The organism is Blastococcus sp. MG754426 (genome assembly GCF_021699055.1).
GTDB lineage: Bacteria > Actinomycetota > Actinomycetes > Mycobacteriales > Geodermatophilaceae > Blastococcus.
The window spans coordinates 1-42,562 of the sequence record NZ_SSXC01000053.1; the positions used below are offsets into that span (position 1 = coordinate 1).

Consider the following 42,562-nt stretch of genomic DNA (forward strand, 5'->3'; position numbering starts at 1 on the left):
CGCCCCGCCGGCCGGCGCCCCCTGCGGCCCGGGTGCGCCCCGGGAGGGGGCGCCGGCCGGCGGGGCGGACGGACCTGCCGGGGGACGCGCGCGCGGTGCTCCCGGTCAGGAACTGCAGGGACTGTAAGAAGGACACGCCCCCGGATCGAGACCTCGGACACCCTCGGGCCGCAGTGTGATCAGATCGTTACTGATCGTCATCGTGCGTCACGGGGCGTCCACCGGTCGCCCGTCGACCACCAGACCCGTGCAGGCCGGCCGGGCGCGCTCCGCGAGGACCTTCGAGAGCCCCGCGTCGGTGGCCCACAGGGCCAGGTCGGCCGGCGCCCCGACGGCCAGGGGCCCGGCGGGGTGCTCGGCCCGCACCGCGACCCAGCCGCCGTGCGTGGCGGCGTCGAAGGCGTCGAAGGGGCGCAGCCCGGACGCCGGGTTCCGGTGGTCGACGGCGGCGTGCACCCCACCCCAGGGGTCCAGCGGGGTGACCGGGGCATCGCTGCCCAGCGCGAGGGTGACCTCGGCGTCGGCGAGGTCGGCGAGCGGGTTGGTGGACAGCGCCCGGTCGACGCCCAGGCGCTCGGCGTACATCCCCGAGTCCCCACCCCACGCCGCGTCGAAGGCCGGCTGCACGCTGGCGACCATCCGCCACTCACGCATCCGGCGGATGACCGCCGCCGAGGGCATCTCCAGGTGCTCGAGCCGGTGCCGGCAGGCCCGGACGGCGGCGATCCCCCGCTCGGCGACGACCACGCCCACGGCGTCCAGGACCTGCTCGACGGCGGCGTCGCCGATGACGTGGAAGCCGGCCTGGATGCCCGCAGCGGTGCAGGCGCGCACGTGCTCCACGAGCGAGGCGGAGTCGAACCGCAGCGCGCCGGAGGTGTCGGGCCGGTCGCTGTAAGGAGTGGTCAGCGCCGCCGTGTGCGATCCCAGCGCGCCGTCGCAGAAGAGGTCTCCCCCGGCGCCGGCCAGGCCGAGCTCACGCACCAGGTCCAGCCCGCCGCGCTCGGAGAGCTCGCCCCAGTAGCCCACGACGCGCGGACCGGGGGTCTGCGCCGCCAGGGCCAGCAGCTCGCGGAGGTCGTCGGCCGAGGACACCTCCGGGCCGGCCATCTCGTGCAGGCTGCCGACCCCCAGCGCGGCCGCGGCCCGGCGGGTGGCGTGCTGGGCCGCGGCGCGCTGCGCCGGCCCGACCGCCCCGTAGGCGGCCTGCCTGGCCGCGTGGTGGGCGTCCAGGCGGAGCCGCCCGTCCGGGGAGAACCCCGGGAGCGCGGCGATCCCCGGGACGAGGTCGAGCAGCGCGGTGGAGACCGTGGCGGAGTGGACGTCGACCCGGGCCAGGTAGACCGGCCGGCCACCGGCCACCGCGTCGACGTCCGCGCGGGTGGGCCCTCGCCCCTCCGGCCAGCCGGTCTCGTCCCACCCGGTGCCCAGGACGATGCCGCCGGGCGCCGCGGCGACGTGGTCGCGCAGGGCGGCCATGGCCTCCGCAAGGCTCGAGCTCGAGTGGAGGTCGAGACCGGTGAGCGCGAGGCCGGTCGCCGTCGCGTGCACGTGCGCGTCCACGAAGGCGGGGGTGAGCAGCGCCCCCTGCGCCGCGATCACCCGGTCCGCCGCAGGTGCATCCCCCGCGGCGCCGCTCCAGGCGATGCGCCCGTCCACGACGTGCAGCGCACGCCCCGGCCGGTCGCCCACCCGCACGTCGGTGAGCAGCAGGCTCACGTCGGTCCCCTTCCTCGCCGTCGCCTGCCGGGACGGCGGGCCGACGACAGGAGACCACGACCACCTCGGGCGGGATCCGGGTGGCCGGGTGCGCGGGCCGGCGGTAGGCAGGACCGATGCGTGAGGGGAGGACGGAGCTGCGCACGGAGCGGTTGCGCCTGCGCCCGTGGACCACGGGACCGGCCGACCTGGCGCGGCTGCGGGACCTCTACGGCCGCGCGGAGGTCACCCGCTGGCTGGGCGGCGCCCCCTCGGTCGCGCCGGCCGAGCTCGTCGCCCGCTGGGCGGAGGTGCACCGGCGGGACGAACGCTTCCTCTGCTGGGCGATCGAACGACCTGACGGCGTCCCGGCGGGCACGGTGCTGCTCAAGCCGCTGCCCGACGGGGTGGGCGAGGTCGAGGTGGGGTGGCACCTGCACCCGGACTCCTGGGGGCGCGGCTACGCCACGGAGGCCGCGCGGGCGGTCATCGACCGCGCCTTCGGGCTCGGGCTCCCGGAGGTGTACGCCGTCGTCCGGCCCGGCAACGAGCCGTCGACGGCGGTGTGCCGGCGCCTGGGCATGGTTCCGCTGGGGCGGCTGCGCCGTTGGTACGACGTCGAGCTGGAGACCTACCGCCTCATGGCGCCGGTCGTCGTGGAGTGAGCCGGTGGCTCAGCGGCGGAGCAGCGCGGTGAGCCGTCCGAGCGGCGACTTCTCCTGCTTCTTCTTCACCTCGCGGCCGGCGGCGCGGACCGTGTCGGCGGCGGCCGCCTCGGACGGCGTCGGTGCGGTGCCCCCGAGGTGGGCGGGGAGCCACCAGCGGTCGTCGTCCCCGGCCGGCCGGTCGGGGTAGCCGCGCTGGGCCTCGTCGAGGAGGGCCTCCATGGCGGTGCGGGTGCGGTCCAGCAGGGCGCCGATCTGCTCGCCGGGCTCGGCCACGATCGGCTCGCCCAGGAGCACCGTCACGGGGACGCCGCGGCGCAGCTCCACCTTGTGGTTCTTCGTGGCCACGCGGTGCCCGCCCCAGACGGCGGCCGGGATGATCGGCGCCCCCGAGTCGACGGCCATGCGGGCCGCCCCGGCCTTGAGGTCCTTGACCGTGAAGCTGGTGCTGATGGTCGCCTCGGGGAAGACGCCGATGACCTCGCCGTCCTTGAGCGCCCGCACGGCCGCCTCGAACGCGGCCGAGCCCGCCTTCCGGTCGACCGGGATGTGCTTCATCGCCCGCATGAAGCGGCCCGCGAACCAGTGCTCGAAGACCGGCGACTTCGCCATGAACCGCACCAGCCGGTGCTGCGGGAGAGCCGCGAGACCGAGGAACGTGAAGTCGAAGAAGCTCACGTGGTTGCTGCAGATGATCGCGCCGCCGGTGGCTGGCACGTGCTGCGAACCGCGGACGTCGAAGCGGAACCGGAACAGGCGGAAGACCACCAGCGCCAGCCGGATGATGGCGCGGTAGGGCCGGTCCCGCGGGTCGGGCGAGGACCCGAAGAGGCCGGGACGGACGACGTCGCGCCAGCTCGCGGTGTACATGGCGGGAATCTAACGGCTGGCCACGGTAGCTGCCCGGGGGGTCTCCTGCCCCGCCGTGGCGTCGACCGCCGCCCGGACGACGGCGGCGAGGTCCCCGGTCTCCCGGTGCACCTGCCGCTGCAGCTCCGCTCCCGTCCCGCGGGTGAGCAGCGCGCCCACCCCGTCGCGCACCCGCTGCTCGTCCCCCGCGTCGGCCAGGGCGGGGCGGACGTGCTCCAGCAGATCGGCGAGGACGTCGCCCGCGGGGGCCGGCCGGCCGGTGCGCGGGTGCACGAGCGCGTCGGACAGACCTGAGCGGGAGGCGCGCCAGCCGGCCAGGCGGAGCACCTCGGACGGCATCTCGGGGACCGCTCCCCCGGCGCGGGCGTCGCGCGCGGCGGTCTCGACCAGGCCGCGCACCAGCCCCGCGAGCGTGACGGCGTCCTCCACCCGCAGCAGCACGTCGGCGGTGCGGACCTCGACGGTGGGCCAGCCGGCCGACAGGCGGGCGTCGAAGTACACCATCCCGTCGTCGAGGACGGTCCGCGTCGCCAGCACCGCCTCGACGAGCCGGTGGTACTCCCCCGCGTCGCGGAACGGACCGGTGGGCCCCGCGGAGGGCCACCGGTGCCAGACCTGCGACCGGAAGCTCGCGTAGGAGGTGTCCCGGCCCTGCCAGAACGGCGAGTTCGCGCTGATCGCCGTGAGCACGGGCAGCCAGACGCGGATGCGGTTGAGCACCGCGACGCCCTCCTCGTCGTCGACCACCTGCACGTGCACGTGGCAGCCGCAGGTGAGCACCTCCTCGGCGGTCCGCCCGAACGCCTCGTGCAACCGTGCGTACCGCTCCCCCTTGGTCGGCACCGGGCTCACGTCGACCGGTGAGGTGGCGAGCGCGGCGACGCGGGCGCCCACGGCACGCGCGGCCGCGTCGGCTCGGGAGCGCCAGTGCCGCAGCTGGGTGTCGACCTCGGCCAGCGTGGAGCACACCGGCGTCCCCAGCTCGAGCTGCTGCGCCTTGAGCTCGGGCACCAGGTGGGCCGTCTCCGGGACGTCGGCGTCGTCGCCCCGCTCCTCGAGGTCGTGCTGGTGCACGTCCTCCCCCTCGCCCCGCCGTGCCGCGACCGCCAGCGCCTCCGGTGCCCGGGCGACGGGGCTGCCGTCCGCGTCGACCACGAGCAGTTCTTCCTCGACGCCCACCGTCCGCACTGCTCCATGATCCGGAGCGTGGTCGACGGGCGCAGCGTCAAGGCCGGCGTCACCCTCCCGGGGGTGTTGCTGCTCCGGCGCCCGGAGGGCGCCTCTGAGGAGGTTCGGCAGGTGACGACAAACAATTGTCGTGATTTTGTTGGGGATAACGGTAGTGTGCGACCATGCCACGCGCGTGGCAGCAGCCGCTGCCCGAGATGCCCGCCCTACCTCCGGCGCGCGCCTGGGCCCGGTTGCGGCCGCCGCCGGGGTACGAGGACCAGTGGCGCCGGCTCGCCGACGCCGCGGTGGAGCTCGACCGGGGGCCTGACGAGCTGGCGGCCGAGGGCCTCGACGTGCTGGCCGCCGCCCGGGGGTGGAAGCCGGCCACCGTCGCGCTGTACAGCAAGGTCGCCCGCTACGGCGGCCTGGCGCTGCCGCTGCCCGTCACCCCCGAGCCTGACCCGCCGCGGCTGGACCTGCGACCGCTCACCCGGATCCGGGCCGAGGATCCCGAGCACCTGCGGTCGGTGGCCTGGTGCGCGCTGGCGCTGGGCTGGCCGGCCCCCGTCGGGACGTTCCGCTCGCTGCGGCGGGACCAGGTGCGGGCGACCGCGCGCCGCCTGCTCATCGCGACCGACGACGGCGAATGGGCCGTGCCCGGCGCTCTCACCGCCTGGCACGCCTGGGAGGCGACGCGCGGGCAGTTCCCGGCGCTGGCCGCGAGCCCGTGGGTGCTCCCTGCGCTGCGTCGCGGCCCGGGGCTGGACTCCCGCGTCGGGGGTCGGCTGTCCAACCAGGCGCTGCAGGCGACCTTCACCAAGCACGTGCGTGCCACCGTGGGCTACCTGCGGGCGACGGTGACGCCGTCCCGGCGGGAGGCGGTGGAGGAGCTCGCCGCCGTCTACCGCCTGCTCTCCTACGACAGCTACCGCCGGCTGGCCCTGGCGGCCGGCGCACCGCCGGTCGGCGCCCGGGGCGTGGTTCGGGCCGCGCGGGCCACCGCCCGGGCGGCCCGCGCCGGCGGCTGAGGGCGGCTCACAGCAGCGTCAGCTGCTCGGCCGGGCGGGTCACCGCTGCGGAGCCCGACGCCCGTTCGGGCAGGCTGCCGGCGGGGAAGCCCACCTCCTCGTCCCCCGGGACACCCTGGACCTCCACCTGGCGTGCCGCTCCACCGGGTTGCCGGTCCAGGCCGTGCCGGGCCAGCAGTGGTGCCACCTGGCGGGCCAGCCAGGTGCGGTACTCCGCCGGCACGTAGGCCCGGCGGGCGTAGAGCCGCTCGTACCGCGGCACCAGCTCCGGGTGGGCGCGGCCCAGCCAGGCCATGAACCACTCCCCGGCGCCGGGGCGCAGGTGCAGCGGGATGACGGTCACCCCGGTCGCGCCGGCCGCGGCGATCGCGCCGAGCGCGGCGTCGAGGTGCTCCCGGGTGTCGGTGAGGCCGGGCAGCACCGGCGCGAGGAAGACGCCGCAGGGCAGCCCGGCATCGGCGAGGGCGCGGACCAGGTCCAGCCGTGCCCTCGGTGTCGGCACCCCCGGCTCGAGCGCGGCGTGCAGGTCGTCGTCCCAGGTCGTCAGGGAGATCGCGAGGCCGATCGGGACCTCCCGGCCGGCAGCGGCCAGGAGCGGGATGTCCCGGCGGAGCAGCGTGCCCTTGGTGAGCACGGAGAACGGCGTCCCGGAGCCGGCGAGCGCGCCGATGACACCGGGCATCAGCCGGTAGCGGCCCTCCGCGCGCTGGTAGGGGTCGGTGTTCGTGCCCAGGGCGACGTGCTCGCGCTGCCACGACGGCCGGCCCAGCTCCCGCCGCAGCACCTCCACCAGGTTGGTCTTCACCACGATCTGACGGTCGAAGTCGCGCCCGCTGTCGAACTCCAGGTACTCGTGCGTCCGCCGGGCGAAGCAGAAGCGGCAGGCATGACTGCAGCCCCGGTAGGGGTTGATCGTCCACGGGAAGGGCATCGCCGACTCCCCCGGCACGCGGTTCAGCGCGCTCTTCGACCGCACCTCGTGGAAGGTCAGCCCCGGGAACTCCTGCACCTGCACGCTGCGCAGGAGGCCCCGGATGCTGGGCATGCCCGGCAGCGCCCCGGGCTCGTCGAGGTCCAGCCGCTGCGCGTCCCACCGCATGACCCCATCCGAACACACGTTCGAACCGGTGTCCAGCTGCGTCAGATCGGCGGTCGGGCCTCGTAGGAGGTGGAGAGCACGACGGTGGTGCGCGTGGTGACGTTCGCGGCCGACCGGATCTCCTTGAGCAGGTTCTCCAGCGCGTCGGGCGAGGCCACCCGCACCTTGAGGATGTAGCTCTCCACCCCGGCGACGGCGTGGCACTCCTCGATGGCGTCGAGGTGCGCCAGCAACGCGGGGGCGTCGTCGGTCTGCACGTCGGTCGGGGTGATGGACACGAACGCCGTCAGCGGCAGCCCGATCTGGGTCGCGTCCAGCGTGGCCCGGTACCCGGTGATCAGGCCCCGCTGCTCGAGCCGGCGCACCCGCTGGTGGACCGCCGAGACCGACAGGCCGACCCGGTCGGCCAGCTCGGTGAAGCTGGCCCGCCCGTCGCGCGCCAGTGCCGCCATGAGCGCCCGGTCGACGTCGACCGCGCCTGGCTCAGCCGGGGAGTTCGACGAGCTCACGGGGACCGTTGTTGAGCACGCGGACACCGTCGTCGGTGCAGACGACGATGTCCTCGATGCGGGCGCCGTGGCGGCCGGGCAGGTAGATGCCCGGTTCCACGGAGAAGGCCATGCCGGGCTCGAGCGGCAGCCCGTTGCCGGCCACGATGTAGGGCGCCTCGTGGGAGTCCAGCCCGATGCCGTGGCCGGTGCGGTGGATGAAGTACCCGCCCCAGCCGGCACCGGTGATGACCGAGCGGGCGGCGGCGTCGATCTCCTCGGCCGGCACGCCCGGGCGCACCGCGGCGGTCGCCGCCTGCTGCGCGGCGTGCAGCACCGCGTACCACTCGGCGACCTCGGCGTCCGGGCGGCCCCCGACGACGTAGGTGCGGGTGCAGTCGGAGCGGTAACCGGTCGAGGTCTCGCCGCCGATGTCGACCACCACCAGGTCACCGGCCTCGACGACGCGGTCGGAGAGCTCGTGGTGCGGGCTGGCCCCGTTCGGGCCCGACCCGACGATGGTGAAGTCGACCGCGACGTGCCCCTCCGCCAGGATCGCCGCGGCGACGTCCGCCCCCACCTCGGCCTCGGTGCGCCCGACGGTCAGCCACTCCCCCATCCGGGCGTGCACCCGGTCGATCGCCGCGCCCGCCCGGGCCAGCTCCTCCACCTCGGCCGGGGTCTTCACCATGCGCAGCCGGTCGACGACCGGTGAGGCCAGCTCCAGGGCGGCGCCGGGGAGCGCCCGCTGGACGCCGAGGGCGTGCTCGGCCCAGGTGCGCGACCCGACGGCGACGCGGGCGGGAGCCGCGCCGAGTCGGCTGACCGACGCCCCGGCCAGGACGGCGAACGCGTCGTCGGTCTCGTCCCACGCGAGCACCTCCAGCCCGAGCGTGCCCGCGGGGCCGGCGTCGACCATCGGGGCCTCCAGCCGCGGCACGACCAGGAACGGCTCGCCGCGGCGCGGCACCGCCAGGGCGGTCAGCCGCTCCATCGCGTGGGCGGCGTACCCGCACAGGTAGCGCAGGTCGGCACCCGGGGTGAGCACGAGCAGGTCGATGCCCAGCTCCCCGGCGACGGCGCGGGCGGCGTGCAGCCGGTCGAGCGTCACGAGCGGGCCGGATCCGGGTTCTGGCGCGTTTCCCACCGGCGCAGAGTAGCCAGGCGGGACGGGGGTGCTCCCGAATCGTTGCCGTACCGCTACCGTCCGCGGACGTGGGCGAGCGCGCGAGGCACGGGCGGACGACGGCACGTGGTGTCGGGGGTGCGCAGGCGTGACCACCATGCTGCTGGACGCCGCGTCGCTGTACTTCCGGGCCTTCTACGGCGTCCCCACCAGCGTCACCACGCCCGACGGGCGGCCGATCAACGCCGTCCGCGGCTTCCTGGACATGACGGCCCGGCTGGTCACCGCGCACGCCCCCGACCGGCTGGTCGCCTGCTGGGACGACGACTGGCGGCCGGCCTTCCGGGTCGAGGCGCTGCCCTCCTACAAGGCGCACCGCCTGGCGCCCGACGGCGGCGAGGAGACCCCCGACGAGCTGGGGCCCCAGGTGCCGGTCCTGGTCGAGGTGCTGGCCGCAGCGGGGATCGCCCGCGTCGGCGCCCCCGGTTACGAGGCCGACGACGTGATCGGCACGCTCGCCACCCGGGCCCGCGGCCCGGTCGACGTCGTCACCGGCGACCGCGACCTGTTCCAGCTCGTGGACGACGCGCGGGGTGTGCGCGTCCTCTACACCGCCCGCGGGATCTCCGACCTGGAGTACGTGGACGAGGCCGCCGTCACCGCCAAGTACGGCATCCCCGGCCGCGCCTACGCCGACTTCGCGGTGCTGCGCGGCGACCCGAGCGACGGGCTGCCGGGCGTCGCCGGGGTGGGCGCGAAGACCGCGGCGGCGCTGATCGGCGAGTTCGGCGACCTGGCGGGGATCCGCGCGGCCGTGGCACGGACCGTCGTCCCGTCCCCCCCGCTGACCGCCGCGGTGCTCAAGAAGCTGCACGCGGCTGCGGGCTACCTCGACGCCGCCCCGGTGGTGGTCGCGGTGGCGCGCGACGTCGACCTGCCGGCCGTGGAGGGGACGCTCCCCCGCTCCCCCGCCGATCCCGCGGCGCTGGCCGCCCTCGCCGAGCGGCACGGCCTGCAGTCCTCGCTCGGGCGCCTGGGCGCGGCGCTGGGCTGGCCGGCCGACGCGGTGGGCTGATCCGGGTTCAGCCGCCGGTCAGGGCTCGCTCCAGGTGTAGCGGGCGCCGTCGGCGTCGGTGATCTCGATCCGCAGGGTGACCTGCTCCTCGTCGGCCGTGACGCCGGTGCACTCGTAGGTGGCCCCCGGCTCCACGTGCATCTCCTGCTCGCAGTCCAGGTCGACGGCGACACCCTCCCGCTGCTGGAACTGCTCGGCCACATCCCGCTCGACGGCCGAGCGGGAGAGGACGGTCGGCCCGGTCGTCGCCGCCAGGAGCGCCACCCCGGCGACCAGCGCGAGTGCGACGGCGGCGAGCAGCAGGAGCAGGCCCGCGCGGCGCCGGCTCCCTGACGACCGCGGCGCCGGAGGGCCGTAGCCGGGCGGGCCGTAGCCGGGGACGCCGTGCGGCGCGGGTGCGGGGTACGGCACCGGACGCGTGGACTGCGGCGGCGAGCCGCCGTGAGGCGACCAGCCGGGCCGCTGCGGGGCGCGGGGCGGCCCGTACGCGGGCGGACCGGAGGGCCCGGGCCCCTCCTGCGGCCGGTCGCCGTAGGGCGGCTGGGTCATCGTCGCTCCCGGGTCGGTGGGTGCCCCGTCGGGGCCGATCGGATTCTGCCCCACCCGCCGGCCGCGCCGCGGGCGGCGACCCGCCGGTCAGCCGCCGACGGCGACGGCCACGACCCCGCGCCGGATGCGGTCCACGGCGGCCCGCGCCGTGCGCGCGACCGGGTCGTCGGCGACCTTGCCGAGCTGGTCGAGGAGGTCCAGCAGCTGCCGCGCCCAGCGGACGAAGTCCCCGCCGGAGAGCTCGGTGCCGGCCTGCTCCGCGCCGGCCAGCACCCGGTCCAGGCTCTGCCCGTCGGCCCAGCGGTACGCGGCCCAGGCGAACCCCAGGTCCAGGTCGCGGCCGGCGGGCACGCCGTGGTCGAGCTCGACGTCCTGCAACCGGGAGCGGATGCCGCGCATCGCCCCGATCGCGGCGCCGACCTTGCCCGCCGGCACCGCGGGCAGCCCGGGCATGTCCCGCCGCGCCTCGAAGACCAGCGTGGAGACCGCGGCCGCCAGCTCGGCGGGGTTCAGGCCCCGCCACACGCCCGCGCGCAGGCACTCGGCGGTGAGCAGGTCGGCCTCCGACCAGATGCGGGCCAGCCGCCGGCCGTCGTCCGTGATGACCGGCACGTCGTCCAGGGCCCCGGCCACCTCGGTGTCGGCCGGCACCAGCGGTGCGGCCTCCGGGACCAGGTAGCCCAGCTCCTCGAGGACGTCGCAGGTCCGGTCGAACTGGCGGGTGAGCGAGCCGGTGCGCTCGGCCATCGTGCGCTGCAACGACTCCGCCTCGCGCACCGCGCGCAGCCAGCGCTCGGCCACCCGCACCCGTTCCTCGCGGTCGGGCAGCTGGTGCACGGGGTGGTGCCGCAGCGCCTGGCGCAGGTCGGCCAGCACCGGGTCGTCCGCCGCCGCGGAGCGGCCCTTCTTCACCCGGCGCGCGCCCAGGTCGTGCTCCACCCGGGCGTTGCGCAGGGTCGAGGCGAGATCGCGGCGCGCGTGCGGGCTGCGGTGGTTGAAGTTCTTGGGCACCTTCACCCGGGCCAGGACCTGCACCGGGGTCGGGAAGTCCACCGACCCCAGCCGGCCCGCCCACTTGTCCTCGGTCAGCACCAGCGGCCGCGGATCGGCCAGGTCGGTGATGCCGGGGTCGAGCACGACGGCCAGCCCCTGCCGCCGGCCGCTGGGCACGCGGATGACGTCGCCCGGGCGGAGGGCGGCCAGCGCGTCGGCGGCCTCGAGCCGGCGCTTGGCCTGGGAGTCGCGGGAGAGCTCCTTCTCCCGCTCGGCGATCTCCCGCCGCAACTGGGCGTAGGCGCCCACGTCGCCGCGGTCGGAGTGCATCTCCGCCGCGAACTGCTCGGCGTCCCGCTCGTGGCGGGCCGCTGCGCGGGCCAGCCCGACGACCGAGCGGTCGGCCTGGAACTGCGCGAACGAGCTGGCCAGCAGCTCCCGGGCGCGGGCGCGGCCGAAGGAGCTGACCAGGTTGACCGCCATGTTGTAGCTGGGCCGGAAGGAGGACCGCAGCGGGTAGGTGCGGGTGCTGGCCAGCCCGGCGACGACGCTCGGGTCCATGCCGGGCGCCCAGACGACGACGGCGTGCCCCTCGACGTCGATGCCCCGCCGCCCGGCCCGGCCGGTGAGCTGGGTGTACTCGCCCGGCGTCACGTCGACGTGCGCCTCGCCGTTCCACTTCACCAGCCGCTCGAGGACGACGGTGCGCGCCGGCATGTTGATGCCCAGCGCCAGCGTCTCGGTGGCGAAGACGGCCTTGACCAGGCCCCGGACGAAGCACTCCTCGACGGTCTCCTTGAAGGCCGGGACCAGGCCGGCGTGGTGGGCGGCGAGGCCGGCGAGCAGCCCCTCGCGCCACTCCCAGAAGCCCAGGACGTGCAGGTCCTCCTCCGGCAGCGAGCCGGTGCGCTCGTCGATGATCGCGGCGATCTCGGCGCGCTCGGCCTCGTCGGTGAGGCGCAGGCCGCTGAGCAGGCACTGGTGCACGGCGGCGTCGCAGCCGTTGCGGCTGAACACGAAGGTGATCGCCGGCAGCAGCCCCGCCCGGGCGAGGCGCTCCACGACGTCGGACCTGGCCGGGGGCCGGTACCGGGGCCGGTGGTGGCCCTCGCGGCGGCCGGAGCCGCCCCAGCTGTCGAGCCGGCGCTCCTGCTCCCGGACGAAGCGGACCAGTTCCGGGTCGACGACGGAGGCCCCGCGCTCCCGCGTGGACAGCGGCCGCGGCCCCTCCCCGTGCTCGCCCGCGTGCGCGGCGGGGCGCAGGGAGAAGAGGTCGAACACCCGGTTGCCGACGAGCATGTGCTGCCAGAGCGGGATCGGACGGACCTCGCTGACCACGACCTTCGTGTGGCCGCGCACGGTCACCAGCCACTCACCGAACTCCTCGGCATTGCTCACCGTCGCGGAGAGCGAGACCAGGGTGACCGACTGCGGGAGGTGGATGATGACCTCTTCCCACACCGCCCCGCGGAACCGGTCGGCGAGGTAGTGGACCTCGTCCATCACCACGTAGCCCAGGCCGGCGATCGCCGGGGACTCCGCGTAGAGCATGTTGCGCAGGACCTCGGTGGTCATCACCACCACGGGGGCGTCGCCGTTGACGGCGTTGTCGCCGGTCAGCAGGCCGACCCGGTCGGCGCCGTAGCGCTCGACGAGGTCGTTGTACTTCTGGTTGGACAGCGCCTTGATCGGCGTCGTGTAGAAGGCCTTGCGCCCCTCGGCGAGAGCCTTGTGCACGGCGAACTCGCCCACCACGGTCTTCCCGGCGCCCGTCGGCGCGCAGACCAGGACGCCGGAGCCCTCCTCCAGCGCCTCGCACGCCTCGACCTGGAACGGGTCCAGGGAGAAGCCGAGCTCGGCGGTGAAGTCGGCCAGCGTCGGGTGGGAGGTCCGCCGCCGGGCAGCGGCGTACCGCTCAGCGGGGCTGGACATGCCTCCACGTTAGGCGCGCGCCCGCGGGACGGCGCGCCACGGCGGTTGGCGGCGATCAGCTCCCCTGACCACCGGGGGCCCTCCCTCACCGCCCACGCCGAGGGAGGACACCGCACGATCAGCTCAGCGGATCGAGGCGGGGCCGCCGCCGACGACGGTGAGCGCGCCCGGCACGCACTCCGTGACGGCGGGCAGCGGCGCGACGAGCTCCCCGTCGGCGTAGGTGCTGACCCCGGCGCAGGAGAGCTCCACGCGGGCGGCGCGGTGCACCGTCACGGCGGGGTGCTCGACGTGCGTGCCGTCGGCCAGCCGGGGGCGCGTGCGCACCAGCTCCCGGCGCGAGACCGGCCCCACGACGGTGACGTCGAAGAGCCCGTCGGCGTAGTCGGCGCCCGGGCACATCCGCAGACCCCCGCCGTACCAGGCGGTGTTGCCGACGGCGACCATCGTGGCGGGCAGGGTGCGGGTGACGCCGTCCAGCGCCAGCGTCACCTCGTAGGGGCGCAGCCGGGCCAGCTCGGCCAGGACGGCGAGGTCGTACCGCCGGCGGCCACGGGGCCAGCGCAGCCGGTTGGCGCGGTCGGTGACGGCCGAGTCGAAGCCGCAGCACAGCACGGTCGCCCACCAGCGGCCGGCGGTGCGGCCCGCGTCCAGCGCCCGGGAACGCCCGGCCAGCAGGTCGGCCGCGCCGCCTGGCGTTCCGCGTCGGACCGGGTGGTCGCGTCCAGCACCCGGGGCGCGACGCCTTCCGCGCGGAGCGCGTCGAGGACGGCCCGGGCCACGGTGCGGGCGCGGCCCCGCCCGGCCGCCGGGCTGACCAGGACCGCGGCCTGCACCGCCGTCAGCTGCGGGCCGACGGCGCGCGCTCGGCCGGTTCGTCCAGCTGCGAGGGCTGGGCGTCCAGCCGGGACGGCGTGGCGTCCAGCGGCGAGGCGACGTCGTCGTCCAGGTCGTGGAAGTGCTCGGCGGCGGCGCGCCGGGCCCGGCGCCGGTCGACGATCCGGGCGAGCTGGATGGCCAGCTCGAACAGCACGATCATCGGCCCGGCCATCAGCAGCATGGTGAACGGGTCCTGCGTGGGGGTGACGAAGGCGGCGAAGACGATCGTGAGGAAGAAGATCCACCGGCGGCTCTTGGACAGCACCTCGTAGCTGAGCACCCCGGCGAGGTTCAGCGCCACGGCGATGAGCGGCACCTCGAAGCTGACCCCGAACGCGACCAGCAGCGACAGCACGAAGCCGATGTAGTCCTGCGCGGTGAGCGCCACGACCACGCCGTCGCCGGCCAGGCTCAGCAGCAGCTCCAGCCCCGCCGACAGCGAGACGTAGGCCAGCACGGCGCCGAGGGCGAACAGCGTCGAGGAGACCGCGACGAAGCCGACGCCGTAGCGCTTCTCGTTGCGCTTGAGGCCCGGGGTGATGAACGCCCACAGCTGGTAGAGCCAGAACGGCGCCGAGAGCACCACCCCGGCGAGGAAGGACACCTTGAGCCGGATGAAGACGCCGCCGAAGACGTTCGTGATCAGCAGCCCGCAGCCGCCGGCGTCGTCCCCGGCGTACCGGAGGTCCTCGGGCAGGCCGCAGTACGGGGCGCGGATGAACTCGCCGAGCCCGTGGCCGTACCACCAGAAGGCGATCGCGGTGGCGACCAGGATCGCGAGCCCCGCCTTGAGGATGCGGTTGCGCAGCTCGGTCAGGTGCGCGATGAGGCTCATCGTCGCCTGGGCGTCGCGGGGTGGCCGCCGACGCCGCCGTGCGCCACGGGTCGCCTCGCTCACCGCCGTCCCCCCAGGTGCGGTGCGGTCAGCGGGTGCGGTCGGCGGCGCGCGCCTGGTCGGCCTGGGCCCGCAGCTCCGCGGCCCGCAGCTCGGCCTGGCGCGCCTCCTCCTGCAGCCGCGCGGCCTGGTCGTCCGAGGCCGGCGACGCGGGCGCGACGATCTCCCCGCGCACCGGCGTGGTGCGCGCGGCGTCCTTGCTGCGGACGTCGTCGTCCTTCATGCCCTTCATCTCGCCCTTGAAGATGCGCAGCGAGCGGCCGAGCGAGCGCGAGGCGTCGGGCAGCTTCTTGTAGCCGAAGAGCAGCAGGATGGCCAGGATGATCAGGCCGATCTCCAGGGGGCCGAGTCCGGCCATGGCGCGTCCTCCAGAGGTGTGGGTGCTGCGGCGATGCTACGCCGCCGGGCGCCGATTCCCAGAGGCCTGCGCGCGGGTTCGTCGGGCGTTCAGCCCACCGACGCCCGGGCGTCGCGCAGCCGCGCGGCCCGGTCGGCGGAGTCCTGCAGCCCGGCGCGCACGGGGGCGACCTCCGCTTCGGCTGCGGCCAGCTCCCGCGTGAGCCGGCCGACGGCCCCGAGCACCCCGTGGACGACCACGCCGAGGACGGCGAACGCCAGGACGACGACCACGCCGAGCACGATCCAGAACACCACGGCCGCACCCTAGCCCGCGTCGCCGGGCGCGAGCCCGTACCGGGCCAGGGCGGCCCGCGCCTCGGCGGCCACCTGGGCCCCGAGCTCGGCCGGCTCCTCCACCACCGCGCTGCCGCCCAGCAGGGCGACCAGCCGCCGCGCCCAGGCCAGGTCCGCGGTGCGGACCGTGACGGCCAGCCCGCCGGGCGGGTCGTCCACGGGGGTGACGTCCTCGGTCGGGTAGTAGTCGGCGACCCAGCGGGCGCTGCGGTCCAGCCGGAGCCGGACGGCGGGGGTGCCGGGCCCGGGCTGGTACAGGCCGTCGTCGATGCTGCGGCTGGTGGCCTGGGGCGGTGCCGCGGCCGGCTCGTCCAGGACCGTCGCCTCGTCGACCCGGTCCAGCCGGAACAGCCGGACGCCCTCGGCCCGGCGGCACCAGGCCTCCAGGTACCAGTGGCCGTCGACGTACAGCAGCTGCATCGGGTCCACCGTCCGCTCAGTGCGCTCGTCGCGGGCCGGCACGTAGTAGTGCAGGTGCACCGCCCGCCCGTCCTGGAGCGCGCGGCGGGCGATCGCCAGGGTCTCCTCGCGGGCGTCGACGCTCACGGCCAGCGGGGCCATCCGGGCCGCGGCGTCCCCGGCCGCCGCCGACACCTTGGCCAGCGCCCGGCTCACCGCGTCGCGCTCGGCCAGGCCGGGCAGCTCCAGCAGCGTGCGCAGCGCCACGACGAGCGCGACGGCCTCGTCGGTGGTCAGCCGCAGCGGGCGCACCATCCCGGCGTCGAAGGTGACCCGCACCCGGTCGCCCTCGAAGGCGACGTCGATCAGGTCGCCCGGGCCGTAGCCGGGAAGGCCGCACATCCACAGCAGCTCGAGGTCGCGCTGCAGCTGCCGCTCCGGCACGCCGAAGTCGCGCGCGGCCTCGGCGACCGCCACCCCCTCGGGGCGGGCGGTGAGGTACGGGACGAGGGCCAGCAGCCGCGTCATCCGGTCGGTGGTGCCGGTGGCGGTCACGCGCGCACCTCCAGCGCGGCCAGGCGGGTCAGCCGGGCGACGACGGCGTCCCGCATCGAGGTCGGCGCCTCCACGACGACGTCGGGGCCGTGGGCGGCGATCTGGTCGGCCAGCGCCCGGGGCTCGGTGGTGCGCAGTTCCAGCCGGTCCTCCACCCCGCCGCTGCCGTCGTCGGCCGGGCCGAGCGAGGTGGCGTGCCGGCGCAGCCCCACGGCGGTGCCGGGCCGGGCCCGCACCACCACCAGCTGCTCCTCCCCCTGCACCTGCTGCCCGGCGACGACCGCGGTCAGGTCGAGGTCGGCCGGCGGCTCGAAGGCCCCGGCCGGGCCCACGGCCGCGGGCCGGCCGACGACGCGGGAGAGCCGGAACACCCGCGGTGCCTGGCGGTCGAGGTCCTGGCCGACCATGTACCAGCGTCCGCGCCAGGCGACGACGCCCCACGGCTGCACGTCGCGGCGGACGGCGGTGTCCTCGTCGGGGCGCCGGTAGTCGAACTGGAGCCGGCGCCGGTCGCGTGCCGCGGCGTAGCAGGGCTCGAAGGCGGCCTCGCCGCGGTCGATCCGGGGCTTGATCGGCAGCGTGCGGGAGGAGTCGACGTCGACCCCGGCGGCGCGCAGCTTGACCAGGGCGCTCTGCGCGGCCCCGGCGAGCTGCGCGGACTCCCAGAAGCGCAGCGCCAGGCCGACGGCGGCGGCCTCCTCGCCGGTCAGGTGGATCTCGGGGAGCTCGTAGTCGGCCCGGGCGATGCGGTAGCCGTCCTCGGTGTCGAAGACGCTGGTGCGGCCGGTCTCCAGGGGCACGCCCATCTCGCGCAGCTCGGCCTTGTCGCGCTCGAACATGCGCTTGAACGCCTCGTCGGCCCGGTCGGTGCCGTCGTCGGCCTCGTAGCCCGGCACGGTGGCGCGGATGCGCGCCGCCGTCACGTACTGCCGGGTGCTCAGCAGCGCGATGACCAGGTTGACCAGTCGTTCCGCCCGCTTGGCCGCCATGGCCCTCAGGCTAGTCAGGCCGCCGCGGGCCCGCTGCCGCCCGGCCGCGCGCCGGCCCCCTGGATAGCCTGCGGGTATGACCAGTGCTGCTCCCCCCGCGCCCGCGTCCCGGATCCGCTGGCGGCGCGGGCGGGTCACCGCGACCGGTCGCTCCTGGCGGGACGCGCTGGAGCTGACCGCCGAGGTGGCCGGCGAGGGCGAGCTGCGGGCGCTGGCGTACCCCTCGCTGGTGGGCGTGCCCGAGGTGGGCGACGACGTGCTGCTCAACACGACGGCGCTGGCCCGGGGCCTGGGCACCGGCGGTTACGCCCTCGTGGTCGCCGTCCCCGACCGGCTGCCGCCGGACCCGGAGGGCCCCGGGCACCTGGTGAAGGCCCGGTACACGCCGCTGCAGGTGATGGTGCAGGGCGTCGACGAGCAGGAGACCGAGCACCACGCGACGATCGCCGACGCCGAGGACCTCGACGGGATGCCGGTGGTCGTGGCGGACCTGCACTCGGCGCTGCCGGCGGTGCTGATCGGGATGCTCGCCACCGACCCGGACCTGAAGGTCGCCTACGTGATGACCGACGGCGGGGCGCTGCCCGCGGCGTTCTCCCGCACGGTGGGCGCGCTGAAGAACTCGCTGGCCGGCGTGGTCACCGTGGGCCAGGCCTTCGGGGGCGACCTGGAGGCGGTCACCCTGCACACCGGGCTGCTGGCCGCCCGGCACGTGCTGGGCGCCGACCTGGCGATCGTCACCCAGGGGCCCGGGAACCTGGGCACGGGGACGCCGTGGGGCTTCTCGGGGGTGGCCGCCGGTGAGGCGTGCAACGCCGTCAGCGTGCTCGGCGGGGTGCCCGTCGGGGCGCTGCGCATCTCCGACGCCGACCCCCGCCCGCGGCACCGCGGCGTCTCGCACCACTCGCTGACCGCGTTCGGGCGGGTCGCGCTGGGCGGCGTGACGCTGGTGGCGCCGCGGGGGCTCTCCTCCGAGCTCGGCGGGCAGGTCGACGAGGACCTCGCGAGCCAGCCGGAGCGCAACACCGTCGTCTGGGTGGACACCGACGGGCTGGAGACGGCGCTGGGGCTCTCGCCGGTGCCGCTGAGCACGATGGGCCGCGGCTACCCCGAGGAGCGCGCCTACTTCCTGGCGGCGGCCGCCGCCGGCCGCTACGCCGCCCTCCAGGTGCCCGTGGACCTCGAGACCGCGCCTGCGGCCGTGGAGACGGGAGGGACCGCCCCCGGCGAGTGAGATCGCGCCGAGTGGGGCCCGGAGGGTCCCGCGCAGGCGCGAAGCAGCGGCTCCACGCAGGCCGGGACGGCACCTGGCCGCGGTGCGGTCCGGAGGACCGCAGATCACATCGACGCGATGAGCTTCTCGACGCGCTCGTCGACGGACTTGAACGGGTCCTTGCACAGCACGGTGCGCTGGGCCTGGTCGTTGAGCTTGAGGTGCACCCAGTCGACGGTGAAGTCGCGCCGCTTCTCCTGCGCCTTGCGGATGAACTCGCCGCGCAGCCGGGCCCGGGTGGTCTGCGGGGGCACGTTCTTGGCCTCGAAGATGCGCGGTTCGTGGGCCACGCGGTCGACCTGGCCGTTGCGCTCGAGCAGGTAGTACAACCCGCGGGTGCGGCTGATGTCGTGGTAGGCGAGGTCCATCTGGGCGATGCGCGGGGAGGACAGCGGCAGGTCGCGCTTGGCCCGGTAGCGCTCGAGCAGGTTGTACTTGATGGCCCAGTCGATCTCGCGGTCGATCAGGCTCAGGTCCTCGCTGTCGACGGCCTTGAGCACCCGCCCCCACAACTCGAGCATCTGGCGGTGCACGGGGGTGGCGCCCTCGCGGTCGGCGAACTCGGTGGCCCGGCTGTGGTACTCCGACTGGATCTCCAGCGCCGACATCTCGCGTCCGCCGGCCAGCCGCACCTTGCGCCGTCCGGTCATGTCGTGGCTGATCTCGCGGATCGCCCGGATCGGGTTCTCCAGCGTCATGTCCCGGATCGGGGTGCCCGCCTCGATCATGCGCAGCACGAGGTCGGTCATGGTGACCTTGAGCAGCGTGGTCGTCTCGCTCATGTTCGAGTCTCCGACGATCACGTGCAGGCGGCGGTAGCGCTCGGCGTCGGCGTGCGGCTCGTCACGGGTGTTGATGATCGGCCGGGACCGGGTGGTGGCGCTGGAGACGCCCTCCCAGATGTGCTCGGCGCGCTGGCTGACGCAGTACAGGGCCCCGCGCGGGGTCTGCAGCACCTTGCCGGCGCCGACGACGATCTGCCGGCTGACCAGGAACGGGATCAGGACGTCGGCGAGCCGGCCGAACTCGCCGTGCCGGCCGACGAGGTAGTTCTCGTGGCAGCCGTAGCTGTTGCCGGCGGAGTCGGTGTTGTTCTTGAACAGGTAGATGTCGCCGGTGACGCCCTCCTCGGCCAGGCGCTGCTCGGCGTCGACCAGCAGCCCTTCGAGGATGCGCTCGCCGGCCTTGTCGTGGACGACGAGCTCGCCGAGGTCGTCGCACTCCGCTGTGGCGTACTCGGGGTGGCTGCCGACGTCGAGGTAGAGCCGCGAGCCGTTGCGCAGGAACACGTTGGAGCTGCGGCCCCACGACACGACCCGGCGGAACAGGTAGCGGGCGACCTCGTCCGGCGAGAGCCGCCGCTGCCCCTTGAAGGTGCACGTGACGCCGTACTCGGTCTCGATGCCGAAGATCCGTCGTTCCACGGTTCGAGACTAGGCGCCGGGAGCGACAGCGGCCCGCCGCCGGACCGCGGGAGCGCTACCGCTTCGCGTCGAGCCGCTGCAGGAGCCCGTCGAAGGCGCGCTCGATCTCGTCGTGCCCGTTCTGCGACGCCCGCTGCTTGCCGTGGATCAGCGCCGCCCGGTTGACCTTCGAGAAGTCGCCGTACGGGAAGTGGTAGCGCTTCTTGGTCTGCTCCCCGGCGTCCGGGTCGACGGCGAGGTGCCAGGCGGCGTAGCCCTCCCAGCCGTGCGCGTCGATCTCGGCGTTGCCGTCGTCGGCCGACGGTGCGGCGTCGGACCACTCGGTCCGGTCGTCGAACTCGCCGTCGTCGATCAGCTTCTTCGCCCGGGTGACCGCGTCGTCGTTGAGCTCGTAGTCCGGCATGCCCGCTCCCCTACCCCGCCACCGACGGCGTTCACCGATCGCTCTGCGGGTGCCCCTCGCCGGTGTCGGGCGTGCCACCGGCGGTGTCGGGCGCCGCCGGATCACCCAGACCGGCGGGCGTGCCCGGCGCGGGGTGGCTGGGCACGTGCCCGGGCGGGGGTGCCTCCGTCTCGCCGGTCTGGCCGTCGCCGAGCAGGGTGTGCAGCGCAGCGCCGACGACGCGGCGGAACGCCCGCTTGGGCCGCCGGCGGTCGAGGACGGCGACCTCCAGCTGCTGGGCGGTCAGCCGCGTGGGGCCGCCGTCACCGGCCCCGGCGGTGGCCGGGCTGACCGCCGAGAGCGCGTCGACACCGACGCGGAGCGCGTCGGCCAGGCCCATGCCGCGGTGGAAGTTCTCGCGCAGGTGGGTGGTGACGGTGTCGGCCTGCCCGCCCATCACCACGAAGTCGGGCTCGTCGACGACCGAGCCGTCGAAGGTGAGCCGGTACAGCTGGTCGCGCTCGGGGCTCTCGCCCACCTCGGCGACGCAGAGCTCGACCTCGTAGGGCTTCATCTGCTCGGTGAAGATCGCCCCGAGGGTCTGGGCGTAGGCGTTGGCGATGACCCGGCCGGTGACGTCGCGCCGGTTGTAGGAGTAGCCGCGCACGTCGGCGAGGCGGACGCCGGCGACCCGCAGGCTCTCGAACTCGCTGTAGCGGCCCACGGCGGCGAAGCCGATGCGGTCGTAGATCTCGCCGACCTTGTGCAGCGTGGAGCTGGGGTTCTCGGCGATGAACAGGACGCCGTCGGCGTAGGTGACGACGGCGACGCTGCGGCCGCGGGAGATGCCCTTGCGGGCGTACTCCGAGCGGTCGCGCATGACCTGCTCGGCTGAGGCGTAGTACGGCATGGTCATGGCTCAGGCCTCCCCGGCGGAGTTCTGGCGCTCGGCGGCCGCGCGCTCGGCGACGATGGCGTCCGCGACGGCGGCGACCTCGGCGTCGGTCAGCCGGACGGTGCCCTCGGCGTCCACCCGGTAGACGATCGGGTAGAGCCGCCGCACCGGGTCGGGGCCGCCGGTGGCGGAGTCGTCGTCGGCGGCGTCGTAGAGGGCCTCGACCACGGTGCGGGTCGCTTCTGCGGCGTCCAGGCCGCGGCGCCAGGTCTTCTTGAGGCTGTTGCGGGCGAACAGCGAGCCGGAGCCCACGGCGGAGTAGCCGCGCTCCTCGTAGTTCCCGCCGGTGACGTCGTAGCTGAAGATGCGGCCCGGGAGCTCGCCGGGCGCGGCGTCGAGGTCGAAGCCCGCGAACAGCGGGACGACGGCCAGGCCCTGCAGCGCCGCGCCGAGGTTGCCGCGGATCATCTGGGCGAGCCGGTTGGCCTTGCCGTCGAGGCTGAGGGTGAGGCCCTCGATCTTCTCGTAGTGCTCGAGCTCGACCTGGTAGAGCTTGACCATCTCGATGGCGATGCCCGCGGCCCCGGCGATGCCGATGACGCTGTAGGAGTCGGCCGGGTAGACCTTCTCGATGTCGCGGCTGGAGATCAGGTTGCCCATGGTGGCGCGCCGGTCGCCGCCCATGAGGACGCCGCCCTCGTAGGTGGCCGCCACGATCGTGGTGCCGTGCGGTGCGACGTCACCCACGGGCAGCTGCGGGACCGGGCGCCGACCGGGCAGCAGGTCGGGCGCGGACGCGGCCAGGAAGTCGGTGAACGAGGAACCCACCCGGTCCAGGTAGGCGGGCGGGAACCCGCTCCGGCCAGCTGACGACTCGTTCACCCATCCGCCTCTCCCGCCTGCTCCCGCCGGCGTGCACCGCAGCCTGCCGGGTACCGCTCCGTGCTGCTCGGACGCGGTCCCGGACGTCGTCAGCGACCCTACCGGCGGCCGCTGACGTCGGCTCGGCCGTCCGGGTCCTCCGTGATGGCTTCCCGGAGGAGAGCCATCGCCTGCTGCTGCTCGTGGTGCTCGACGTGGAAGGCGGCCATGTAGAGGAGCGCTGGGTCGTCGCGGAACTGACCGAGGCCGCCGTTGCAGGTGAAGCACAGCAGCGCGCGAACGGCGCCGGTCGCGTGGTCGTGCTCGACGTGCGTCGGCGACGCGGTGCGGCAGATGGCGCACACCCCGCCCTGCGACTCGAGCATGAGGTCAGCCTCGGGGGCAGTGGTCCCGTACCGACGGGACAAGTGATGAGTGCGAGATCCACCGACCTTCGCCCGTGACGCCCTGCCCCGCTGGTTGTGGCAGGGCGGGCAGTAGGTCGCGTAACCACTCGAGCTCGCTCGGGACCGCCACCAGGCCGTCCGGTGCGCGTCGGTTGACGCGCGGCTTCACCCGCCGCGCGTCCCGGCTGCGCGCGGGCCGATCGGCGAGATGCTCCGGCAGTAGAACGCGAGGCCGTCGCGAGAATGCTTGTTCGCTGTGGATGCGCTGGCCGGACGATGCCGGCCGCAATCGCGACAGAACCTCGTGTCCATCAGCAGCAGTTACGAACGAGATCGATCACTGGCCGCCTTTTTGTACGTAAGCACGCACGAATTCTTCGCTGTTCTCCTCGAGCACGTCGTCGATCTCGTCCAGGAGCGAGTCGACGTCCTCGGACATCTTCTCGTGGCGCTCGGCGACGTCGGAGTCGACCGAGGCCTCGATCTCCTCGTTCTCCTCGCGCGACCGCGTCGCCTTCTGCTGCCCGCCGGTGTCCCTGGTGGCCATGCTGCCCTCCGGTCCTTCTCGTGGCTGGTGCTGATCGAGAAGCTACCCGCAGCAGCCGACATCCGGCGGCCACCGGCCGGGCGCGGTGGACGCCGAGGTGCCCGTGGACGGCCGGTCAGGGGCCGGTGATCGTGTCCACCAGCTCCTGCGCGGTCGCCGAGGCCTCGAACAGGGCCCCCACGTGCTCCCGTGTGCCGCGCAGCGGCTCCATCGTCGGGATGCGCACCAGGTTCTCCCGCCCCAGGTCGAAGACCACCGAGTCCCACGAGGCCGCGGCGATCTGCGCGGGGAAGCGGCGCAGGCACTCGCCGCGGAAGAACGCCCGGGTGTCCGACGGCGGCGCGAGCACGGCCCGGGCCACCTCCTCGTCGGTGAGCAGGCGCTGCATCGCCCCGCGCGCGACCAGCCGGTTGTACAGCCCCTTGTCCGGCCGGACGTCGGAGTACTGCAGGTCCACCATCTGCAGCCGCGAGTCGGTCCACTCGAGGCCGTCGCGCGACCGGTAGCCCTCCAGCAGGCGCAGCTTGGCCGGCCAGTCCAGCTGGTCGGCCAGGCGCATCGGGTCGGCCTCGAGGTCGTCGAGCACCGCGGCCCAGCGACGCAGCACGTCGTCGGTCTGCTCGTCGCGCTCCCCGCGGGTCTCGACGAAGCGCTCGGCGCGCTCCAGGTACAGCCGCTGCACCTCGATCGCGGTCAGCCGCCGGCCGTCGCGCAGCCGCAGCTTGTGGGTGAGCGAGGGGTCGTGGCTCACCGCCTGCAGCTCGGCCACCGGCTCCTCGACGGCGAGGTCCGGCGGGAGCGCCCGCCCCTCGATCATGGCCAGCACGAGCGACGTCGTCCCGACCTTCAGGTAGGTCGAGAGCTCCGCGAGGTTCGCGTCACCGATGATCACGTGCAGCCGGCGGTACTCGTCGGGGTTGGCGTGCGGCTCGTCGCGGGTGTTGATGATCGGGCGCTTCAGCGTCGTCTCCAGGCCGACCTCGACCTCGAAGAAGTCGGCGCGCTGCGAGAGCTGGAAGCCCGGCGTCCGGCTCTCCACCCCGATGCCGACCTTGCCCGACCCGGCGAACACCTGGCGGGTCACGAAGAACGGCACCAGCCCGCGGATGATGTCGATGAACGGGGTCCGCCGGTCCATCAGGTAGTTCTCGTGGGCGCCGTAGGAGGCGCCCTTGCCGTCGGTGTTGTTCTTGTACAGCTGGATGGGCTGCGTGCCGGGGACCTGCGCGGCCCGCCGGGCGGCCTCGGCCATCACCCGCTCCCCCGCCTTGTCCCACAGCACGATGTCGCGCGGGGTGGTGACCTCCGGCGTCGAGTACTCCGGGTGCGCGTGGTCCACGTACAGCCTGGCGCCGTTGGTCAGGATGACGTTGGCCATCCCGGTGTCCTCGTCGAGGTCGTTGTGGTCCAGCGCCTGCGCCGGGGTCAGGTCGAAGCCGCGGGCGTCGCGCAGCGGCGACTCCTCCTCGAAGTCCCACCGGGGCCGGCGCGGCGTGGGCGCCTCGGCCACCGCCCAGGCGTTCACCACCAGGCTGGACAGCGTCGTCGGGTTGGCGCCCGGCTGCCGCGGCACCGAGATGCCGTACTCGACCTCGGTGCCCATGACCCGCCGCACGCTCATGGCCCAACCCTAGGCCGCGGCCGCCCACCCCCCGGGTGCCGCACCGGTGCCCTGGCACATGCCGGAACGGTTCCGTAGCCTCGGTCGTGCCCCGGCCGCACCGAGCGGTCATCGGGGTCCTGCGCGGATCACGGCCGTCGAGCCGGTCCGCCGCAGGCTCAGGACGCGCCGCGCGCCCTCTCCGCCCAGCGGCCGCGCCTCCTCCGTCGATCCGGCTCCGTGGGTGGAGCGCGCCGTGCCCTCCGTTGGCCCGGCCGTCCGGGCGCCCGCCGTTCTGAGAGGACCATGACCGAGCGCAGCACCACCCGCACGTCCACCCGCACCATCCGCCGCACTGCCGCCGGCGTCGCCGTCGCCGGGGCCGCGCTGGTCGCCCCGTTCCTCGGCGCCGGCACGGCCGCGGCCGCTGACGGCGCCACGTGGGACCGCCTCGCGGACTGCGAGAGCAGCGGCAACTGGGCGATCAACACCGGCAACGGCTACTACGGCGGCCTGCAGTTCTACCAGCCCACCTGGGAGGCGTTCGGCGGCCTGGAGTACGCCTCGCGCGCCGACCTGGCGACCCGCGAGCAGCAGATCGCGGTCGCCGAGAAGACCCTCGCCGCGCAGGGCTGGGGCGCCTGGCCGGCGTGCTCGGCGAAGCTCGGGCTCACCGAGGCCGACAAGGCAGGTAGTGCCGCGGCACCGGCCCCGGCCCCGGCCCCGGCACCCGCTCCCGCGCCGGCCGACGCCGGGCAGCAGTACACCGTCCAGGCCGGGGACACCCTGTCGCGGATCGCCGCATCGACCGGCCTGGACTGGACCGCCGTCTACGACGCCAACCGCGACGTCATCGGCGCCGACCCCGGCCTCATCCACCCCGGCCAGGTGCTCCGCCTGGGCTGAGGCCCGTCGCCGTCCTGGCTCAGCATCAGGGGTCCTGGCTCACCACCGATCGTGAGCCAGGACCCCTGATGATCAGGTCACCTGATCATCAGCGAGCCGCCGGCTCGGGGCGGCCGCGGACAGACGGGCGGCCCGGCCACCGCGCAGGTGGCCGGGCCTCCGGGGCGTCGTGGCTAGAGGTACTGGCCGGTGTTGGTGGCCGTGTCGATGGCGCGGCCGGCCTCGTTGCCCTTCCCGCTGATCAGCGTGCGGATGTAGACGATCCGCTCGCCCTTCTTGCCCGAGATCCGGGCCCAGTCGTCCGGGTTGGTCGTGTTGGGCAGGTCCTCGTTCTCCTTGAACTCGTCGAGGCACGCCTGCATGAGGTGGCCGACGCGCAGCCCGCCGGTGCCCGTCTCCAGCCGCTCCTTGATCGCCATCTTCTTCGCGCGGTCGACGATGTTCTGCAGCATGGCGCCGGAGTTGAAGTCCTTGAAGTAGAGGACCTCCTTGTCACCGTTGGCGTAGGTGACCTCGAGGAAGCGGTTCTCCTCGCTCTCGGTGTACATCCGCTCGACGGTGCTCTGGATCATCCCGGCGATCGTCGACTCCCGGTTGCCGCCGTGCTCGGCCAGGTCGTCGGCGTGCAGGGGCAGGTCGGGCACCAGGTACTTGCTGAAGATGTCGCGGGCGGCCTCGGCGTCGGGCCGCTCGATCTTGATCTTCACGTCGAGCCGGCCGGGGCGCAGGATCGCCGGGTCGATCATGTCCTCCCGGTTGGAGGCGCCGATGACGATGACGTTCTCCAACCCCTCGACGCCGTCGATCTCGCTGAGCAGCTGCGGCACGATCGTCGACTCGACGTCGGAGGAGACCCCCGAGCCGCGGGTGCGGAAGATCGAGTCCATCTCGTCGAAGAACACGATGACCGGCGTGCCCTCGCTGGCCTTCTCGCGGGCGCGCTGGAACACCAGGCGGATGTGCCGCTCGGTCTCCCCGACGTACTTGTTCAGGAGCTCGGGGCCCTTGATGTTCAGGAAGTAGGACTTGGCCTGGTTCACGCCCTCGCCGCGCACCGCGGCGACCTTCTTGGCCAGCGAGTTGGCCACCGCCTTGGCGATGAGCGTCTTGCCGCACCCGGGCGGGCCGTAGAGCAGGATCCCCTTCGGCGGGCGCAGCTGGAACTCGCGGAACAGGTCGGCGTGCAGGAACGGCAGCTCGACGGCGTCGCGGATCTGCTCGATCTGCCGGGAGAGGCCGCCGATGTCCGCGTAGTCGATGTCGGGGACCTCCTCGAGGACGAGCTCCTCGACCTCGCTCTTGGGGATCCGCTCGTAGGCGTAGCCCGACCGGCTCTCCAGCAGCAGGGAGTCGCCGACGCGCAGGGGCTGCCCCGTGAGCGAGTCGGCGAGGTAGACGACGCGCTCCTCGTCGGTGTGCCCGATGACCAGCGCGCGCGGCGTGACGCCGTCGACCGGCTCGAGCAGCTCCTTGAGCATGACGACGTCGCCCTGGCGCTCGAAGTCGCGCGCCTCGACCACGTTCATCGCCTCGTTGAGCATGACCTCCTGCCCGGCGCGCAGGCCCTCCACCTCGACGTTGGGCGAGACGGAGACCCGCAGCTTGCGGCCGCCGGTGAAGACGTCGACCGTGCCGTCCTCGTAGGAGGTGAGGAAGACGCCGTAGCCCGACGGGGGCTGGCCCAGCCGGTCGACCTCCTCCTTCAGCGTGACCAGCTGCTCGCGGGCGTCCCGCAGCGTGCCGGCCAGCTTGTCGTTGCGCTCGGAGAGGAAGGCCGCCCGGCCCTCCGCCTCGGCGATCCGCTCCTCCAGCGCGCGCACCTGGCGCGGGCTGTCGGCCACCTTGCGGCGGAGCAGGCCGATCTCCTCCTCAAGGTAGGAGATCTGGCTGAGCAGCGAGGCGACGTCACGCTCACGCCGCGCCTTCAGCTCGTCAGGACCCAGGCCCATCACGCACCTCCGCACTGTCGGGGGAGCCAGGACGCAAATCTATACACGCGGGCGGACAGTTCGCCGTGGGCTCGCGGAGGTCGCGACCGCCTGCTAACGGCACTTGCGGGACGCCGCCACGGGTGCCGCGCGAGGGGTCGGTGCCCGCGCCGGTGCGCCGGCGGACGGCACGTCCCCTCAGTCGACCAGGTCGAGCGCCGCGCCGACCAGCGAGTCGACGTCCAGACCGTGGTACCGGTACACGCTGTCCAGGTCACCGCTCTGCCCGAAGCGGGTCACGCCCAGGTGCGCGGCCGGTGCGCCGCGGACGCCGGCGAGGAACGCCAGCGTGTGCGGGTGCCCGTCGAGGACGGTGACCAGCGGGGTGGCGCGGTCGGCCGGGAAGACGCTGTCGAGCACCCACGGCGACGCCTCGTCGAGCCCCCGCCGGGCCTGCGCGGCCCGGAACAGCAGCCCCGGGCTGGTCACGACGACGACGTCGGCCGGGAAGCCCAGCCCGTCGAGCCGCTCGGCGGCCGCCAGCGCCTCCGGGACGACCGCGCCCATCGCGGCCAGCGTGACCGCCGGGCGGGGCACCCGCCGCAGCGGGTAGGCGCCGGCGACCACCTGGCGACGTCGCCGCTCGCGGGCGGCCGGGTCGGCCGGGACGGCGGCGAGCGCCTGGTCGACCGGGCGGGTGGAGAGCCGCACGTAGGCCGACTGCCCGCCCGGGCGGCCCATCCGGCCGAGCGCCGCGAGCAGGCACCACTCCGTGTCGAGGGCGAACGCGGGCTCGTAGGACAGGCAGCCGGGCTGCTCCAGGCCGATCGACGGGGTCGTGATCGACTGGTGGGCGCCGCCCTCGGGCGCCAGCGTCACCCCGGACGGGGTGCCGACCAGCAGTGACTGGCCGCCGGCGTAGATGGTGAACGACCACGGCTCCAGCGCCCGCTCGACGAACGGGTCGTAGAGGACGCCGATCGGCAGCAGCGGCTGCCCCCACCGCGACCAGGTCGCCCCGAGCTCGCCGATGGCGCCGACGAGGTTGGTCTCGGCGATGCCCAGCTCCACGTGCTGGCCCGAGGGCCGTTCGCGCCAGTGCAGGATCGTCTCGGCGTCGTCGGCGAACCAGTCGCGGCGGTCCTCGTGGGACCAGACGCCGACCTTGTTGACCCAGCCGCCGAGGTTGGTCGAGCTGGACACGTCGGGGCTGACGGTGACCACCCGCCGGCCCACCTCCGGCGCGGCCCGGTTGAGGTCGAGCAGCGTGCGCCCCAGCGCCGCCTGCGTCGTCGCCGTCCCCGAGGGGGTGCGGCCCAGGTCGACGGGGACGGCCGGTGCGCCGCCGTCGTCGACCGGGGGGCGGGCCAGGCGCGCGGCGGCGCCGGCGAGCAGCGTGGCCGGAGCGCTGCCGGGCGGGAAGCCGGCCCACGGCTCGGCCGGGTCGACGCCGACGCGAGCGGCGAGCTCGTGCAGCTGGGCCTCGGTGAGCAGCGCGGAGTGGTTCTGCGGGTGGCCCTCGGTGGCCAGGCCGTAGCCCTTGAGCGTGTAGGCGATGACGACGGTGGGGCGGGTGTCGTCGATCTGCGCGAAGGCCGCCCGCAGCGCGGTCAGGTCGTGGCCGCCGAGGTTGCGCACCGCGGCGAGCAGGTCGGCGTCGGGGACGTCGGCGACCAGCCCGGAGACCGCGGCCGCCCCCGGCCCCTCCCCCGGCAGCTCGCGGCGGACCTCGTCGGCGGTGCGGCGCAGCAGCCGCTGGTACTCGGCGTTGCTCATGCCGTCGATCCGGTCGCGCAGCTCCGCGCCGCCGGGCCGGGTGAACAGCTCCTCGAGCAGCCGCCCGTACTTGACGGTGAGCACCTGCCAGCCGGCCGCCGTGAACATGCCCTGCAGCCGGGTGGCGCCCATGGTGGGGACGACCCGGTCCAGCGACTGCCGGTTGAGGTCAACGACCCAGTTCACCTCGCCGAGCTCGGCGACCATCGGGTCGAGCACGGCCTCCCAGACGGCGCCCTCGTCGAGCTCGGCGTCGCCGACCAGCGACCACTGGCGCCCGGTGCCGCCCGCGCCGAACTGCGTGTTGACGTAGCGGCGGGCCAGCGCCCCCCAGATCGGCGCGGTGGCCCCGATGCCGACCGAGCCGGTCGAGTAGTCGGCCGGGACGGGGTCCTTCAGCCGGGACGGGTAGGACTGCAGGCCGCCGAACTCGCGCAGCGTGGTCAGCCACGAGGCGTCGAGCTGCCCGAGCAGGAACTCCAGGGCGTGCAGCACCGGGCTGGCGTGCGGCTTGACCGAGACGCGGTCCTCGGCGGTCAGCTGCTCCAGCCACAGCGCCGTCATGATCGTGACCATCGAGGCGCTGGACGCCTGGTGACCGCCGACCTTGAGGCCCGAGGGGTTGGGCCGGACGCGGTTGGCGTGGTCGACGATCGCCGTCGCCAGCCACAGCACCCGCTGCTCGATCTCCCGCAGGGCGGCGTCGTCCGGGGCGTCGGGGCGCGCGGCGCCGGGCGCGGGGTCGGTCACGGCTGGTCTCCTCCCGGGCGGGTCAGTGCTTCTGCGCGCGGCGCTGCCGCACCGGGGCGACCGTGCCCTCGGCCAGGCGGCGCGCCGTGACGAGGAACGCGGTGTGGGCGACCATGCGGTGCTCGGGGCGGACGGCCAGGCCGACGGCGTGCCACGGCCGCAGCAGGCTCTCCCAGGCGTAGGGCTCGGTCCACACCCCCTGCGCGCGCAGCGCTTCCACGTAGGTGGACAGCTGGGTCACCGTCGCCACGTAGCCGACCAGCACGCCGCCCGGGCGCAGCGCCGCGGCGACCGTGGGCAGCACCGCCCAGGGCTCCAGCATGTCGAGCACGACGCGGTCGACGACCTCCTCGGCCGGGTGGTCGGCCAGGTCGCCCTGCCGCAGGCTCCAGTTGGCCGGCACCTCCCCGAAGAAGGCGCCGACGTTGGCCCGCGCCACGTCGAGGAAGTCCTCGCGCCGCTCGTAGCTGGTGAGCGAGCCCTCGGAGCCGACGGCGCGCAGCAGCGAGCAGCTCAGGGCGCCCGACCCGGCGCCGGCCTCCAGCACCCGCATCCCCGGCCCGACGTCGCCGAAGCCGACGATCTGGGCGGCGTCCTTCGGGTAGATGACCTGGGCGCCCCGGGGCATGGAGAGCACGTAGTCGGCCAGCAGCGGCCGCAGCGCCAGGTAGCCGGTGTTGGCCGTCGAGTGGACCACCGATCCCTCCGGCGCCCCGATGAGGTCGTCGTGCTCGATCGCGCCGCGGTGGGTGTGGAACTGCTTCCCGGGCGTCAGGACGATCGTGTGCAACCGGCCCTTGGGGTCGGTCAGCTGCACCCGGTCGCCGGCCGCGAACGCGCCCTCGACGGGCTCGGCCCGCTGCGCGGGGACCTCCCCGGGCGCGTCCTCCGGCGCGGTCGGCGCCTCGTCGACGACGTCGGTCCCGGGCTCCTGCTCACTGGTCACGGGCGGTCAGCCTACGGACGGCGTCCCCCGACCCCGGACGCCGATGCGGCGCGGGCGCTCCGAACTGTCGGAGGGGCCACCTAGCCTCGGGACCATGACGGCGATGGTGCAGACCGACCCGACGACCGACGGCTCCGCGGCAGCGGTCGCGCCGGCCGAGGAGGCCGCCCCGCGCCGCCCCTCCCTCTCCCCCAGCCGCGCGGCGGACTTCAAGACCTGCCCGTTGCTGTACCGCTACCGCACCATCGACCGCCTGCCCGAGCGCGAGAGCCTCGCGGCCGTCCGCGGCACGCTCGTCCACTCGGTGCTGGAGCGCCTCTACGACCTGCCCCCGGCGCAGCGCACCCCCGAGAGCGCCCTGGAGCTGGTGGAGCCGGCCTGGGCCGAACTGCGGGACGAGCCGGGCATCGCCGAGCTCTTCGAGACCGGGCAGGAGGACGGCGCCGAGAGCGACGCCAACGCCCCGGAGTCGGTGGCGGCCTGGCTGGCCTCGGCCGGGAAGCTGGTCGAGAAGTACTTCGCGCTGGAGGACCCGCGCCGCATCCAGCCGGCCGGCCGCGAGGAGCTCGTCGAGGTCACCCTGCCCGACGGGCTGCTGCTGCGCGGCTACGTCGACCGGCTGGACGTCGCCCCGAACGGTGCGCTGCGGGTGGTCGACTACAAGACCGGCTCCATGCCGCGCGAGGCGTTCGAGTCCAAGGCGCTGTTCCAGATGAAGTTCTACGCGCTGGTGCTGTGGCGCACCCGCGGGGTCGTCGCCGCGCAGTTGAAGCTGCTCTACCTCGGCGACGGCGACGCGCTGACCTACGCGCCGGAGGAGGCGGAGCTGGTCCGCTTCGAGCGGACCCTCCTGGCCATCTGGTCGGCCATCGAGCGGGCGGTGGCCACCGGCGAGTTCCGGCCGAACAAGAGCCGGCTGTGCGGCTGGTGCGACCACCAGGCGCTGTGCCCGGAGTTCGGTGGCACTCCCCCGCCGTTCCCGGCCGACGCCGCTGCGGCGGCCGGCTGGCGGACGACGCTGCCGGTCACCCCGGTGTGACTCCGGCCGGCCGGCCGGTCCCGGCTGCGGCCCGCGGGGCGCGTCAGCGCTCGGCGAGCTCGACCGGCGCCGCCGCCAGCACCTCCGCCAGCTCGTCCACGCCGATACCGGTCAGCGTCTCCACCAGCGTGAGCCCGGGCGCGGGCGGCACCGGCTGCATCGCCGGCACCCCGAGCACCGCCATCCCGGCGGCCAGCCCGGCGGTGACGCCGACCAGCGAGTCCTCGACCACCACGCAGGCGGACGGCACCACGTCCAGCGCGGCGGCCGCCTGGAGGTAGGGCGCCGGGTCGGGCTTGCGGGCGGGGACCTCGTCGCCGCACACGGTGACGTCGAAGGGGCTGCCGCCCAGGTCGGCCGCGATGCGGCCCAGCACGATGTCGGCGAGCCGGCGCGGCGTCGTCGTCACCAGGGCGGCGCGCAGCCCCGCGGCCCGGACCGCCGCCACCAGGTCCCGGGCTCCCGGCTGCCAGGTGATCCCGGCGCCCATGAGCTCGGCTACCCGCTCCTCCACCCACCGGGCGTCGGCCTGCAGCTGCTCCTCGGTGCGGAGGAGTCCCAGGTCGGCGTGCAGCACCTGCATCGAGCGGCGCATGCTCGTCCCGACCGTCCGTGCGCGCGCCTCGGGCGACATGCGGCCGCCCAGCGATGCGGCGAGCTCGAACATCGCCTCGCCCCAGTACTCCTCGGTCTGCACCAGGGTGCCGTCCATGTCGAACAGGACGGCGGCGAGCTCGTTCGGCATCAGGCTGCGACGTTCCTTCGCGGTGGGCCCCGGGTGCGCGAGGCGCACGGCGGGGACGGGTGGACGAGGCCTCGACCGTCCCCGGCAGACGTCCACGCGGTGGGTGTTCCGCGGGTGCCAGTCTCCCAGCCCGCCGGACCGGGACGGACGGTGCCCCGCAGCCGACCCCCTCGTCGGGGGCAGACCGGCCGGGATCGCTCCAGCAGCTCCGGGCGCGCACCGATGGGGACCGGGTGAGCGCAGTGCCGGCCGAGCCGTTCCCGCGGGACGTCACCTCGCCGCGGGTGATGGCCCGGACGCTGGCGCTCTTCTACGTCGCCGGCGGGAGCACGGCCGTGCTGGCCGCGGGCGGCGGGAGCGACCACCCCGGGAGCCGCTGGCTGGTCGCCGGGATCGGCCTGCTCGCCGTGGTGGTGGGCGCTGGGATCTTCCGCTGGGACGTCGTGCCCCCGCGGGTGGTCCTCGGCGGGCTGGTGACGGCGGGCAGCTGCCTCATCGGCACCGTCGTCGTCCTCTCGCCCGATGCCGCCACCGCTGTCATCTGCGCGTCGATCAGCGCGTTCGTCGGCGTCATCGCCTGCTTCTTCGCCGACCGCCGGGTGGCCGTGGCGCACGTCTCGACCGTCGTCGGCGTCACCACGGGTGCGCTGCTGCTCCGCGGTGACGCGTCGGCCGTGACCGCCGCGGCCCTGGCGGTCGTCGTGAGCACCCTGGCCTGCGTCACCCGGGCGCTGGTCCTGCGCGCCTCCGATGCGGGCAGCGACTCCCTCACGGGGCTGGCCAACCGGCGGGCCTTCGACGAGGCGCTCGGTGAGCACACCCGCCGCCCCGACGTCGCGCTGTCCGCGGCGCTGCTCGACCTCGACCACTTCAAGCAGATCAACGACACCGACGGGCACGAGGCCGGCGACCACCTGCTGCGCCGGGTCGCCGGGAGCTGGCGGCCGGCGCTGCCCGCCGGAGCCCTGCTGGCCCGCCACGGCGGCGACGAGTTCGCCCTCCTGCTCCCCGGCCTGGACGGCACCGCGGCGCTCGCGCTGGTCCGGCACCTGTGCGCGCTCGTGCCCGAGGTCGGCGTCTCCGCCGGCGTCGCCGAGCGCTGCCCCGGCGACACCGCCGCCCAGCTCATGCGCCGCGCCGACCTGGCGCTCTACCGGGTGAAGGCCGGCGGCCGCGGCGCGGCGGCGCTGCACAGCGACGACTCCCCGAGGCCGCCGCGTCCCGGTGACCGCCGGCCGGCCCGGCGGAGCTGATCAGGCGGCTCGGGTCCCCACGAGGGTGGCGAAGGCGATCACGTTGTCCTCGTAGCTGCGGGCGGAGGAGTCGAAGTCCCCGCCGCAGGTGATCAGCCGCAACTGCGCGTCGAGGGTGTCGCCGTAGACCTCGAGGGTCGGGAAGTCGTCCTTCGCGTGGCGCTCCACCCGGTCGACGGCGAAGACGGCGACCGTGCCGTCGGCGCGGGCCACCTCGATCTCGTCACCGGGCTGCAGGGCACCCAGGTCGAAGAAGACGCCCGGCCCGTGCTCGGCGGAGTCCACGTGGCCGAGCAGCACCGCCGGGCCCACCGCGCCGGGAGCCGGTCCGCGCTCGTACCAGCCGGCCCGGTCGTCGGGGCCGAGCGGCGGGACCTCGACGGCGCCGTCGTCGTCCAGGCCGAGCCGCAGCAGGTCGCTGGTCACGTCGATGGCGGGGACGCGCACCGAGACCGGCTCGGCCACGCTGTCCGCCGGCGGTCCGGCGGCCGGCGCCTGCGGGCCGGCCGGTGCGGAGGCCGACGAGGGTGCGGCCGGTGCGGGACCCCCGGCCACCGCCGGCTGGGGTGCCTGCCGTTGCCCGGTCACGGCCACGACCACGGCCACGACGGCGACGAGGGCCAGGCCGGCGGCGAGCGCGACCCACCGGCGGGGGCTGGGTCGGCGGGTGTCCTGCTCGGTCACGGGAGGTCCTTCCGGGGGTGCTGGTGGGCGGGGTGCGGGCCGCGCCGGGGCGTGCTGCCCCCGCGCGGCCCGCAGCCGGGTCAGGCCTGGCCGGCCTGACGACGGCGGTAGGCGACGGTGCCCGCGGCGACGGCACCGGCCGCGGCCAGGGCCCCCACGCCGATGGCCGCCTGGTTCTCGGTGCCGGCCGTGCCGCCGGCGCCGGTCTCGGCACCGCCCGCCGGAGCGGCACCCGTCTGGGCGGCCTCGAACGCACCGCACGCGGCCGGGGCGGTGGCCTCCATGGGCAGCGCCGGGTCCAGATCGCTCATGACGTCGCCGTCGTAGGCGCCCGAACCGTCGGCGTCCACGCCGTGGAGCACGAGGACGGCGGTGCCGTCCTCGAACGCCTGGTGGACGTCGTCGGTGACCTCGAACGTCCGCTCGTAGCTGATCGAGCCACCCTCGGCGGTCGGGAACCTGTCGATGGCCAGACCGCTGTCCGGACCGGTGTCACCGGTCGTGGTCAGCGACGACCCGATCGCCCCGTAGTAGGGGGCGCCCTCGGTGACGCTGACGAAGCCGTCCCCGTTCTCGTCGTCGGCGTCGGTCGGGCACGCGCCCTGGGCGCCGATGTGGACGTGCTGGGCGTGCGGCGAACCGGCGAGCAGCCCCGTGGCCTCGATCATGACGGTCGCGGTGCTGCCGTCCAGCGTCACCATGCCGGTGCCCGTGACACCGGACGCGTTCAGCGCGGCGAGGTCGGCCTGGTAGCTGTGCGTGCCCTCGTGCGCCGAGGCGGTGGAGACGGCCAGCAAGGGGAAGGCCGCGGCGGCCAGGGCGACGGTCGGGAGTGCGAGTGCCTTGCGCAAGGTGTGCTCCTCGTGGTCGGAGAGAGGCGGCGGCCGGCGACCGTCCACCCTCGTGCCGGCCGGTGCGCTCTGCACCGGCCGTGGTCCCGTTCCGGGGACCTGGGCAGCAGCGCCGGTCTCCCGGCGGCTCGCTGCACGACCTGCATTCGGAGGCCGGCCGCGGATCGGTTCACCCCGCTTTTGGGGAGGCCGTGCCCCCGCGGGTGGTGGTCGACCGAGACGGGACGGTGCCGGAGGCTGGTCGCGCCCGGGGATCCGGAAACCCGGCTGGGAACGAAGGACGGGCATGACCGCTTCGCGACAGGTCCGCCGGCCGAGGCGGACGGCGCTCCTGCTCACCGTGCTGGCCGGCGTCCTCCTCCTCGGTGCGGCACCGGCCGCGCTGGCGCACGACGGCCTGGTGGGCACCACCCCGGCGGCCGGGACCACCGTCCCCGCGCCCCCGGCCACGGTCGAGGTGGCGTTCACGGGGGCACCGCTCCCCCTCGGCACCCTCGTGGAGGTGACGGACGCCGCCGGTGCCGTCGTCTCCGCGGGGGACCCGGAGATCCGGGGCACGACGGTCGTCCAGGCGCTCGCCGCCGAGCTGCCGGCCGGTGGTTACCACGTCCGGTGGCGCAGCACCTCCTCCGACGGGCACGCGCTGACGGGCTCCTTCGACTTCGCCGTCGCCGCCCCGAGCACGCCCGCCGCCGAGCCGCCGGCCCCCGCCGTGCCCGCACCCGAGCCCGTCGCGCCCTCGCCCGCGGCTGCGGTCCAGGACGTGGGGCCGGCGTCCTCGGGCGCCCCGGTCGCCGGGATCTGGGTCGCCGTCGGCGCGGTCGTCCTGGTGGGGCTCGGCGTCCTCCTCGTGGGCCGGCAGCGCGGGCGCCGGTGACGGGCACCGTGCCCGTCGTGCCGGTGCGCACGCCGGGTACCCGCAGCCGGTCCCCGCGGGTCGGGTTCGCGCTCCTCGCCGCGGGCCTCGTCGCGCTGCTGGCCGGGGCCCTGGTGGCCGGCGGCGGGGCACCGGACGCGGACCCGTCGGCGGGCGCCGGCGCGCTGGTCGAGTGGGGGCAGCCGCTGGTCACCCTCGTCGGGCGGGTGGCCGCGGTGGGCACCGTCGGCTCGTTGCTGCTCGCCGCCGTCCTGCTCCCCGGCCGGGACGGGCTGCCGGCGGAGTCCCTCCGGGCGCTGCGCGCGGCGTCGTCCTGGGCGCTGGTCTGGGCCGCGGCGGCGGCCCTGGGGGCGCTGCTCACCGTGAGCCGGCTGCTCGGGGTCGCCCCCGCCGCACTCACCTGGGCCCCGCTGCGCGTCTTCCTCGAGGACACCGGCGCGGGACGCGCCGCGCTGCTGGTGGTGGCGCTCGCCGGGCTGGTCGGGGTGGCCGCGCGCCGGTGCGCCGGCGTCCCGGCCGCGGTCTCGCTGCTGCTCGTGGCGGGTGCCGCGCTGGTCGTCCCGGTCGCGCTCTCCGGTCACTCCGCCGCGGCGGAGGACCACCTCCTGGCGGTCACGACCCTCGGTGTCCACGTCGTCGCGGCGACCGCGTGGGTGGGCGGGCTGCTGGCCCTCCTCGTCCACGCCCCCCACGGAGCGGCGGCGCGGGTGGCGGCGCCCCGGTTCAGCCGCCTGGCGCTGGTCTGCTTCCTCGCCGTGACCGCCTCGGGGGCGCTCGCCGCGGGGCTGCTGCTCGGCGGGAGCGCCGGCACGCTGGCGGCACTGGGCACCGGCTACGGCGCCCTGCTGCTGGCCAAGGCCGCCGGGCTGACCGTTCTCGGCGTCCTCGGCGCGCTGCACCGCCGGCACACCCTCCCCCGGCTGCACGCCGGTGACGGCCGGGAGTTCCGCCGGTTCGCGGCCGGCGAGGTCGTGCTGATGCTGGCGACGGTGGCGCTGGCCGTCGCGCTGGCGGCCTCACCGCCGCCGGCGGGCGCCGGGCACGCGGCCGCGTCCACCGCCGCCCCGGCGGCGGGTGCCGACCCGATGGCCGGGCACGACCACGGCGAGCTGTCGGTGGGGGTGCTCGTCGACGACGCGCGCTTCCACGTCGCCGGCCCGGTCGCGCCGGGGGCCCGGGTGAGCGTCCTCAACTCGTCCGCCTCGGAGGTCACGCTCACCGCGGCCGACGGGTCCTTCGACGTCGTCGTCCCCGCCGGGACGCTGACCACCTTCCCGGCCCCCGCCGAACCCGGCGCCCACCCCTTCTCCAGCCGCCACTCCCCCGCGTTCGCCGACGTCCTCCTCGTCCGGTGAGGCGATAGGACGGCCCGGGTCCAGAGGCCCGCCCTGAGCCTGCGAAGGGCGAGGGGACCCGGGTCCTTCAGTCGTCCTCGGTGCGGTAGCCCAGGTTGGGCGAGAGCCACCGCTCGGCCTCGGCGACGGTCCACCCCTTGCGGGCGGCGTAGTCCTCGACCTGGTCGCGGCCGACCCGGCCGAGCACGAAGTACCGGGCCTGCGGGTGGGCGAGGTAGAGGCCGCTCACCGCGGCGCCGGGCCACATGGCCAGGCTCTCGGTGAGCTGGATGCCGGTGGCGGCCTCGACGTCGAGCAGGTCCCAGATGGTCAGCTTCTCGGTGTGCTCCGGGCACGCCGGGTAGCCCGGCGCCGGGCGGATGCCGCGGTACCTCTCCGCGATCAGCGCCTCGTTGTCCAGCGACTCGTCGGTGGCGTAGCCCCAGAACTCCCGGCGGACCCGCTCGTGCAGCCGCTCGGCGAAGGCCTCGGCCAGCCGGTCGGCCAGCGCCTCGAGCATGATCGCGCTGTAGTCGTCGTTGTCCTTCTTGAACGCCGCCACCCGCTCGGCCGAGCCCAGCCCGGCGGTCACCGCGAAGGCCCCGACGTAGTCGCGCAGGCCGGTCTCCTTCGGCGCCACGAAGTCGGCGAGGGACTTGCGCGGCGAGCCGTCGCGGCCCTCGGTCTGCTGGCGCAGCTGGTGCAGCGTCGCCCGGACGGCGGTGCGGGACTCGTCGGCGTAGACCTCGATGTCCTCGCCGCCGACCCGGTTGGCCGGGAACAGCCCGAAGACGCCGCTGGCCCGCAGCCACCGCTCGTCGACGATCCGGTCGAGCATCGCCTGGGCGTCCTGGTGCAGCCGGCGGGCGGCCTCCCCGGTCGCCGGGTTGTGCAGGATGTCGGGGAACCGGCCGCGCATCTCCCACGCGTTGAAGAACGGCTGCCAGTCGATGTACTCCCGCAGCTCGGCCAGCGGGTAGTCGTGGAAGTGCCGCACGAACTGGGTGACCTCCCCCAGCGCGCAGGCCGGACCCTCGCAGACGTCCCTGGCCTGCTGCAGCAGCATCCGCGGCCGCGGCGGGGTGTAACCGCTCCAGTCCACCGGCGTCGCGGCGGCGCGCGCCTGGGCCAGCGGCAGCAGGCTGCGGCTGTCCTGGCGGGCGGCGTGCCGCTCCCGCAGCGCCGCGTAGTCGGCCGCGGTCTCGGCGAGCAGCGCCGGCCGCTGCTCGTCCGAGAGCAGCGCGGCGACGACGGGCACCGACCGCGAGGCGTCCTTCACCCAGATCACCGGGCCGTGGTACTTCGGCGCCACCTTCACGGCGGTGTGCGCCCGCGAGGTGGTGGCGCCGCCGATGAGCAGCGGGATCTCGAAGCCCTGCCGCTCCATCTCCGAGGCCAGGCCCACCATCTCGTCCAGCGAGGGGGTGATCAGCCCGGAGAGCCCGATGATGTCGGCGCCCTCCTCCTTGGCGGCGTCCAGGATCCGCTGCCCCGGCACCATGACCCCGAGGTCGACGACGTCGTAGTTGTTGCACTGCAGGACGACGCCGACGATGTTCTTGCCGATGTCGTGGACGTCGCCCTTCACGGTGGCCATGACGACCTTGCCGTTGCTGCGCTGGGCATCGCCGGGCTGCTTCTCCGCCTCGATGAACGGGATGAGGTAGGCGACGGCCTTCTTCATGACCCGGGCGGACTTCACCACCTGCGGCAGGAACATCTTCCCGGCGCCGAAGAGGTCGCCGACGACGTTCATCCCGTCCATCAACGGGCCCTCGATGACCTCGATGGGCCGCCCGCCGCGCGCGGAGATCTCCCGGCGGAGCTCCTCGGTGTCGTCCTCGACGTGCGCGTCGATGCCCTTGACCAGGGCGTGGGTGATCCGCTCCCCCACCGGGAGGGCGCGCCACTCCTCGGTGGCGATCTCCCTGGCCGCGCCGTCGCCGGCGTAGTCGCCGGCGATCTCCAGCAGCCGCTCGGTGGCGTCGGGCCGGCGGGCGAGGACGACGTCCTCGATCCGCTCCCGCAGCTGGGCGGGCACCTCGTCGTACACCTCGAGCGCACCGGCGTTGACGATGCCCATGTCCATGCCGGCGGCGATCGCGTGGAACAGGAAGACGGCGTGGATCGCCTCGCGCACCCGGTTGTTGCCGCGGAAGGAGAACGAGACGTTGGAGACCCCGCCGGAGACCAGCGCGCCGGGCAGGTGCTGCTTGATCCAGCGGGTCGCCTCGATGAAGTCCAGGCCGTAGCGCGCGTGCTCCTCGATCCCCGTGGCGACGGCGAAGACGTTCGGGTCGAAGATGATGTCCTCGGCGGGGAAGCCGACCCGCTCGGTGAGCACGTCGTAGGCCCGCCGGCAGATCTCGATCCGCCGCTCGAGGGTGTCGGCCTGGCCCTGCTCGTCGAAGGCCATGACGACGGCGGCTGCGCCGTACCTGCGGCAGAGCGCCGCCTGCTGGACGAACTCCTCCTCGCCGTTCTTCAGCGAGATCGAGTTGACGATCGCCTTGCCCTGGACGTTCTTCAGCCCGGCCTCGATGACCTCCCACTTCGACGAGTCGATCATCGTCGGCACGCGGCAGATGTCCGGCTCGGCGGCGATCAGCTTGGTGAAGCGGTCCATCGCCTCGACGCCGTCGATCATCCCCTCGTCCATGTTGACGTCGATGACCTGGGCGCCGGCCTCCACCTGCTGGCGGGCGACGGCGAGGGCCGCCGGGTAGTCGCCGGCCTTGATGAGGTTCCGGAAGCGCGCCGACCCGGTGATGTTGGTCCGCTCGCCGACGTTGACGAACAGCGACTCCTCGGTGACCACCAGCGGCTCGAGCCCGGACAGCCGCAGCGCGGGGCGCGACCCGGCCGGCGTCCGCGGGGCCGTGCCCTCCACCGACCGGGCGATCGCCGCGATGTGCTGCGGGGTGGTGCCGCAGCAGCCCCCCACGAGGTTCACGAACCCGGCCTCGGCGAACTCGGCGACGATCGCCGCGGTCTGCTCGGGCGACTCGTCGTACTCGCCGAAGGCGTTGGGCAGCCCCGCGTTCGGGTAGCAGGAGACGAAGGTGTCGGCGACCCGGGAGAGCTCGGCGACGTAGGGGCGCATCTCCGCGGCGCCGAGCGCGCAGTTCAGCCCCACCAGCAGCGGCCGCACGTGCCGGACGGAGTGCCAGAAGGCCTCGGTGACCTGCCCCGACAGGGTCCGCCCCGAGGCGTCGGTGATCGTGCCGGAGATCATGACCGGCCAGCGCCGGCCCGCCTGCTCGAACAGCTCCTCCAGCGCGAAGATCGCCGCCTTGGCGTTGAGCGTGTCGAAGATGGTCTCGACCAGCAGGGCGTCGGCGCCGCCGTCGACCAGACCCTTCGCCTGCTCGAGGTAGGCCGCGACCAGCTCGTCGAAGGTGACGTTGCGGGCGCCCGGGTCGTTGACGTCGGGCGAGATCGACGCCGTGCGGCTGGTCGGGCCGATGGCCCCGGCCACGTATCGGGGCTTCCCCGGCGTCCGGGCGGTCATCGCGTCGGCCTCGCGGCGGGCCAGCCGGGCCGAGGCCACGTTGAGCTCGTAGGCGAGGTCCTGCATGCCGTAGTCGGCGAGCGAGATCGTGGTCGCGTTGAAGGTGTTGGTCTCGACGAGGTCCGCTCCGGCCTCGAGGTACTCGCGGTGGATGCCCGCGATCAGCTCGGGCCGGGTGATGCTCAGCAGGTCGTTGTTGCCCTGCACGTCGGTGGGCCAGTCGGCGAAGCGCTCCCCGCGGTAACCGGCCTCGTCGGGGCGGTCCCGCTGGATCGCCGTTCCCATGGCGCCGTCGAGCACCAGGATCCGCTCCTGCAGCAGGGCGGTGAGCGCCGCTGTCGCATCGGGGCGGAGGTCGGGTGACTCGGACACGGTGATCCCCAGAGGTTCTGCTGGATGGGCGTGCGGGCCTCGCGCTCCGTCACCCCGGCGGGCTGGCCCAGGCCTGGGCGTTCCCGATGTCGGCGCCCATTCTCGCACCCGGGGCACCCGAGGTGCAGCGGGCGTCGCGGACGGGGACCCCGCCGGTGGGTGAACCGCGGGCGTGCGCCGGGCGGGACGGCGGGATCGACGTAGGCTGGCAGAGGTGATCGATCCGAAGCCCGACGCAGAAGACCTGCCGCAGCTCACCGACCCGGTGGTCGTGGTGGCGTTCGAGGGCTGGAACGACGCCGGGGACGCCGCCACCGGGGCCGTCGAGCACCTGGAGCTGATCTGGGACGCCAAGCCCCTGGCCGCCCTGGACCCCGAGGACTACTACGACTTCCAGGTCAACCGGCCCACGGTCTCCCTGGTCGGCGGGGTGAGCCGGCGCGTCGAGTGGCCGACCACCCGCATCTCGGTGGCGCGGCCCGAGGGGCTGGACCGGGACGTCGTGCTCATCCGCGGCATCGAGCCCAACATGCGCTGGCGCAGCTTCTGCGAGGAGCTGCTGGAGATCCTCGACGAGCTCGACGCCTCGATCGTCGTCGCGCTCGGTGCCCTGCTGGCCGACACCCCGCACACCCGTCCCACGCCGGTCACCGGGTCGGCCTACGACGGCGAGTCGGCCCGGGCCTACGGGCTGGAGACCTCCCGCTACGAGGGCCCCACCGGCATCCTCGGGGTATTCCAGGACGCCTGCGTGCAGTCGGGGCTCCCGGCGATCAGCTTCTGGGCCGCCGTGCCGCACTACGTCTCCCAGCCGCCGTCGCCGCGCGCCACCGTCGCGCTGCTGCAGCGGGTCGAGGAGGTCCTGGAGATCACCGTGCCGCTCGGCGCGCTGCCCCAGCAGGCCGACGACTGGGTGAAGACGGTCGACGAGATGGCCAGCGAGGACGCCGAGGTCGTCGAGTACGTGCGCTCGCTGGAGGAGCGGGCCACCGAGGTCGACCTCTCCCAGGCCAACGGCGACCAGATCGCCCGCGAGTTCGAGCGCTACCTGCGCCGCCGCGGCGGCGCAGGTAGCGCTCGAACTCGCGGGCGATCTGG

General features: G+C 74.9%; 38 protein-coding genes. 10 read left to right on the top strand and 28 right to left on the bottom strand.

What is annotated here, in order from left to right:
• Positions 1-207 precede the first annotated feature (207 nt).
• The gene (locus tag E9549_RS15865; protein ID WP_236827524.1) at positions 208-1,719 is read right to left on the bottom strand and encodes an amidohydrolase; all 1,512 of its coding nucleotides are present in this window, start codon (positions 1,717-1,719) and stop codon (positions 208-210) included.
• Between the two features lie 116 nt (positions 1,720-1,835).
• On the opposite strand from E9549_RS15865, the gene E9549_RS15870 reads away from it, so the two are divergent.
• Positions 1,836-2,363, top strand: a complete 528-nt coding sequence (locus E9549_RS15870; protein ID WP_236827525.1) for a GNAT family N-acetyltransferase — start codon at positions 1,836-1,838, stop codon at positions 2,361-2,363.
• A 9-nt stretch (positions 2,364-2,372) separates the two neighbouring features.
• Here E9549_RS15870 and E9549_RS15875 read toward each other — a convergent pair whose 3' ends face one another.
• Together E9549_RS15875 and E9549_RS15880 are read right to left on the bottom strand one after the other, a co-directional pair.
• Positions 2,373-3,233, bottom strand: coding sequence for a 1-acyl-sn-glycerol-3-phosphate acyltransferase (locus tag E9549_RS15875; protein ID WP_236827527.1), 861 nt, complete (start codon positions 3,231-3,233; stop codon positions 2,373-2,375).
• 9 nt (positions 3,234-3,242) lie between these two features.
• On the bottom strand, positions 3,243-4,421 hold the full coding sequence (locus E9549_RS15880) for a glutamate--cysteine ligase (RefSeq protein ID WP_236827528.1): 1,179 nt from the start codon (positions 4,419-4,421) through the stop codon (positions 3,243-3,245).
• Between the two features lie 164 nt (positions 4,422-4,585).
• Here E9549_RS15880 and E9549_RS15885 point away from each other — a divergent pair, with 164 nt between their 5' ends.
• Entirely contained in the window at positions 4,586-5,431 is an 846-nt protein-coding gene (locus tag E9549_RS15885; protein WP_236827530.1) for a hypothetical protein, read from the top strand.
• Positions 5,432-5,438: 7 nt separating this feature from the next.
• On the opposite strand, the gene E9549_RS15890 is transcribed toward E9549_RS15885, so the two are convergent.
• The 3 genes from E9549_RS15890 to E9549_RS15900 are packed head-to-tail and all read right to left on the bottom strand — an operon-like array spanning position 5,439 to position 8,129.
• Positions 5,439-6,530, bottom strand: a complete 1,092-nt coding sequence (locus E9549_RS15890) for an Rv2578c family radical SAM protein (RefSeq protein WP_236827531.1) — start codon at positions 6,528-6,530, stop codon at positions 5,439-5,441.
• A 41-nt stretch (positions 6,531-6,571) separates the two neighbouring features.
• Positions 6,572-7,039, bottom strand: a complete 468-nt coding sequence (locus E9549_RS15895) for an Lrp/AsnC family transcriptional regulator (protein ID WP_308113111.1) — start codon at positions 7,037-7,039, stop codon at positions 6,572-6,574.
• Positions 7,014-8,129 (bottom strand): Xaa-Pro peptidase family protein, encoded by a 1,116-nt coding sequence (locus E9549_RS15900; RefSeq protein WP_236827533.1) that lies wholly within the window; start codon positions 8,127-8,129, stop codon positions 7,014-7,016. The genes E9549_RS15895 and E9549_RS15900 overlap by 26 nt, the downstream gene beginning before the upstream one ends.
• 172 nt (positions 8,130-8,301) lie before the next feature.
• On the opposite strand from E9549_RS15900, the gene E9549_RS15905 reads away from it, so the two are divergent.
• On the top strand, positions 8,302-9,219 hold the full coding sequence (locus tag E9549_RS15905) for a 5'-3' exonuclease (RefSeq protein ID WP_236827579.1): 918 nt from the start codon (positions 8,302-8,304) through the stop codon (positions 9,217-9,219).
• 18 nt (positions 9,220-9,237) lie between these two features.
• Here the strand turns inward: E9549_RS15905 and E9549_RS15910 are convergent, their stop codons facing one another.
• The 8 genes from E9549_RS15910 to E9549_RS15945 form a co-directional block, all read right to left on the bottom strand.
• Positions 9,238-9,768 carry a DUF4333 domain-containing protein gene (locus E9549_RS15910; protein ID WP_236827535.1) on the bottom strand — a complete coding sequence of 177 codons (531 nt, stop codon included), beginning with the start codon at positions 9,766-9,768 and terminating at the stop codon, positions 9,238-9,240.
• A gap of 87 nt (positions 9,769-9,855) precedes the next feature.
• The gene (locus tag E9549_RS15915; RefSeq protein ID WP_236827536.1) at positions 9,856-12,693 is read right to left on the bottom strand and encodes an RNA helicase; all 2,838 of its coding nucleotides are present in this window, start codon (positions 12,691-12,693) and stop codon (positions 9,856-9,858) included.
• Between the two features lie 123 nt (positions 12,694-12,816).
• A complete protein-coding gene (locus tag E9549_RS15920) occupies positions 12,817-13,308 on the bottom strand; it encodes a hypothetical protein (protein WP_236827538.1) in 492 nt (163 codons plus the stop codon).
• Positions 13,309-13,534: 226 nt separating this feature from the next.
• The gene (tatC, locus tag E9549_RS15925; protein WP_236827539.1) at positions 13,535-14,470 is read right to left on the bottom strand and encodes a twin-arginine translocase subunit TatC; all 936 of its coding nucleotides are present in this window, start codon (positions 14,468-14,470) and stop codon (positions 13,535-13,537) included.
• Between the two features lie 25 nt (positions 14,471-14,495).
• Positions 14,496-14,825, bottom strand: a complete 330-nt coding sequence (gene tatA, locus E9549_RS15930) for a Sec-independent protein translocase subunit TatA (protein WP_236827541.1) — start codon at positions 14,823-14,825, stop codon at positions 14,496-14,498.
• Positions 14,826-14,914: 89 nt separating this feature from the next.
• On the bottom strand, positions 14,915-15,121 hold the full coding sequence (locus tag E9549_RS15935) for a hypothetical protein (RefSeq protein ID WP_236827542.1): 207 nt from the start codon (positions 15,119-15,121) through the stop codon (positions 14,915-14,917).
• A 9-nt stretch (positions 15,122-15,130) separates the two neighbouring features.
• On the bottom strand, positions 15,131-16,114 hold the full coding sequence (locus E9549_RS15940) for a YafY family protein (RefSeq protein ID WP_236827543.1): 984 nt from the start codon (positions 16,112-16,114) through the stop codon (positions 15,131-15,133).
• A complete protein-coding gene (locus E9549_RS15945) occupies positions 16,111-17,103 on the bottom strand; it encodes a YafY family protein (protein WP_236827545.1) in 993 nt (330 codons plus the stop codon). The genes E9549_RS15940 and E9549_RS15945 overlap by 4 nt, the downstream gene beginning before the upstream one ends.
• A gap of 76 nt (positions 17,104-17,179) precedes the next feature.
• Here E9549_RS15945 and E9549_RS15950 point away from each other — a divergent pair, with 76 nt between their 5' ends.
• A complete protein-coding gene (locus E9549_RS15950) occupies positions 17,180-18,337 on the top strand; it encodes a DUF3866 family protein (protein ID WP_236827547.1) in 1,158 nt (385 codons plus the stop codon).
• 104 nt (positions 18,338-18,441) lie between these two features.
• Here the strand turns inward: E9549_RS15950 and pafA are convergent, their stop codons facing one another.
• From pafA to dop, 7 genes are all read right to left on the bottom strand, one after another.
• Positions 18,442-19,800: a Pup--protein ligase gene (gene pafA, locus E9549_RS15955; protein ID WP_236827549.1), complete on the bottom strand. Its 1,359-nt coding sequence runs from the start codon at positions 19,798-19,800 to the stop codon at positions 18,442-18,444.
• A gap of 55 nt (positions 19,801-19,855) precedes the next feature.
• Entirely contained in the window at positions 19,856-20,203 is a 348-nt protein-coding gene (locus tag E9549_RS15960; protein ID WP_236827551.1) for a hypothetical protein, read from the bottom strand.
• 31 nt (positions 20,204-20,234) lie between these two features.
• A complete protein-coding gene (gene prcA / locus E9549_RS15965; RefSeq protein ID WP_236827552.1) occupies positions 20,235-21,098 on the bottom strand; it encodes a proteasome subunit alpha in 864 nt (287 codons plus the stop codon).
• A gap of 3 nt (positions 21,099-21,101) precedes the next feature.
• Positions 21,102-21,959 carry a proteasome subunit beta gene (gene prcB, locus E9549_RS15970; RefSeq protein ID WP_236827554.1) on the bottom strand — a complete coding sequence of 286 codons (858 nt, stop codon included), beginning with the start codon at positions 21,957-21,959 and terminating at the stop codon, positions 21,102-21,104.
• A 98-nt stretch (positions 21,960-22,057) separates the two neighbouring features.
• Positions 22,058-22,324, bottom strand: coding sequence for an endonuclease VII domain-containing protein (locus tag E9549_RS15975; protein WP_236827556.1), 267 nt, complete (start codon positions 22,322-22,324; stop codon positions 22,058-22,060).
• Positions 22,325-22,682: 358 nt separating this feature from the next.
• The gene (locus E9549_RS15980) at positions 22,683-22,892 is read right to left on the bottom strand and encodes a ubiquitin-like protein Pup (protein WP_091932414.1); all 210 of its coding nucleotides are present in this window, start codon (positions 22,890-22,892) and stop codon (positions 22,683-22,685) included.
• 115 nt (positions 22,893-23,007) lie between these two features.
• Positions 23,008-24,513 carry a depupylase/deamidase Dop gene (gene dop / locus E9549_RS15985; protein ID WP_255715235.1) on the bottom strand — a complete coding sequence of 502 codons (1,506 nt, stop codon included), beginning with the start codon at positions 24,511-24,513 and terminating at the stop codon, positions 23,008-23,010.
• 285 nt (positions 24,514-24,798) lie between these two features.
• Between dop and E9549_RS15990 the strand changes: the two genes are divergently transcribed.
• A complete protein-coding gene (locus E9549_RS15990; RefSeq protein ID WP_304505785.1) occupies positions 24,799-25,398 on the top strand; it encodes a transglycosylase family protein in 600 nt (199 codons plus the stop codon).
• 173 nt (positions 25,399-25,571) lie between these two features.
• Here E9549_RS15990 and arc read toward each other — a convergent pair whose 3' ends face one another.
• From arc to E9549_RS16005, 3 genes are all read right to left on the bottom strand, one after another.
• Positions 25,572-27,347, bottom strand: a complete 1,776-nt coding sequence (gene arc / locus E9549_RS15995) for a proteasome ATPase (RefSeq protein ID WP_236827558.1) — start codon at positions 27,345-27,347, stop codon at positions 25,572-25,574.
• A 177-nt stretch (positions 27,348-27,524) separates the two neighbouring features.
• Entirely contained in the window at positions 27,525-29,852 is a 2,328-nt protein-coding gene (locus tag E9549_RS16000) for a hypothetical protein (protein ID WP_236827559.1), read from the bottom strand.
• A gap of 22 nt (positions 29,853-29,874) precedes the next feature.
• On the bottom strand, positions 29,875-30,798 hold the full coding sequence (locus E9549_RS16005) for a tRNA (adenine-N1)-methyltransferase (RefSeq protein WP_308113112.1): 924 nt from the start codon (positions 30,796-30,798) through the stop codon (positions 29,875-29,877).
• Between the two features lie 94 nt (positions 30,799-30,892).
• On the opposite strand from E9549_RS16005, the gene E9549_RS16010 reads away from it, so the two are divergent.
• The gene (locus E9549_RS16010) at positions 30,893-31,837 is read left to right on the top strand and encodes a PD-(D/E)XK nuclease family protein (protein WP_236827561.1); all 945 of its coding nucleotides are present in this window, start codon (positions 30,893-30,895) and stop codon (positions 31,835-31,837) included.
• Positions 31,838-31,880: 43 nt separating this feature from the next.
• Here E9549_RS16010 and E9549_RS16015 read toward each other — a convergent pair whose 3' ends face one another.
• On the bottom strand, positions 31,881-32,582 hold the full coding sequence (locus E9549_RS16015) for an HAD family phosphatase (protein WP_236827563.1): 702 nt from the start codon (positions 32,580-32,582) through the stop codon (positions 31,881-31,883).
• Positions 32,583-32,815: 233 nt separating this feature from the next.
• Here E9549_RS16015 and E9549_RS16020 point away from each other — a divergent pair, with 233 nt between their 5' ends.
• Complete coding sequence (locus tag E9549_RS16020; protein WP_308113114.1) at positions 32,816-33,835, top strand: GGDEF domain-containing protein; 1,020 nt, start codon at positions 32,816-32,818, stop codon at positions 33,833-33,835.
• On the opposite strand, the gene E9549_RS16025 is transcribed toward E9549_RS16020, so the two are convergent.
• Both E9549_RS16025 and E9549_RS16030 read right to left on the bottom strand, forming a co-directional pair.
• A complete protein-coding gene (locus E9549_RS16025) occupies positions 33,836-34,519 on the bottom strand; it encodes a class F sortase (protein ID WP_236827565.1) in 684 nt (227 codons plus the stop codon).
• Between the two features lie 80 nt (positions 34,520-34,599).
• Positions 34,600-35,370 carry a hypothetical protein gene (locus E9549_RS16030; RefSeq protein ID WP_236827567.1) on the bottom strand — a complete coding sequence of 257 codons (771 nt, stop codon included), beginning with the start codon at positions 35,368-35,370 and terminating at the stop codon, positions 34,600-34,602.
• Between the two features lie 286 nt (positions 35,371-35,656).
• Here E9549_RS16030 and E9549_RS16035 point away from each other — a divergent pair, with 286 nt between their 5' ends.
• Positions 35,657-36,247: a copper resistance CopC family protein gene (locus E9549_RS16035; RefSeq protein ID WP_236827569.1), complete on the top strand. Its 591-nt coding sequence runs from the start codon at positions 35,657-35,659 to the stop codon at positions 36,245-36,247.
• Between the two features lie 17 nt (positions 36,248-36,264).
• Positions 36,265-37,602, top strand: a complete 1,338-nt coding sequence (locus tag E9549_RS16040; protein WP_236827571.1) for a copper resistance D family protein — start codon at positions 36,265-36,267, stop codon at positions 37,600-37,602.
• 67 nt (positions 37,603-37,669) lie between these two features.
• On the opposite strand, the gene metH is transcribed toward E9549_RS16040, so the two are convergent.
• On the bottom strand, positions 37,670-41,464 hold the full coding sequence (gene metH / locus E9549_RS16045) for a methionine synthase (RefSeq protein ID WP_236827573.1): 3,795 nt from the start codon (positions 41,462-41,464) through the stop codon (positions 37,670-37,672).
• 214 nt (positions 41,465-41,678) lie between these two features.
• On the opposite strand from metH, the gene E9549_RS16050 reads away from it, so the two are divergent.
• The coding region (locus E9549_RS16050) for a PAC2 family protein (RefSeq protein ID WP_236827575.1) at positions 41,679-42,562 on the top strand (884 nt) is incomplete at its 3' end.

What these genes read in the sequence shown, in the direction of transcription:
- E9549_RS15870 (WP_236827525.1), top strand. Translation starts at nt 1,836, where the DNA reads ATGCGTGAGGGGAGGACGGAGCTGCGCACGGAGCGGTTGCGCCTGCGC.
- E9549_RS15875 (WP_236827527.1), bottom strand. Translation starts at nt 3,233, where the DNA reads ATGTACACCGCGAGCTGGCGCGACGTCGTCCGTCCCGGCCTCTTCGGG.
- E9549_RS15885 (WP_236827530.1), top strand. Translation starts at nt 4,586, where the DNA reads ATGCCACGCGCGTGGCAGCAGCCGCTGCCCGAGATGCCCGCCCTACCT.
- E9549_RS15890 (WP_236827531.1), bottom strand. Translation starts at nt 6,530, where the DNA reads ATGCGGTGGGACGCGCAGCGGCTGGACCTCGACGAGCCCGGGGCGCTG.
- E9549_RS15905 (WP_236827579.1), top strand. Translation starts at nt 8,302, where the DNA reads ATGCTGCTGGACGCCGCGTCGCTGTACTTCCGGGCCTTCTACGGCGTC.
- E9549_RS15910 (WP_236827535.1), bottom strand. Translation starts at nt 9,768, where the DNA reads ATGACCCAGCCGCCCTACGGCGACCGGCCGCAGGAGGGGCCCGGGCCC.
- E9549_RS15915 (WP_236827536.1), bottom strand. Translation starts at nt 12,693, where the DNA reads ATGTCCAGCCCCGCTGAGCGGTACGCCGCTGCCCGGCGGCGGACCTCC.
- tatA (WP_236827541.1), bottom strand. Translation starts at nt 14,825, where the DNA reads ATGGCCGGACTCGGCCCCCTGGAGATCGGCCTGATCATCCTGGCCATC.
- E9549_RS15945 (WP_236827545.1), bottom strand. Translation starts at nt 17,103, where the DNA reads ATGGCGGCCAAGCGGGCGGAACGACTGGTCAACCTGGTCATCGCGCTG.
- E9549_RS15950 (WP_236827547.1), top strand. Translation starts at nt 17,180, where the DNA reads ATGACCAGTGCTGCTCCCCCCGCGCCCGCGTCCCGGATCCGCTGGCGG.
- E9549_RS15960 (WP_236827551.1), bottom strand. Translation starts at nt 20,203, where the DNA reads ATGCCGGACTACGAGCTCAACGACGACGCGGTCACCCGGGCGAAGAAG.
- prcA (WP_236827552.1), bottom strand. Translation starts at nt 21,098, where the DNA reads ATGACCATGCCGTACTACGCCTCAGCCGAGCAGGTCATGCGCGACCGC.
- E9549_RS15975 (WP_236827556.1), bottom strand. Translation starts at nt 22,324, where the DNA reads ATGCTCGAGTCGCAGGGCGGGGTGTGCGCCATCTGCCGCACCGCGTCG.
- E9549_RS15980 (WP_091932414.1), bottom strand. Translation starts at nt 22,892, where the DNA reads ATGGCCACCAGGGACACCGGCGGGCAGCAGAAGGCGACGCGGTCGCGC.
- dop (WP_255715235.1), bottom strand. Translation starts at nt 24,513, where the DNA reads ATGAGCGTGCGGCGGGTCATGGGCACCGAGGTCGAGTACGGCATCTCG.
- E9549_RS15990 (WP_304505785.1), top strand. Translation starts at nt 24,799, where the DNA reads ATGACCGAGCGCAGCACCACCCGCACGTCCACCCGCACCATCCGCCGC.
- arc (WP_236827558.1), bottom strand. Translation starts at nt 27,347, where the DNA reads ATGGGCCTGGGTCCTGACGAGCTGAAGGCGCGGCGTGAGCGTGACGTC.
- E9549_RS16010 (WP_236827561.1), top strand. Translation starts at nt 30,893, where the DNA reads ATGACGGCGATGGTGCAGACCGACCCGACGACCGACGGCTCCGCGGCA.
- E9549_RS16015 (WP_236827563.1), bottom strand. Translation starts at nt 32,582, where the DNA reads ATGCCGAACGAGCTCGCCGCCGTCCTGTTCGACATGGACGGCACCCTG.
- E9549_RS16035 (WP_236827569.1), top strand. Translation starts at nt 35,657, where the DNA reads ATGACCGCTTCGCGACAGGTCCGCCGGCCGAGGCGGACGGCGCTCCTG.